Consider the following 41,894-nt stretch of genomic DNA (forward strand, 5'->3'; position numbering starts at 1 on the left):
TAGCGCGGATCGTTCACAAAGTGAAAGTACTGCAGCCAGGTGAAAAGTCCGGGTTGGCGATTGTCAAAACCAAACCAGATGAAGAGCAGCTTGCCGGAAATCCAGCACCCACCCAGCAGAAAGAAAAGCAGTGCGGCAGCCAGCGTGGCTGCCTTGACCGAAGTTTTCATGGCGTATCTTGGAAAACTCAGAAAGTGAGAGGACCATGTGCCTCACGGCTTTGCACTTGCTCTTGCGCGCGAACTCCCTGCACCGCCTGTCCCAGCGCCAGACTCTCGGCTACGGGTGTCTGCACGGCCACTGCCACATCCACCGTGGTGCTGCTGGTGTAGGGATTGCGCGCCGCCTTCACAGGATCGTCTGCCACAAAGAAAGCCTGTCCCTTGCCCGGATGCACGTAGCACTCCAGCTCCGTGAGACCCGCCACATCAAGCCCCATGCGCTGGGACTGAGCCAGAGAAGCCGCCGCAATGCGCGAGCGCTCCAGCTCGCTGTAGCCCCCCAGAGTCGGCTCATGCTGCACACGGTCGTGGAAGGCCGCGATGTGGGAATCGGCATGCCGGGACAGTGCGGACACCTCGGAGTGCTCGGGCTGGGAGGTATGCGAGTGGGAGGGGGTTGCCTGGGCATGATGCGCCATCGCAGTCTCCAGGGCCTTGAGCGTATGGGGCCCGGCTATGCCATCGGCGTGCAAATGATGATCGGCCTGAAAGGAGCGCAAGGCGTGCTCGGTTTGGGGTCCCCAAAGACCATCGACAGCGAGGGCATGGTGATTGCGGTCGTGATAACCGAGCGCATGCAGATTGCCCTGCAAATGCCTGAGCTGGTCATGCGACATGGTGCTATGGGGGATATGCACATCGGCAGAAGGAGATCGATATGCAGGAGATTGAGAATTTGAGGTAGAGGAATGCAAGTGGGCTTCTGGCGTATACCCATGTGCTATTGCATGTTCCCAATCACGAGATGCATGGAGACGCTCAAGATATTGATGAGGGGGCTTTTGATGCGTGCCATTGATGATGGCACCGGATAGTTTGACATCATTTTGTGCATGCGCTGGAACAACCCTGTCTTTCCAGTAGTGAATGGCGATCTTTGCAGCAATTTCCCTGTCGGCAGCCAATTCTGGATGGTTGACAAGGTCCAGCTTGAGCTCGCGACCTATACGAGCATAATTGTCTCTGCCAGTGAGCTGTATATAACCTCGCCCATGGTAACGCCATCCATCTCCGTGATGGATGTTTCCGAGATTCTTTTTTCCCCACTCTCCGCCGTAAATTGTATTTGCAATTTCTTCGGCGCCACCATGAACTATGCGTTGAGCTTCTTCTGGAGAGTCTATGCCATTTCTTCCAGGAAATGTTTTAAATAGTCCTGATGCAGAATAGTGAAGATTTTCTTGCATGGATTTGAAGTGTCCACTTTCTACCGTCATCTGCCCCATGAATATGCCGAGTTCTTTTGAAGATTGGATGCCGGATTCCATTGCTTTTTGCAAAAGATAGTCTGCATTTGATTTTTGTTCGGAATGAGGGGGAATGTTTGTCATGGCAGATGTTTTATGTTGATGCGATGTGCTTGAAGGATTACTGATCTGCAGGGATGTTTTGCTGGTCAATTATTGTTGAGAAATATTTTTTTTGAGGTGGTTGGATGCACTTGAGAAGATGCGAGTTGACCATTACCCCATCATGACTCCAGTCATTTGAATCCGTATTGCCATACACGCCATAGCGATTTCTGTTGATTGAAAAGGATACATAGCTGTGAAAGCCATATTTGGAGTAGTCTCTGCGAAAGGCTTTTTGAGAAGGTATTTTTTTGGATGGATAAGATAGCTCAATATTTTTCTTGTTGCCGAAAAGATAATGAAGGTAATTTTTTCCATCGGCGTCCACGCTGGAACAGAGAGATACCGTTTTCCCATTTCTTAGCGGGCAGGAGAAAGCCGTTTTTTCATCGGCTGAGCATAGGCTTTGTGCATGCACGGAGAGCGCGGAGATGCTGATAAATGGCAAAATAAAATATTTTTTCATTTCTTTGAATTCGAGTGACGATTGGCGTCAGAAGTGGTTCTGTGGATGATGCCTGGAAGGCATTGTTTGCTTGATGAATTGGTGATTTATTTGATTTATGAAATTTTCAGTTTTTAGCTACCAAGGCACTCTTCTGTAATTTTATTTTTGAGGTGCATGTTTTTTCCTTGTGGGTATTTATTCTTGTTGCTGGAAAGGTAATTTACGATGGATTTTTGGTTCCCTGAAGTTGGGTTTTATTTGATGGTTGGTGCTGCCAGTGCATTGGGGTCAAAGGCACTGAATTCTCCTTGTTTGATATTTTTTGGAAGATATTTTCTGCTGATGCTTTTTCCGCTCTCTGAATCCGATGATTCCATAAGAATTTTTTCAATGGACCAGTTTTTTTGAGATTCATTGAATTTGAAAAAATATTCGGATGACCAGTGTTCTCTTGATCCTCCTTCCACGAGAAGATGAATGGCTCCTCCGGGTTGAATGTTCATGTATCCAAAAGGATCTCCGGAGATGCCACCGCAGGTCTTGCATGGAACCAGTTTGTTGTTTCTTGCAGCGACTTCATATCCGCCTCCTTCTTTCCCAGTGATTACCATCAAGATGCGCTTCGCACCTTCTCCAGCCAATTCGCTGGTGCTGTTTTTTTCTTCAACCAAGATGAGTGCATCGGTAATTCCATCGTTATTGAGGTCGCCTTGTTGGGCCTGGATGATCTTGTACCCTGGTGGAACTATCGATTGATAGTCCGCGTTTTTTGATGAGGAATTTTCCCTCTGAGAAGCAGCGACTGTTGATGCAGATCGTGATTTGGCGGTATCAATCTTGGTGCGTGCTTGTTGATGACCTGGCTGGTCTTTGATTTTTCCCTCATGGTACCTTGCCAGTGTCACACTTGAAAAAATGCAGGCTGCAACAGCGAAGTTCATTTTTTTGAAATGAATTTGATGCGCTGAATTTCTATTGATGTGGGAGGAAATCATATGCAGCCTTTGATGCAGATGCGTGAGTGGAAGGGTGGTCTTTCATTTTATTTTTTTGGGTTAATGTCTTTGCTGGCTTTTCTGGTTTTTTCTAAAAATAAATCGTACTATGAGCTGCCACGCAGCTTTTTATTTCATTAGGCTGCGATTTTTGCTTTTGCAAAAACGTGCACAAGAATTTGTTGTGGAAGAGAATTTTTCAGGGTTCGTAACACACATCTAGAGATACCTGGAATGAAGCGAGCTGAAACAGTAAATTTTCTGCTCGGGACGCTCAATCGGTAGCAAGAAATCGACTCAGGAAACAGACGCATTGCACGATGTAACGAAATAAGGACAGAAAGCCGATTCAGAGGAAGCAGCCATGGCTGCGGGTTGAGAATAATTCCTGTCGGTCATTCTATTTGTTGTACTGGATTGATTGGTCATTCCTTTATTTGTCCTCGTCTTGCTTTGGGATGACATGCGAATGCCATTTTTTGAACATTTGCTGAATTCTGAAACAGTGATGAGAATTTACTGAGGAGTTTTGCTCTGTCTGTTGCAAGAGCCTTTGTTGTAGAAATAAGTTTCGATAGAAAAATGAAATGTCAAAATAATTTATTTGAGCGATTCGAGTTCTTTTGCTCTTTGTTCAGTGCTTTTGCGATAGCATTCGCGTACCGCCAGATCTTCTATGGTGCCACCTTCTGTGTCTGCATAGGAATCGCAGTTTGCATCTCGAAATTTTATCCATAAGCGTTGAGCCTCCTGGATTTTCTTCTTTCTAGGTATTGACTTCTCTTGATTCATTAGATTCCTGTACGCCTTGTTCAGGCGCATGTCCTGAATATTGGTGTCTGCTGTTATGCAGTTGGATATTTCAGAGGTGACGCCGTTTGCTTTTTTGAGGCAGGTGCTGATGTTTGAATTTGTAGATGTTTTGGCAATTGCAATGGAGTACGTGATTGCGGTAAAAAATATAAGTATGTATTTTTTCAATTTTTATCCTGTTTGATTTTTTGAATGGGGCGTTGATATTTTTATATCAGTGCCATGCGGGATTGTGGCGTGTCTGGATTGAAGTGCAGATGTTGTTTATTTCTGGCGGTATGCGCCGTAGTCGTAACCGGAGCAATAAGCGTAGCTGTTTGTCTTTTTATTCAGACTGATTCTGCAGTTCTCTGCTCCATATTGTTTCTCACATGACTGCCCGGCCTCTTGTATGGCCAGCTGAGGATCATGATTGGTAGAGACAATGATTTTTTGAGGGGCATTGGCAGGCCAGCTGACGGCAGCGCAGGTGTTGTAGATGGTTTTTAATATCTTGCATGAATTTTGTGCACAAATTGCGATGGCTTTTTCTTCTGAAATTTTCCTGTTCGTATTTCCACCTCCACCCCAATAGACGCCAGCCTCTAATGAATTCACAGCCAGACTGCCGTAGTAAGGAGTGGAGCGGTATCTCTCGATCTGGGCCTGAATGGCGTTTTCCTTGGCTTGCCATGCTTGTTGGCGTGCAGCATTTTGTTGTTGATTTATAACGCCCTGTCTTCGGAGGGTGTCTTGGGTTTGAACTTCACCCAGCATGTTATTTATCTGCTGCTGCTGTTGCATTTGGAGTTGAGCAGGACTTGGCTGCCCCCATGAAGCTGTGACAAAAAAGGCCAGACATGATCCGATAACTGTTTGTGTCCATGGATGTTTTTGCATGATTTTCTCCAGTCTGTGGTCAGGGTTGCCGAAAGGGACTGTTGAGCCCAATGCTGTAGGGATGAGAGCGTGCATCCGCTGCGGAAGATGAGGAGGCATGAGACATGCAGGTCGGCAGGCTTGACGGTTACCGCACCGAGGGCTCCCCGTGTATACGGCCCTGATCCTGAGACAGACTCTGAGCAGCCTGAAATCCCTGTCCCAGCGCCAGACTCTCGGCTACTGGTGTCTGCACGGCCACTGCCACATTCACCGTGGCGCTGCTGGTGTAGGGATTGCGCGCCGCCTTCACAGGATCGTCTGCCACAAAGAAAGCCTGTCCCTTGCCCGGATGCACGTAGCACTCCAGCTCCGTGAGCCCCGCCACATCGAGCCCCATGCGTTGGGACTGAGCCAGGGAAGCCGCCGCAATGCGCGAGCGCTCCAGCTCGCTGTAGCCCCCCAGAGTCGGCTCATGCTGCACACGGTCGTGGAAGGCCGCGATGCGGGAATCGGCATGCCGGGACAGTGCGGACACCTCGGAGTGCTCGGGCTGGGAGGCATGCGAGTGGGAGGGGGTTGCCTGGGCATGATGCGCCATCGCAGTCTCCAGGGCCTTGAGCGTATGGGACCCGGCTATGCCATCGACGCGCAAATGATGATCGGACTGAAAGGAGCGCAAGGCGTGCTCGGTTTGGGGCCCCCAAAGACCATCGACAGCGAGGGCATGGTGATTGCGGTCGTGATAACCGAGCGCATGCAGATTGCCCTGCAAATGCCTGAGCTGGTCATGCGACATGGTGCTATGGGGGATATGCAAGTCAAGAGACGCTTCGTTTTTTGGGACGGCATGTGCGTTCGTGAGCGGTCCATGCCCTTGAGACACAGCATGAGATGCGCCACTCAAATTTTTCCATGCCTCAAAAGCCGATAAGCCATTATTGATGTGCTCCATATATTCAGCTTTCATGCCTTTGAGGGCATGGGCTGACTCTTTCAAGGAGATGCTGGCGTGATTTCCCTGACCATAGTGGCTCTTGAAGTCTCCCTTGTGGGGATCGCTGAAACTGGCCCACTCACAGGCAAGCGCATATTGTGCCTTTTCAAGGGTGGCACCATTTTTCCCTGAAATATACGCATATATTTCAGGCCTTTTTTTGACGATAAGATAATCAGAGAAGATCCTGTCCTGTAGCTCGGGGGTGAATGCTTGATGTCGATCGAGCTTCATCGAAACGATGGCGCCATCCAAGGTGTCAGGAATAATCTGATATTTCCCTACTGCGAAAAGACGATCGCGATGTCCGTGGGGTAAGTGCTGTCGTTGCGATACTTGGGCAATTGTCATTTCCGAGAAAATGATCTTCTTGTCAGCACCAATGATATGTCCATGACTGGTTCCCTTGTTGTAGGCATTGTAGCCAGCAGAAATGGATTCACCTTTGTGGATGAGGGTCTGCAGTGCATTCATGGTTTTCCTTCGTGCGAATGGAGTCAGTGGCTGTTTTCGAATTCCCAGGATGTATATTGCAGATCGGAATTTTTGTTTTTGTTCTTCCAGTCTGATATTTCTCCGGTGGCATTTACGGAGATGATTTTTCCGGTGAATTTGTTCTTGAATCGTGCGAGCATCACGCCATCTCCACTGTATGCGTTGAGCTCTTCCATTCCTTCGCAAGCCTTGCAACCAGCTGTGGGACTGGTGCTGCAGATGTTCTGCCAATCTCCGCCGACAACTTCTGCCTTGCAATCAGGGTTGGGAACAGGTTCCCACCCCTTCTCGATTAATTTTTCTCGAATGAGACCATATGCGGAGCCGGGTTTCAGAATGGCCTGAAGCTCTTTTTTGCTGCCATGCACGGCATCTTCATCGGTCTTTGTAATGGCGCCTGGATTCAAGGATGCAGCTTTGGTATTGGTGCCGGTGCTTCTGTTGTTTTTGCTGTCGATCTTTTCTCCGTGATTTTTATCCGTGGACGCAGGCGATGTGATTTGTGAGTTCTGTTGGCATCCTGAGAGGATGATGCCAAGGAAAAGACACCATGCATATGGACGGTGAAATTCTTTGATGCGGTGTGCGATTGAATTTTTCATGAGTGATTGCTATTTGATTTGGATGATTGATGTTCAGTGTGGCAAGTTCGAATTTCATCCGCATGACTCTGCGTGAAGCGGCGTCGTGGTCATGCATGGCTGCATGGCCTTGGATCGGATGAAGGCTATTTTTTGGTATACGCTCCATAGTCGTAACCAGAACAAAACGCATCTGTGTGATTGGTGGCTGAGCTCTTTGAGGATTTGAGGGGGTTGCTCGCATAGATGCATTGATTGACGCCATACTTTTTCTCGCATGCAAAGTATGATTTTTCAATGGCCTTCTGGGGGTCCTTGTCAACTGCCAATGTCCAGTGCAAGCTGTCTGTTGCAGATTCAGGGCGGGATGCCCCAATGCAGCCATTGGAAACGGTCAATAATATTCGACACTGTCCTTCATGGCAGTGACTCAAAGCATTGCGTTCGGATGCCGCTTTCGATATATTTCCGCCGCCACCCCAATGAAGAATATTGGTGTTCCCCTGGGTGATGAGGCTGCCATAATATGGGGTTGACTGGTATCTCTCGATCTGGGCCTGAATGGCGTTTTCCTTGGCTTGCCATGCCTGTTGCTTGTTCTGTCTTTCATAGTCGGATGCCGCCTCTGTCCCACGCATGATATTTTGATTGATGGCTTGACCCATCCATGGGTTTCCATATTGCGCATTCACATTATTGGAAAATATTAGCAATAAAAGTGCTGTTATTTTTATGGAATTTTTGATGTGAATATATTGATTCTTCAGCATGAAGATGCTCCATTATTTTTTAAGGCTGCCGAAATGGACTGTTGAGTCCTCTGTTTTGAGATTGAGGGCGTGAATCCGCTTCATAAGAAGTAGTTGAGACATACCGACTGGTAGGGGAGATGGCGTTGTCTTGGAAGGAAAAAGGGCCGGTCTGCTGTGGAGAAGCCTCAATCGAGGACCGGATATCGGTATCAGCCCTCAGGGAACTTGCAGAAGAGGATATGTTGCGAGCTTCAGATGCCGGTGCATTCAACGAAGCGACGGGAGCGGAGGACTGAGTGAACGAATTGGGCAAGGCAGCATGGGTAGGCAAGCTACTTGCGTCACGAGCAGCACCTGGAAGATGCGTGTTTACCCCCCGTTGGCTTTGTGAGGCTGTGCGGATACTGTCTTCAGTAGTTGCACTATGGGTGTGACGTGTAAGATGACCCACTGCATTTTGGGTGTCATGCATATCAGTATGGGATTGAGGAAGGGGCTGCGTATGAGTCCCGTAATTCCATCCGCCTGTTCCTTGCTGCTGACGTTGCATCAGATCCTGAGGGCCCGCGGCGGGCCCCATGCCGCGTCCGACTCCAAGGGCCGCACCAGCTGTGCCTCCGACGGTATTGAATCCACTGAATGCTGGAGCGATACCTCCAGAGAAGAAACTCACGACCAGAGGAGGGACGCCGAGGATGAGGGTGGTGAGGAGCATGCCGACACCGCCGGTGACGGTGGCGATATCGGTGAGGGAAGGAGAAGTCGAACCCGCTTCGAGGAGGGAGCCGAGCAGGGAATCGGAGCCCAGGGCGGAAGCGGCAGCGCCTGCGACAGCCGAAGACACATTCATGCCGATGAGCATGGCGGCCATCATGATGATGGCCTTGAGGGCGATCACCGTCACCACCGACAGCACCGCCATGCTGAACAGAGTGGTCACCGTGAACTTGACCCAGTTCACGAACAGGAAGCGGGTGCGCACGGAGATGTAGCACAGGATGAAGAGAGGCCCGAAGACGAAACTCAGATTCAGGGCCACCTCATTGAGCAGGGACAGCCCGCCGGCGAGCAGGGCAGGGACGGCCTGACCGGCGCCGGTGATGAAAGTGAGGGTATTGCTGAAATCAGCGCCGCCTGGGCTGACCGAACCCTGGTAGATCTGCAGGATGCTCTGCAGAGTCAGCATATAGGTCAGTACCTTGCCGACCATTTTGTCAGGACTGGTGTATTCGTTGCCCGTGATGGCCTGAGCCACGATGTTCTGCATATCGCGGACCGTCTGCATCATGCTGTGGCCGGAGAGGGCGAAGCCCTGGGCGGAGGCGACCACGATGATGACCACAAAGGCACGGTTCAGAAAGCCCATGAAGCTCTCTCGGCTCTGGCCTGAGACCATGCGTCCCACGCGTGCACAGGCGAAGGCAGGACTCAGCCTGGAGACAGACCAGTCCAGACTATCTTTGGTTGTATGCACCATAGTCATAGCCTGAACAGTAGGCATAGCTGTTTTTTTCTTCTGATGAGCTTATTCTGCAGTTATTTTCTCCATATTTTTGGGCACACATAACAGCAGCGCGGGCTCCTGCATGATTGGGGTTGCGATCAACGACAACGAACATCTCATGTCTGTCGGTGGGATAGGTGATGGCAGCGCATGCATTTGAAAAAGTCTTCAATATCTTGCAGTCTGCATGGCCGCACAATGCCAGCGCCTTTTGGATGGAGGATGCGTCTGAAACGATGCCGCCACCACTCCAGTAGATGGTGCCTTTGTCGTGCATATTCACAGCCAGACTTCCGTAGTAAGGAGTGGCGCGGTATCTCTCGATCTGGGCCTGAATGGCGTTTTCCTTGGCTTGCCATGCCTGCTGGCGTGCAGCATTCCTGGCTGCATTCTGTTGCTGATTGATGTTCTGAACCTGAATGGCGCGTTGTCTTTCCATCTGATCGGCGTATCCCATGTCAGCAGGGCTGAGCTGTTGCCCCCATGAAGCTGTGACAAACAAAGCCAGACATGATCCGATAACTGTTTGTGTCCATTGATGTTTTTGCATGATTTTCTCCAGTCTGTGGTCAGGGTTGCCGAAAGGGACTGTTGAGCCCAATGCTGTAGGGATGAGGGCGTGCATCCGCTGTGGAAGATGAAGAAGCAGAGCCATGCAGGGCAGTAGGAGTGACGGAGTTTTCCTGCGCAGGAAGCCCACTGCTTTGCTGTGCAGAAGACTCAAACGGTGTGGGAGTATCGGTCCTTGCAGTCTGGAAATCCTCCGATGCGGGCATGTTGCGTGCCTCAGATGCAGGGGCATTCCACGATGCAAGGGAAGAAGGCGGGACAGTGGAATGAGAGGAAGCTGTCATCGCGGACTGAGAAGGATTCCTGTCAGTCGTTCCATTTGTTGCATGGGCTGCATCTGTCATTGCTGTATTTAGCCCTAGCTTACTTTGTGAGGTTATGCGAATGCCAGGCTCGGATCCCATGGAGGCGCTTGTTCCTGAAGGAAGTATCCTGAACAAGGAGTCAGAGCGTTTGGCGCCTGGATGTGAATCTGTAGCAGAGAGGGGCTGAGTATGAGCCCCGTAATTCCATCCGCCTGTTCCTTGCTGCTGGCGTTGCATCAGATCCTGAGGGCCGGATACAGGGCCACGCATACCTCCGCCTGATGCTTGAGCGGCTATGGTTCCTACTTGGTTGTAGCCACTTGCCACTGCACCCATTCCGTTGCTGAAGAAACTCACGACCAGAGGAGGGACGCCGAGGATGAGGGTGGTGAGGAGCATGCCGACACCGCCGGTGACGGTGGCGATATCGGTGAGGGAAGGAGAAGTCGAACCGGCTTCGAGGAGGGAGCCGAGCAGGGAATCGGAGCCCAGGGCGGAAGCGGCAGCGCCTGCGACAGCCGAAGACACATTCATGCCGATGAGCATGGCGGCCATCATGATGATGGCCTTGAGGGCGATCACCGTCACCACCGACAGCACCGCCATGCTGAACAGAGTGGTCACCGTGAACTTGACCCAGTTCACGAACAGGAAGCGGGTGCGCACGGAGATGTAGCACAGGATGAAGAGAGGCCCGAAGACGAAACTCAGATTCAGGGCCACCTCATTGAGCAGGGACAGCCCGCCGGCGAGCAGGGCAGGGACGGCCTGACCGGCGCCGGTGATGAAAGTGAGGGTATTGCTGAAATCAGCGCCGCCTGGGCTGACCGAACCCTGGTAGATCTGCAGGATGCTCTGCAGAGTCAGCATATAGGTCAGTACCTTGCCGACCATTTTGTCAGGACTGGTGTATTCGTTGCCCGTGATGGCCTGAGCCACGATGTTCTGCATATCGCGGACCGTCTGCATCATGCTGTGGCCGGAGAGGGCGAAGCCCTGGGCGGAGGCGACCACGATGATGACCACAAAGGCACGGTTCAGAAAGCCCATGAAGCTCTCTCGGCTCTGGCCTGAGACCATGCGCCATCCTTCCCACATGAACCACAGGGTCAGGCAGGCGGTGCCGATGGTGATCGTGACCTGGAACAGCCGCCCCATTCCTGCGTATCCGAAGTCCTGCACCATGCCCAGCACGTAGTCGTGCAGGTTGCTGAACATGCTTTCGGAAAGGAATTGACCCAGAGAGAGTGCCATGATGATGTGAAATATGAAAAGAGGGTGTCAGGGGGCGCTGTAGCCGAAGGCCTTGTTGATTCGAGCCTGGCTGGAGTCGTAGACGGCCTTGTCGAACATGTTGGGAACACCGATGCTGGTCTGGACGGCATCGGCCGCCTCCTTGCCTACGGCCATGCCTCCGGCGGCTCCCAGGGCACTGACGAGCGTGCCGATTGCATTGCTCATGAAATCGGCAGATTTGCCGGTGGTGAGGGCCTGCTGGGCTTCTGCTCTTTTTTCGTCATAGAGTTGCCGCAGGGCCTGGTAGCTCGCCATGGCAGCCTGCAGGCGCATCTGGTCGTTGGCGATCAGGGTCTGCAGGGCCGTCAGCTTGTATTGCCGCAGCTGCAGGTCGCGGGTCTTGTCCACATTGCTGTTCTGCAACATGCGCTGGAGGGTGTCGTTGCGTTCGTCCAGTACCTTGGAGATGTCGCTGATCTGCTGGAGCTGTGCAGCCAGCACGTTGCGGGCCTTGAGGCAGTTTTGGTAGAGGAGTCGACCGTATTTGGTTCCTATTGCGCTGTCGTTGCAGTTGGGGGTGAGGCCGTTGGCGCCGGATCCATAGAACTGCTGGGCGGCCGTTGCGTAGGGGCCGGTTTCGATGCCTGCAGCGCTGAGGGCGGAGCTCAGTCCCAGGCTGGACGTCAGGCTTCCGGCAATGCTGGCCACGGAGCCGTCGTAGGAGTCGCTGCCGTTGCTGAAGTTCAGCAACGACTGGGTGTTGGTGCGCATGGTGCCGAAATTGCCATTGCCGGATGAGAGGCCCAATAGATCGGCAGCCCATTGTTTGGCGTAATCGGTCACGGAGGAGAGGAGGCCCGCCGACTGGGCTCCCTTGGAGAAGTCGAGCGAGATGCCGTCGCCGCTGTCGCTGATGGACGGGCCCTTGCCTACCAGCCCGGTCGTGCTGTTGGTGTCGGTGCGCATGCTGAGCTGGCTGTTGAGGTTGTCGATCTTGTTGTAGACATCCTCGTCATAGACCAGCCATTGCGCGTGTGCGTGCGCGGAGGCGAGCAGGCACAGCATTCCGAGGAGCGAGGACCATGCGCTGCGGCGCATTCCCCGTCGGGAGGGAAAGGAAAAAATCTTCATGGTCCTGTCCTGTGATGTTCCGTTGAGTTCCTGTCCAGAAAGCCATGTGCCTGCCACAGGATGGGGCAAAGGCCGTCAGTGATAGCTGGGGCGCTGACTGGGAATGCCGCGGCCCTGCCAGTTGTATCCCGTGCCGTCACGGGGGCGGCCGAGAGGGCATGCATATTCATAGGTGGGAATCCACCGTGGATTGACGTATTCCAGGCAGATGCTTTGCCAGGCTCCGCTGACCGGGGAGACGGCCACCCAGCAATCGGTGGGGACCCCTTCGGTGCAGAAGACGAAGGGATCTCCACCGGGACGGGGCAACTGGCGACCGGTCGAGGTGCAGGTGGCGGTGCGGCCTGATGCCGTCATGCGGACATTGCTTCCGCCTGGGCTCAGCGATGTGCAGGCGTTGGGGATGGTGGTGCGCTGCGCCATGGCCACCATGGCAGGCAGCGTCGTGTACAGCGTCACGCCCATGAAGAGGCTGCGCAGCGGCCGGTGAAGAAGGGAGAGGGAACCACTCATGCCGGCTCCACCTGTGAGGATGCGGATGCGGTTTCCTTGGCCAGTCCTTCCCGGCCGGAGCGCACGCTGGCCCCGGTGTCGCCAGAGCCTCGGGCTCCCTTGCGCCGTGCGTAGAAGATCGACAGCCATTGATCGGGGTGGACTGCCACAAGGCCGTGCTCGGGGGAGGAGGCCTCGGCTTCGTGCAGTATCTGGTGCAGGATGCCGATGTTGTCGGTACTGGCTGAAATGACGGACAGCACATCATCCATGCCGCGCAGGTCCAGCTGGCAGACGGCGCTGGCATGCCCCTGCTTGACCAGAAAGCAGCGACTGCGCTCATCAAGGGCGGTGATGACCTTGAATTCGCTTTCCGTGAGCTTGAGACCCTCGATGTAATCCTTGCGGTCGGCATTGGGGTTGGGCAGCAGGATCATGGTGGCTGTCTGCTCGATCAGCGCTGCAGCGATGTCGCTGCGCAGTGCATCCTCGGGCGATTGCGTGGCGAAGATTCCCAGCCCGTTCTGCTTGCGGATGGTTTTTTGCTTGTTCTTGGCAAATTCCTTGAGTCCGCCCTCGCCATCCAGGATCTTCCAGAACTCATCCATCACATAAATGAGCGGACGACCATCAATGAGCTCTTCGAGTCGGTGGATGAGGTAGTTGATGACCGGCGTGCGGACTTCCGCGTTGTCGATGACATCCGTATAGTCGAAGCCGATGATGCTGGCGCCGCTGAAGTCGATGCTGTCGTGAGGGTTGTCGAAGACCCAGCCCAGCGATCCGGAACGGGTCCATTTGCGCAGGCGGGCAAAGATGCTGTCCTCGCCCAGATTCGGCATGGATTTCTGGAGGTTGGTCAAGGTGCGCAGTGCGCGAGGGGTGTCGAGAATGGCACGCACCGCCCGAAGGATGTCTTCCTCCTCGCTGGCGGTATAGCTGGGCTTGGCTGCCAGCAGCTTCACCATGTCGGACAGGAACTGGACGTTGGCCTCGGAGGCCTCGCACTGCAGGGGGTTGAATCCGGTGGGCTGGCCGTTGTCCAGGGCCATGTAGTTGCCTCCGCAGGCTCGCACGAAGATTTCTGCTCCCCTGTCCTTGTCGAAGAAGAAGATGGTGGGCTTGGGCTTGAACTTCTGGACCTGCGACAGCAGAAAGTTGATGAGTGCGGTCTTGCCCGTGCCTGACTTGCCGATGACCATGGTGTTGCCGATGGCCTTTTCACCCAGGCTGTTTTCCCCTGGATGCGTGGCATGAAAGTTGAAGTAATAGGGCTGCCCGTTGGTGGTCTGGAGCACAGTCACGCAGTCTCCCCACGGATTGTTGCTGCGCTTGCCTGTGGCGAAATTGTGCAGCGGGCTGAGTCCCAGAAAGTTGAGTGACGAGACATTGGCCAGGCGCGTGCGATACCGCCAGTTGCAGGGCAGTTGCGCATAGAAGCTTCCCGTGATCGCCAGATCTTCCTTGGCCGACACGAATCCGGCGTTGGAGAGTTCGGCGCGTGCCATGGCCACCTGGCGCTGCAGCTCCTCCTGCGAGCTGCCGTACAGCGCCAGGGTGAAGTGGTATTCGCCCAGCACGAAGTTGCCGCTCGCAAGCTGATCCATCGCGACGTCCAGCTCTGCGATCTGGCTGACCCCGCGGTCTCCGGAGGAGATCATCATGCCCTTGGTGCGTTCCAGCGCCCGGAGCCCCTCGCTCTTGGAGTGAGGCGTGAAGGAGTGCGTGATCACATATTCGAAGTCCAGGTACTTGAGCCCGTTCAGAATCCCGGGCCAGGTTGCATCTGCGTACTCCTTGATGTTGAGGATGGCGCCGTAATGATTGCGTCCCTCGGGTGTCCGGATGATGTAGTCCCCTCCCTTGGGGCTGAAGATGTGCTTGGCCACTGGGAGATAGTTGTAGATGGGGGCCGACAGTACCGGGACGGGTTCGTCCATGCGGTTGATGAGATAGCTGAAGAATTCCAGCACCTCGGAAAAGACCATGCCGCTGGCTGATTCGTACATGCCCAGGCGATAGGGGGAGTAGTCGTGGAGCACTGCTTCCACGTTGGTGGCCAGCTCATTGATCTTGGCCACCGCCTGGTCCTGCTCGGCCCGCAGGCGTTCCAGATTGGTCGATTTCTCGATGAACCGTTTCCCTTCCACCACGGGGCGGTACACCATGGTGAAATAGAGTTCGTTCTGCATGACCTTCCTGGACGAGAGTCGCTCGAAGTATTCGTCCGAGGCCTGCTGGTTGAATGCTTCATCGAATCTGCCGGGCATGTTGATGCGGCGTCTGCGCCGTACGTCATGCACCCAGAAGGCCACATTGACATAGTCCGGGGCCCGAAGGGTCTGCAGTAGATTGTTGAAGGTCTTGTGCCGGTGTTCGAGCTCCCACTCCTCTCGCCCCACGAAGGGCATGCCGTCGAGATACCACGTGATGAGGAAATCTCCCGTGGTGGTCTTGACTACATGGGGAGAGACGTGTGCGGATAGCGTCACAAATGCGCTGATGCTGGGGTCTGGAGTGAACATGGGGCGCTCATGAGGCGGACGGAAGGGGAGTGCGGGAGGGCAGGTGCGTGCCCGATCAGGCAGGGGGCTTGTCCCGGTAGAGGTTGGGTGTGAATACCCACATGTCGTCGTGCAGTGGGCGGTTGCGCACCCTGACCAGGAACTGCAGCCGGACTCCCAGCAGGCGGAAGATCATCTCGTCGTGGCGGGTCATCATGCGCATGACAAACAGCACGGGGGGAATGGCCAGCAACCAGAACAGGTTGAACCAGGCGGCCATGAGCACGCACCCCCCCGCTCCCATGAAAAAGGGAACGTAGGGAACTCCCAGAAACATAGGGGGGCGCGTACATCCCCTGAAAAGGGTGTTTTTCTGCATGTCACTGATTGAAGTCGCTGGTGTTGATGAACCAGCCAGCCAGCTGCGTGGCCGCACCAATGACGATGGCGCCGATGAGCACAGGAGCGACATCGCCGATGCGCTTGTGGTTGAAGGCGATCTGGTAGCCCGCGAAGATGAAGGCGATCGTCACGATGAGAATGGAAATCGGGCCCAGCGCTTTCTTGACGGTCAGCAGGAATCCCTGAATCTTGCTGCCGGCATCGGTCGAGGAATCCGAGGTCGTGGCTTGCGCCATGGCGTCGGGGGCGTACAGAAACAGGGCGCAGATCAGGGCCATCACCACCCACGGCAGCCAGCGCATGAGCGCACGTTCAACCTGCCGGACTTTTTTCTCCATGGCTGCGGGAGAAATGGAGGCCAGCACCGCTGCATCGAGCTGGGGGGTGCGCACGGAGGAGGCAAGAGAAGTCATGGAAGTTTCCTTTCTGTGAGTAAAAAAATGAATGGAAGGGAAGGTCAGAAAACGAAGGCAGAGTCCCCGGCTCCGCCTGCGGCGTTGGGAGAAGAGAGCGTCCGGGGTACCCCAGGGAGAGGCCGGTTCCTGGGGGGAGCTGAAGGCCATGCACGTGCGGCCGGGAGGTGCGTGGTGCGTGCCCTGGCAGGGGCATGCTTGAGGATGACCGGAATGGGGGTGGCTGCTGGCGCGGTCGAGGCTATGGAGGCCATGACTTTCTGCACGTATCCATGGCGGTAGCCCGTGGTGAAGTTGCCGGAGTAATAGCAGCTGAATGCCTTGCCCCAGTCGCCAGCCCGGTCGTAGCACTCGCGCAGGATGCGCGCACCGGCATGCAGGTTGGGACAGGTGGAAAAGGCCTGCTCGTAGCTCCCCAGTCCATAGCGGCTCAGGTTGTAGCGGTTGACCTGTACGACTCCCAGCGAGAAATTGATGCCTCGGGCTTCCAGCATGCGCGCGGTAGAGACGGCTTCGCCCAAGGTGCGCGGCTGGCGTGCCAGCCGCCCCCCCACAACGCCGATGGCGTAGGGGTTGAAGCCGGATTCCACCCGTGCCACGTGGCGCATGATCCCGACGGGCACAGCCAGGTTCTGAATCGTTGGACAGTCGAGCATGGTCAAAGGGAGATCATGTGTAGGCACATGGTTGTGCATGAGTGGCAATTCGAGGAAGATACATCCATGGATTGACTCAATGAAGCGCAGAAGTATGCACCAAAACAACACGATTGTATCAATTGTGTATTTTGTAACGCTATACTGTACGCAAATTTTTCTTGAAAGTGAATCCTTTTGATGTGTATTGCACTTCGGGTTCAATTCTTTCTGTTTGCTATGTGGTTCAAACCTTCTCTTGCCCGGTGTGTGTCGGTTCTTCTTCCGGTGGTGGTTCTGGCAGGGTGCTCGGCCCCTCCGGCTCCTGCTTCCTTTGGTTCCAGCTGGAAGAAGGTCAATGCCTTCACCGTGGGGGTCGAGCGCATCCCCTTCTATCAGCCGCACGTCTATGGCGTGCGGGCCCTGGATGGCACCCTGCAGGGCACCCTGCATCGATGGGCGGCCGAATCGGGCAGCACGCTGGATTACCGCGCGAGTGCGGACTTCTCCCTCCCGCGTGAGGCGGGGCGCGTGAGATCAGAGAGCCTGGCCCAGGCGCTGGAAGCCCTTAATCGCATCTACGCACCCTATGGGATTGCGCTATCCCAGGCAGGGGTGGGCAATGTCATCGTGGTCCAGGACCTGTCTGCCGAGGGGGTGCATTCCCCTGCCCAGGGGGCAATGCCGCAGGACAGTTCCGGGGATCTGTCCTTTCCGGCACCGGCCGTCTCGCGTCGTTCCGGAGTGGATGCCGTGCCTTCTGCTGCCCCGACACTCGTGCCGACGCCTGTTTCCCCCACTCAACCGTGATCTTCAGAAACATGTTCACCCAACGTACGCGTCGGTCCGGAATGCCGACCGAAAAAGTGCTTCAGCAATCCCGCGATTTCGAGGTCAGTCTTTCGGAGATGAGCCGTCGCAGCGAGCGTCGGGCCTGGATGGTGGCCGGGGCATCGCTCGCCATGTCCCTCCTGCTGGGGGTGGGGTATCTGTTCGTGATGCCGCTCAAGGAACAGGTGCCCTATCTGGTGCTGGCCGATCCCTACAGGGGCACGAGCACCGTGGCGCGCATCGAGGCGCTCAATCCCGTCTATACGGCCAACGAGTTTCTCAACAAGAGCAATGTGGCGAACTTCGTGATCGCACGCGAATCCTATGACTGGGATATCACCAGCCGGCGTGACCGGCGGATGGTGTATTCCATGGCCACGGGTTCCGCGCTGGCCGAATACCGTGCGCTCTATGCCGAGGGCGGGGCCGAGAATCCCGACAAGGTCTATGGGCCGAATGCGTCACTGCGCATCCGTATCCTGAGCATCGTGCTCCAGGGGGGAAGTCAGGAGAAGCCTCCCTCGGCAGCTACCGTGCGGTTCGAGCGCTGGGTGTTCAATCGCGTGTCAGGCCAGTCCAAGTTCCTCGACACGCGCATAGCCAGCCTTAAGATCGGCTACGACCGGAATTTGCAGATGGCGGAGGAAGGACGCTATCTGAATCCGCTGGGCTTCCGGGTCTATGCCTATCGCACGGATCCGGATTCCTTCGGAGAGGCCACCTCTGCACAGCCGCCCGCGGCAGCCGTGACGCCGGGGGGCGGCGGCGCTGCGGCCGTTGCCGTGCCTGCGCAGCCCGCGGCCAGAACCACGCAGCCCGCCATGCCCGACCTCCCGGCCACACCGGCAGCACAACCCCGGACTTCCGGCAAATCGTGAGGACAGCGCCATGATGAAGCATCTTGCTCCTCTCCGTGTGCTTGCAGCGGTGGTTGTCGTTCTGGCTGGTGGCGGCGTCGCACACGCCGCCCCACTCAAGCAGTATGCCTATTCGCCCAATGCGGTCTATACGGTGCATGCGGGTCTGGGCATTGCCACCCAGATCGTGATCAGCCCCCGGGAAGAGGTCAAGGATTTCGGTACGGGATTCAGTGCGGCCTGGGATCTGGTGCGACGCGACAACGTCTTCTATCTGAAGCCCAAGTCGCCCCATGCGGAAACGAACATGTACATCCGCACGGACCGGCGCAACTACCTTTTCGATCTCCATGTGGTGGTCCGCAAGTGGAAGACCCTGGCGGAGGCCAAGCGGGCAGGGGTGGATTACCGGATCACGTTCACCTATCCGCAGGAACGGGATGAATCAGACCCTCAGGGGGCAGGCGAGCCGCGTCGTGCGGGAGGGCTGATTCAGCCTGTCTCGGAAAAGGTGCCCAACGGCAACTACGACTACGCAGCCGGTCGGGATTCCCAGTGGCTGGTGCCACGGCAGGTCTATGACGATGGCAAGTTCACCTACATCACGCTCGATCCGCATCAGATGCCTGGAGGTGGCATGCCATCGGTTTACGGCAAGAAGAAGGAAGATGGGGAGGAGTTTCTGGTGAATACACGCCAGGAGAAGGACAGACTCACGATCTTCGGTCTTTACGACTATCTCGTGCTGCGCCATGGCGACAGCGTGGTGGGGCTGCGCAGGAGCCATTCATGATGCCCATTCATTCTTCGCCTACCCAGCCTGCTTCCCCCGCTTCGGATCAGTCCGCTGCGCATGACCTGCCCCCGCTTGAGGAGGAGCCTCGGTTGCAGTATGGCGCCTCTCGCAAGCTCAATCGAAAGGCCATTCTGTTTCTGGCTGCTCTGGGCGTGATGGGCATGGGATTGCTGGCGTGGGGATTCAGTCAGTTCAGTCTCTTTGGAAAAAGGGAGCCAGCCAAGGCGGCCACGGAGCGGGTGGTGATTCCCGATGATCCGCCGATGCCCCCTGTGCCGGTGGCGCCGGCATCGGCGGCGCTGACTGGCGCCGCAGGCGGCATGTCTCCCCGAGGACAGGAAACGGCACCGCTGCCGGAAACCCCGCAGCCAGGCCAGGCCATTGCGCTGGCTGCTCCGGGGGGATCGGCAGCCCCCGCACAGGGGGGACGTGCCCGGGGAGCGGGGCAGGGTGCCGTGGCACCATGGGCCGCGCAGGCTGGAAATCCTGGTACAGCGGCCCATGGGGAGGGGGATGCCCTGAGCCGCCAGCGTGCCGGTTCGTCCGGTCTGGTCATGAATGCGGCCTCTCCGGCCGACGACCGGAATGCCTTTCAGGTGGCACGCGGGAGTGTGAGCCGTCTGGCACACGCCGATTATCTGCTGACCAGGGGCACCTATATCCGCTGCGTGCTGGAGACGCGCATCGTCACGGATATCTCCGGGTATGCCTCCTGTGTGGTCACCGAGCCTGTCTATTCCACGACAGGGCGGCATGTGCTCATTCCGCGTGGTTCCAAGATCTCCGGACAGTACAAGCTCGACGGCGTGGAAACCGGACGGGTGGGAGCCATCTGGGAGCGAGTGCTTACGCCCAATGGTCTGGATGTTGCGCTGGGCAGTCCAGGCGTCGATGGTCTGGGTGGCGCAGGGCACCCTGGGCATGTGGATCGGCACTGGGGCAGTCGTCTGACGGGGGCGTTGCTGGTGAGCATGATGGGGGATCTGGTGCAGATCGAATCCAACCGGTTCGTCTCGGACAGCGCCAAAACGACGACCACGCTGTCGGGTGTCAATGGAACTGCAGTGCAGCAGGTCAATCCCTATCAGACGCAGACCGCAGCCACGCTGCAGCAGTTTGCGCAGAATGCCGTGACGCAGGCGGCGAACCGCCGAGCCACCGTGACGATCAATCAGGGGACGCTGATCAACATCTATGCCTCCCGCGACATCGATTTTTCAGCGGTGATGCAGTAATGGACATGCCTTGCACCGATGCCAGCGAAGGTCCGCTGGCACATGTTTCTCTGGACTTTCTGAACTACCAGTACGAGGTGCTGGGTATCAGGGAGGTGCTGGAGCGAACCGATGTGACCGAAATCTGTGTCAATAGTCCTGGCCATATCTACATCGAGAGCGCCCAGGGCTGGCAGCGGCTGGAGGTGCCTGCCCTGACCTTCGAGCGTGCGCGCCAGTTTTGCACCACGGTGGTCAACGAGAGCAATACCGGGCAGCGCATCACGGAAACCGATCCTGTGGTGTCGCTCACGTTTCCATCGGGGCAGCGCGCACAGTTCGTCATACCGCCTGCCGTGGAGGCGGGCAAGGTGTCGATCACCATCCGCCAACCGTCCCGGCGGACCAAGACGCTCGCGCAGTATGCGGACGACGGATTCTTTGATCGCATCGTGGAATCTGCAACGCAGCTCTCTCCCATGGATCAGGAGCTGCTGGAGCTCAAGCAGGCGCACAGCTATTCGGCGTTCTTTCGACAGGCGGTGAACTACCGGAAGAACATCGTGGTGGCCGGAGCCACCGGCAGTGGCAAGACCACCTTCATGAAGTCGCTGGTCCACCATATTCCGGATGAGGAGCGGCTCATCACCATCGAGGATGCGCGCGAGCTGTTCATCGCGCAGCCCAATGTCGTGCACCTGCTGTATTCCAAGGGGGGGCAGAGTACGGCCAACGTCAGCGCCAAGACCTGCATGGAGGCCTGCCTGCGCATGAAGCCGGACCGCATCATTCTGGCGGAGCTGCGCGGGGACGAGTCGTTCTACTTCATCCGCAACTGCGCATCCGGGCACCCGGGGTCGATCACCAGCTGTCATGCGGGGAGCATCCACCAGACATGGGATCAGCTCGCACTGATGGTCAAGGCATCTCCCGAGGGCTCGGGGCTGGAATTCAATGTCATCAAGCGGCTGCTGATGCAGACCATCGATGTGATCGTGCACATACAGGCCCATGCGGGGGAGCGCTATATCACCGGAATCGATTTCGATCCGCAGCGGCGACTCAAATGGCAGCAGGAAGCATGAGGACGCATGTCTCGAACGATGGCCGCCCCCAGTCGGCGGAAAGGGCATCCAGGACATCTTCCCTGCGTTGCAGGATGCTGGGGGGAGCCCTTCTGGCCATGGTTCTGTCCGAAGGCGCACAGGCGGCCTATCCGTTGCAGGGCAAGTGGCGTTGCACGGCTCCAGCCATTCATGTGCCTGCCCATGCAGGGGTGCCGGCCGGTACGCTGCATCAGCGCACCGCCTATGCGGCCGATGCCGAGGGACATTGGAACAGCAACTCGGTCATCGACTATGTGGGCAACAGGGCGTCTGGCGCGGTTTCTGCCCGCTATCGCGTGCTGACTGCGGCGCGCGGCATGGGTTCAGTCCGCGGGGGGGATGTGCTGGAGGTGGTGCAGCACTATCGGCTTCTCCGGCCGTTTGACCAGTCTTCGCAATTCGCCATTGCGGGCGGGCCGCATATCAATGCACTGCTTCTGCAGGCGGTCAGCCACCATGGCATCCGTCGCTATCGTCTGGCAAAGCTGACCGCGCAGTCCTATCGCCTGGTGCCATGGTCAGCAGGCAAGACGCTGTCGGGGCCCGTCATCGAGTGTGTGCGTGTCGAGGGGGCGAAGTGAGGGCGGTATAGGCCGCTGTCCTGTCGTGTGGCCGGTTTCCCCAGCAAGGAAATCGGACCTTTTCCGAAATCAGACTCTGAGGAGTAGAGGTATGTCGTCGAGCCGTCGTGTGTGGGGCAGCATCTTGCTGGCAGGAGGGAGTGTGCTGGGCGTAGGGATGTCCCTGGCCGGAGAGGTCAGGAATCCCTCGGCCGTGGTGCCGATCGACAGCTATCTGGCGCGAGCGAGCCGGCCGTATGCGGCTCGGGAGCTGTACGCCCATGTCGATATGACGCAGAAAGTGCCGGAGATTCGGGTGGCGCGACTGGAGATGGCCTATGCCAGCGGCACGTCGGCCAGCCAGATCTGTCAGGCCTATCAGAAAGCGCTCGTTTCCCGGTTCGGGAGCGGAGGCGCCATCAGCAACAGCGTGAATTGTCAGCCGTATCCACTGGCCGAGGGAGAGAGCCGGGTACGGACCGTGTTTGTGGCGCATTACCCGCGGCCGAGCCGTCTGGTGGCCGAGACGGTGGCTGCCATGTTCACTGTGTGCCGGCCGGCACAGCTCTATGACGCCAGTCGGCATGTGTGCTACTACCCTGCGGATACCACTGACTCGGGCAACTGATCACGCCTGACATGGCCTCGCCATTGCGCGTGGGTCTGGGCCCTCTCCCGAGGGCAGCACGCGTGCTGCATCAGCTGCCTTGCGTCGGCACCGCACGTGCAGCGCGCCGGTGCGGAGCCGATGTGCGGGCCGCATGGGAAGAAGTCCGGCTGGAAGCGTTGCTGCCTGGGGGGACTGCGGCGATGGTTGTGGCCGTGGGGACGGTGGTGAGGTGCTGGCTGACCTGCTGCAGGAGCGCGTCGTCGAGCTGGTTGGCGAGGGCTGCGAGGCGCAGGTGGTTGAGAACCTGGGTGTTGCGGGCTTCCGCGAGGGCCAGCACGCTCTGGGCATGGGCGCTTTCGGCTGCCAGCAGGTCGAGGGTGGAGCGGTCCCCGAGGGTATGGCCCATGCGGGTGGCATCGAGCCGGGAATGCATGGCCTGGCGGGCCTGTGCGAGGGCCTGCAGGCGGGCCTGTCCGGCCTGGAGCCCCCACCAGGCGGCCTCGACTTGGCGGTCGATCTGCTGCTGGGTGGCGTCGAGCTGGGCCTGGGCCTTTTCGCGCAGGCGTATGGCTTCCTGCTGCTGGGCGCTGGCCATGCCGCCGGTATAGAGCGGAATGGTGATTTGCACGCCGATCATGCGGTTGGTGTTGCGGGTGGTGGCGCCAGAGCCGAAGTCGCCGCTGCCGGTGAGTTTGTCCTGCCCTGCCTGGGCGACCAGATCGACGGACATGCCCGCCATGGGGGCCTGCTTGCGGACGTTCTGGCGTGCCATTTCCAGGGCCTGGCGCAGGCTGATGAGCTGCAGGTTCCGGGAGTGGGCTGCATCGAGCCATGTGGCGAGAGTGCCGGAGGGAGCGCGGGCGATCCAGGTGGAGTCGGTGGGCAGCAGGGCCGTGGGGGATGCCATGCCGGTGCTGTCGGCCAGGGCCTGCCGGCGCACGTTCAGATCGAGCATGGCAGCGGCGATCTGGGCCTGGATGCCGGAGTTTTCGGCGTCGGCTTCATGGGTGTCGGTGACGGGAGCGTCGCCCAGGCGGAAGCGTTCGTGGGCTTCCTGCGTGGTGCGCGCCACGGATTGCTGCTGCACGCCCAGCACGCGCACGCGCTCTTCGGCCAGGGCCAGGGCCAGGTAGCGCTCGGCGGTCTGGAGCATGGTGTCGGTGCGTGCAGCCTGCCAGGCGGTGTCGCCCATGTCGGCCGAAAGAGCGAGCTGGGCACGCTGGGCCGAGCGTGCAGGGCTGAAGAGGGGCTGCTGGAGCGTGACGCCCCAGCGGGTGGCGGTGCCGTCGGTGACGGAGGTGGCAAAGTTGGCCTGGGTCATGGGCCCCATGCCGGGAGCGGAGAACTGGGCGCCTTCCATGCGGGTGGAGCCGGCGCCCCAGCCGGCACCGGCGTTGACGAAGACGGAGGGTTTCCACAGTGCGGCCGCCTGGTCGCGGCGGGTCTGGGCCGCTGCCTGGTCGGCACGGGCCACGTCGAGCTGGCGGTCATGCTGGGTGGCTGCCTGCCAGGCCTGCATCAGGGTGAGGGTCTGTCCCCGCGGCAGCGGGGTGACGGCCGGGGTGGACTGGCCCCATGCCGGCAGGGTGACGGTGGTGGCCAGTGCCAGGGCGAGGGCGCCGAGGGGGCGGGCCGGTTGCCAGGATGTCATGCGGTACTCCGTGTGTAGAGCGGTCTCAGGTGGGATCGGTGGGCTTGTGGAGCCGCGTGATGCCGAGCAGACCCAGGATGTATTTCTCGTAGATGGGCTCGGCGTTGCCGGTCTTCATCTTGTTGAGGAAGTATTTCTCGAAGGCGATCTTGCCGAGGTGCACCCACTTGCCCTTGCGGAACCAGCTCACGTTGCGCGGCGGGATCTGGGGCAGGGCGACGAAGGCGGCGCCGGTGTCGCCCATGTCGGCCAGGCAGATGGCGTTCCAGGTGGCGGTGGCGTCGGCAGTGCCGCCGGTGAGGTCGGCGACGATGTTGTGGGTGATGGCGCTGATCATGGTCTCGATCATGTAGCCGGTCTTGGGGGCGCCGGTGGGCACGGGCGTGGCCTCGACCGGCGGAATGGCCACGCAGACCCCGGCCGAGAAGATGTTGCGGTAGGCCTTGCTGCGCTGGAACTCGTCGATGAGCACAAAGCCGCGCGGGTTGCACAGCCTCGGCACAGCGGCCACGGCTTCCACGCCCCTGAAGGCGGGCAGCATCATGGACAGGCGGAAGGGGACGTCGTGCTCGCGGATGACCTGGCCGTTGTCGTCGAGCTGCTCCACATGGAGCGAGCCGTCGTCGACGCGGGTGGTGCGTGCGTTTGTGATCCAGCGGATGTCCTGGCTGCGCAGCTCGCTTTCGAGCATGCTCTTGCTGTCTCCCACGCCGCCCAGGCCCAGATGGCCGATGTAGGGTTCGCTGGTGACGTAGGTGATGGGGACCTGGTGGCGCAGCTTGCGGCGGCGCAGATCGGCCGCCACCACGAAGGCGAACTCGTAGGCCGGGCCGAAGCAGCTGGCGCCGGGCATGGCTCCGATGACGATGGGGCCGGGCTGGGTCAGGAACTGCTGGTAGTCGGCCCAGAAGCGTTCGGCGTGGTCCACCGTGCAGATGGAGTGCGTGTGTCCTCCCAGCGGGCCGGAGCCGGGCACCTCCTCGAAGGCGAGCCGTGGCCCGGTGGCGATGACGAGATAGTCGTAGGACAGGGTCTGGCCGTTGTCGAGCGTCAGGGTGCTGGACAGGGCGTCGATCGCGCGGACGGCACTGGCAATGAAGCCGATGTGCTTGCGTGCGAGCAGGGGCTCCAGGGCGAGGACGATGTCGTCGCGCTTGCGCCAGCCCACCGCGATCCAGGGGTTCGAGGGGACGAACTGGAAGTAGTCCACGGCACTGACGACCGTGACGCGGTGCTCTTCGGGCAGGGCGGAGCGCAGCTCGTAGGCGGCGGGAAGGCCGCCGAGTCCGGCTCCCATGATGACGATGTGGGCCATGGTTGTCTCCTTGTGGCTCTGGGTCAGGTGGCTTTGGCGCCGTGGTCGGCCTCTGTCGGACCGTGGGGGGAAGTCGGGGACTCCGCATGTTGCCTGCGGTAGGCCACGTAATACAGGATCGGGATCACGACCAGCGTGAGGATGGTGGAGACGAAGATGCCGAAGATCAGGGAGATGGCCAGGCCATTGAAGATCGGGTCATCGAGGATGAAGAGTGCCCCGATCATGGCGGCGAGGCCCGTGAGCAGGATGGGCTGGGCCCGGGTGATGGCGCTGTGGACGATGGCCTGCTCGAAGGGCACGCCCCGTGCCAGCTCCAGGCGGATGAAGTCGACCAGCAGGATGGAGTTGCGCACGATGATGCCGGCGAGCGCGATCATGCCGATCATGCTGGTGGCGGTGAACTGGGCATGCAGCAGCGCGTGTCCTGGCATCACGCCGATGATGGTGAGCGGGATGGGGGCCATGATGATGAGGGGCACCAGGTACGAGCCGAACTGTGCCACCACCAGCAGGTAGATCAGGATCAGGCCCACCGCATAGGCGGCGCCCATGTCGCGGAAGGTTTCGTAGGTGATCTGCCATTCGCCATCCCACTTGACGGCATAGTTCCGGTAGGGGTCCTGCGGCTGGTGGATGAAGAACTCCTCGACCTTGCCTCCGTTGGGCGTAGCGATGTCGGCGAGGTGACTGCGCATCTTGAACATGCCGTAGAGCGGGCTGTCGTTGCTGCCGGCCATGTCGCCGGTGACGAAGCTCACGGGCAGCAGGTCCTTGTGGTAGATGGTCTGCTCGCGCTGGCTGTCACTGGGGGTGACCAGCTCCCGGATGGGCACCAGCGTCCCGCTGGCACTGCGGACCTGCAGTTGCAGCAGGGTATCGAGGCTGCCCTGGGATTCGGCGGGCAGCTGCAGCACGGTGGGCACCGCGTAGCGGCTCTGGTCGTGCAGGAAAGTGGCGGCATCGCCCGAAAGACCTGCCCGCAGCGTGGTGACGATGGCCTGCTGCGGCACGCCCAGCTGCGCGGCCTTGCGGCGGTCGACGATGAGGTTGATCTTGGGTGCCTGGGCGGTGGTGGTGTCGTCCACGTCGACCACATTGGGCGTGTGCGTGAACACCTGGCGCAGGGCATGCACGATCTGCGCGCGGCCCTCGGGCTCGGGACCATAGACCTCGGCCACGATCGGGGAGAGCACGGGGGGCCCCGGCGGCACTTCGACGACCTTCACATTGGCACCGAAGCGGCGGGCGATTTCCTGCAGGTGGGGGCGCACGCGGGTGGCGATGGCGTGGCTCTGCTCCTTGCGGTGGTGCTTGTCCACGAGGTTGACCTGCATGTCGCCCCGGTCGCCCTCGGCGCGCAGGTAGTACTGGCGCACCAGACCGTTGAAGTTGATGGGCGAGGCGGTGCCGGCGTAGGCTTGGTAGTTTTCCACTTCGGGGACCGTGACCAGGTAGGCGCCCATCTCGTGCATGACGGCGGCGGTCTTCTCGACCGGGGTGCCGGCAGGCATGTCCACCACGACCTGAAACTCGCTCTTGTTGTCGAATGGCAGCATCTTGAGCACCACCAGCCCCAGCGCAGGCAGGAGCATCGACACGGCAATCAGCCCGGCCACGGCCAGACCGAGCAGGCGGCGGTTGCGGCGCCCGCGCCGTGCGTCGAGCAGCGGGTCGAAAATGCGGTGAAAGATCGGGGTGAGCTTGCCGGTCAGCCCCTGGCCCTGTGCATGGCCGGCAGCCGCGTCGTGGCCGGAGGATGGCTTGAGCCACATGCGCGACAGCCACGGCGTGACGATGAAGGCAATGGTCAGCGACAGCAGCATGCCCATGCTCGCGTTGATGGGAATGGGGCTCATGTAGGGGCCCATGAGCCCGCTCACGAAGGCCATCGGCAGCAGGGCGGCAATGACGGTGAGGGTGGCCAGAATGGTGGGGCCGCCCACTTCGTCGACTGCGCCCGGAATGATCTCGCGCAGCGACTTGCCCGGTTCGAGCGCCTGATGGCGGTGGATGTTCTCGACCACCACGATGGCGTCATCCACCAGAATGCCGATCGAGAAGATCAGTGCGAACAGCGACACACGGTTGAGCGTGAACCCCCACGCCCATGACGCAAACAGCGTGACCGTGAGGGTCAGGATCACCGCAGTTCCCACGATGGCTGCCTCGCGCCGGCCCAGGGCAAAGAACACCAGGGCCACGACGGAGGCGGTGGCGAACAGCAGCTTCTCGATGAGCTTGGTGGCCTTGTCGTTGGCGGTGGCGCCGTAGTTGCGCGTCTCGGATACCTGCACGTCGGCAGGGATCACGGTGTTCTTGAGTTGATCCACGCGGGTCATGACGGCGTTGGCCACGTCGATGGCGTTCTCGCCCGGCTTCTTGGTGACGGCAATGGTCACGGCCGGAGACTCGGTGCCGGTGGCGGCGCTGGCCTGGTTGCCGGCGGAGTGCACGGGAGCGCCATACCACACGTAACGGGTGGGCGGCGGCGCACCGTCGCGGATGGTGGCCACCTCGCGCAGGAACACCGGCTTGCCTCCGCTGGAGCCCACGACCAGATCGGCCACTTCGTCGGCATTGTGCAGATATGGGCCCGATTCGAGCTCGATGGCGCGGTTGGCATGGAGCAGATCGCCGAGCGGCATGCCGAAATTGGCCCCTTCGAGTGCACGGTGCAGGTCCTGCACCGTCAGGCCCGACGCGGCCAGGCGTGCGGGATCGAGCTCGACCAGAATGGCATGACCCGGGCCGCCGAGGGTGGTGACCTCGCGGGTGCCGGGCACGCGCTTGAGATCGGCCTCGATGCTGTGGGCCACGCGTTCGAGGTCATAGGCACTGCTGTCGGGGCGCTGGCTGTGCAGGGTCAGGGCCACGATGGGCACGTCGTCGATGCCCTTGGGCTTGATGACCGGGGCCAGCACCCCGAGCCCCTTGGGCAGCCAGTCCGAATTGGCGCCCACGGTATCGTACAGACGCACCAGCGCATCGTTGCGCTTGACGCCGACCTTGAACTGCACGGTCAGCACCGCCACGCCCGAGCGCGACACGCTCATGACGTGGTCCACCCCCGTCATCTGCGAGAGCACCTGCTCGGCCGGTGTGGCGACGAGCGATTCCACGTCCTGCGCCGCTGCACCGGGGAAGGGGATGATGACGTTGGCCATCGTCACGTCGATCTGGGGTTCTTCCTCGCGGGGCGTTACCAGAATGGCGAACAGACCCAGCAGAAAGGCCACCAGGGCCAGGAGCGGGGTGATCTGGGCTGCCTCGAAGAAGGCGGCGATCCGGCCGGAGATGCCCAGGCGGGCCGTCTTGCCGGAGGTGTCGGGGGTGGGGGGCATGGCATCACGCATGGGAAAGGGTTCCGTGGGACGTCACTGTGCGCGGGCAGCGGCCTGCGGATCGGTCACGACCCGCTCGCCAGCCTGCAGGCCGGAGAGAATCTCCACCGTGTCGCCATGGGCGCGGCCCAGGCGCACCTGGCGCAGCAGGGGACGGCTGTTCTGGTCGAGCACGTAGAGCCCCGTCATTTCGGCGCGCCGCACGATGGCCTTGAGCGGCACCTGCAGGTTGTCGCCTGACAGCGCCATGCCTTCGGAGGCAGTGCCCTGCGGCAGCCAGAGGCGGGCGAACTGCCCGGGTGCCACGGCCAGACCGCCGGGCAGGGTGGCGCGCACCTGCTGCGTCATGCTGCGGGGATCGACCGTGGGCAGAATCTCGACCCGGATGGGGGTGACCATGCGGCCTGCAATGTCCACGCGCGCCTGTGCCACGCTCACCTGGCGCAAGGCCGAAGCCGGCACCTGGGCCGTCACGCGCAGGGCTGCAGGATCGTACACGGTGAGCAGGGGGCGCCCCGGCATGGCCATGTCGCCCTGCTCGACCGCCACGGCCGACACCACGCCCGCATAGGGCGCACGGATGACATGGAAGCCGGAGGTGGTCTGTGCGGCCGTGGCCTGTGCGGCAGCGGCCTTGTAGGCAGCCTCCGCCTGTTCGAGGGCCGCCTTGCTGATGTACTGGCGGGCATAGAGCTGGCGCTTGCGTTCCAGGTCGCGGGCTGCGACTTCCTGCTGCGCGCGCCCCGCGATGCTGGCCTGGTCGGCGGCCCGGGCATCGAGCCGGGCCAGCACCTCGCCAGCCTGCACGCGCTGACCCGCCTTGACCGGCAGACTGAGCACGGCACCAGGCACCTGGGCTGCCACGGTGGTCTGGCGCACGGCCTCGACCTGCCCTTCGTAGGACACCTGTCCGGCCGCATGGGAGGCCTGCACGGCCACGGCCGCCAGCGGGGCACGGGCGGGCGCATCGGCACTCTGGGCCACGTGGTACATCCACGGCGCGAGCAGGCCTGCTGCCGCCACTGCAAGGGAAAGACGCTTCATGTAATTGCACTCCATGCGCAGGACCGGTGTTTCGGTGATGCGCGGATCATATAACAAGTTACGTAATTGATTGAATAGCAGGATAATGCCGGACAGCCGCCGCAGGATGTCCGTGTCGCGTAGACCGGCCGTGCCGGTGTCCCCAGGTACGCCACAGCCATGCGGTGCGCTGGGGGTGCCTGTGGGTGTTCCTGATTTTTCTGCACCTCTCCATTCCCATGCCCCCGAGTTTTCCTGTGCTTCCCATGGATCGGCTGCCGCCTGAGGCACTCCAGCGGGTGGCAGGCTACTTTCAGGCGCTCGCCGAGCCCATGCGGCTGGAGCTGCTCAATGCGCTGCGGGGCGGGGAGCGGAGCGTGGGCGAGCTCGCGCGGCTCGTGGGCACGAGCACGGCCAACGCCTCGCGGCATCTGGCCCTGATGGCGCAGCGGGGACTGGTGAGCCGTACGGCCCGGGGCACCAGCGTGTATTGCGCGATCGCCGACGACACCGTGTACGGGCTGTGCGATCTGGTCTGCGGCCGCATGGCGGCCCAGCGGCAGCTGGGGGCTCTGTCACAGACAGAAGAGCTGCAGGCGCAGCCCAGGGCACCGGCTGCGCGACAGGCATAGGCCCATCGGTCGACTCGGCAGGATCAGACGGGCCGGAAAGAGAACAAGGAGCCTGAATCGCGTGGCGATGGGGGCTCTGGCGTGGCCGCTGCCGCAGGGCGCATCGTCCCCGCGTGCAGGCGCACGCTGCGCGTGCTCACCCTTACATTCCCATGGACGTTCAGTGAGGCATGCCGGGGAAGCCACCGCCGCCGAGGCCGCTCATGTCTCCCCCCATGAGACCCTTGAGTCCCTTCATGCCGCCCATGCGGCGCATCATTTTCATGAGGCCGCCGCCCTTCATCTTCTTCATCATGTCGCGCATCTGCTCGAATTCCTTGAGCAGGCGGTTGACTTCCTGCACCTGCACGCCGGCCCCCGTGGCAATGCGGCGCTTGCGGCTGGCCTTGATGAGCTCGGGCTTTCTGCGCTCCAGCGCAGTCATGCTGGAGATGATGCCTTCCTTGCGGCGGATGTCCTTTTCGGCGCGTTCGAGATCGGTGCTCGTGGCCTTGGCGCTGATCTGGGCGGGCAGCTTGTCCATGAGGCTGGAGAGCCCGCCCATCTGCTTCATCTGCTGGAGCTGGCCGAGGAAGTCGTTGAGGTCGAAGCTGTCGCCGCTCTTGACCTTGGCGGCGAGCTTCTGGGCGGCCTGCAGGTCGACACCTGCGGTCACCTGCTCGACCAGGGCCACGATGTCGCCCATGCCGAGGATGCGGCCGGCGTGCCGTTCGGCATCGAAGAGCTCCAGCCCGTCCATCTTCTCGCTCACGCCTGCGAACTTGATGGGGGCCTGGGCAATCTGGCGCACCGACAGGGCGGCACCGCCGCGGGCGTCGCCGTCGAGCTTGGTGAGCACCACCCCTGTGAGAGGCAGGGCCTCCTTGAAGGCGCGGGCGGTGTTGGCGGCATCCTGGCCCTGCATGGCGTCGACGACCAGCAGGGTCTCCACCGGGTGGATGGCCGTGTGCAGGGCCTTGATTTCAGCCATCAGGGGTTCGTCGATGGCCAGGCGGCCGGCCGTGTCGACGAGCAGCACGTCGATGTAGTGCCTGCGGGCGTAGTCGAGCGCGGCAAGGGCGATGTCGACCGGCTTCTGGTCCGGAGTGCTGGGGAACCACTCCGCTCCGACCTGTTCGGTGACGGTGCGCAGCTGCTCGATGGCGGCGGGGCGGTACACGTCGCCCGAGACGGTGAGCACCTTCTTGCGGCGTTTCTCGATGAGGTATTTGGCGAGCTTGGCGGTGGTGGTGGTCTTGCCCGCGCCCTGCAGACCCGCCATCAGGATGACGGCCGGGGGCTGCACCGCGAGATTGAGGTCGCTCACCCCCTCGCCCATGGTGGCGGCCAGCTCCCGGTTGACGATGCCCACGAGCGCCTGACCTGGCTTGAGGCTGCCGAGCACCTCCTGCCCCATGGCCTTGTCCTTGACGCGGGCGATGAAGTCGCGCACGACCGGCAGAGCCACGTCGGCCTCCAGCAGGGCCATGCGCACCTCGCGCAGCATGTCGGAGACGTTGCCTTCGGTGATGCGCGCCTGGCCGCTGAGGTTCTTGACGAGGCGAGAGAGTTTGTCGGTAAGTGCGGAGGCCATGGATGGGGCGAGGAGAAAGAGACTGCGTGCAGCAGGGCAGGGTGGGCAGCCGTGCGGCAGCGCAAGCCTGTCGAAAGGGCGAAATCAACCGCGGAATCGGCCGCCATGGCGGCGGCGGGACGGGATAAACTGTAGCCATGATTGTAGCCAGTGCCCAGTCCTACGTGTCCCTCTTTACCCTCGCAAGCGCTGCGGCCTATCTGCTGGCCGCCACCTTGACGCATGTGCGCGAGCATATCGGTCGCAGCGGTGCGGTAGCGCTTGCCATTGCCTGGGGCTGTCAGGCCGTGGCGCTGTGGCTGGGGCTCACGCAGCCACCGCGCTTCGGATTCGGTCCGGCGCTGTCGATGACGGCCTGGTGGGCGCTCCTGGTGTATGCCGTGGAGAGCCGTACCTACTCCCTGCTGCAGCTGCGCTGGCGGCTGGCACTGGTGGGGGCGGTGACGGTGATGCTGGCCTGGCTGTTCCCGGGCAACGAGCTGCATCCGCATGCCTCCGAATGGCTGCCGCTGCACCTGATGCTGGGCATGGCATCGTATGGGCTGCTGGCGGTGGCGGTGCTGCACGCCTGGCTCATGGGGCGAGCCGAGCGCCATATGCGCCTGGGCGGCGGGCTGCTGCAGCCCACCGAGGGAAACGGCCAGCACGGGCAACTGCCCCTCATGACGCTGGAGCGGTTGACGTTCCGGTTCGTGCTGCTGGCCTTCATACTGCTCACGGTGACGATTGCCCAGGGGTGGATCTTCGGCGAGCAGCTGTATGGTGGCGCGGCCGTGGGCAGCCTGCGCTGGAATCACAAGACGGTGTTTTCCGTGCTCTCGTGGCTGGTGCTGGCGGTTCTGCTCGCAGGCCGCTACCGCTTCGGCTGGCGCGGGCAGCGTTCGGTGCGCATGATCTATCTGGGCGGAATCCTGCTGCTGCTGGCCTATGTGGGGTCGAGCTTCGTGCTCGAAGTGCTGCTTCACCGTCCGGCCGAATGATCTCCGTCGGAGGACAGCCATGAAGTTCCTGGTGGTGCTGGTCGTGGTGTGGGTGGTCTACCGGATATGGGGCCCCCATGCCCATCGCAGGTTTCCGCCTTCGGCCGGGCGCACGGCGGGGGCAGGGCCACGCCCGCAGACCGCGCGCGTGGCCGGGCCGCAGGACATGGTGCCCTGCGCGCGCTGCGGGCTGCACGTGCCCCGCCAGGAGGCGGTACAGGCCCACGGGCAGAGCTTTTGCTGCACCGAGCATGCCGAGGCGGGGGCCGTGTCCCCGGCGTCCCAGGATGCGCGACGCCCATGAGGGAGCGGCCCGACACCTCCTTTCTGGACGAGTCCTCGGCACACGAGCCTGAGGTGGTGGCCCAGGCCGACATGCAGGCTGCGGCAGACGAGGGTACCTGGGTGCAGGCACAGCTGACGGCCGACGAGCTTCCGCGCGCCTTCAGCGAGGAGTTTGCCGCCGGGCGCATCTGGCTCGGCTTCATGACGGCACGCCTGATGATTGCCATTCTGGTGCTGGCGCTCCTGCTCATGGCGCGCGGTGTCGATGGCATGGGAAGCAGCCGGGGCTGGGTGGGTCTGGTCGTCTTCTTCGTGGCCTACATGGCAGCGACGGCGTTCGCGCGGTTCCGCATGGCACCGGTGCGTCTCGGGGCCGATTTCGAGCAGTACTGGCCCTATACCGTGGGGCTCGATCTCGCGGTCTATTTCGTGATCGGCTGGGCTGAGCCGGCGGGATCCTCGGTGAGCTATTTCCCGCTGCTGGCGCTGCCGCCGCTGGTGTGCGCGGTGCTTGGCACCTGGCGCATGACGGCGCTCAGCGCCCTGCTGGCGGGCCTGCTCATCAGTCTGGGGAGCTGGCATGTGGGCGCGCTCATGGGCAGCGGGGGCTGGATGTTCCTGGCGCAGATGACGGTGTACCTGTGCGTGATGCTGCTGGTGAGCTGGGCGCTGCATCTGCTGGCGCGCAATCTGGGCATTCAGCAGCTGCGCTCCTACGAGAACCAGCGCCTTGCCCGGCTGCGGGGGCGCATCAACGATCTGGTCGTGCAGAATGTACCCGACGGGGTGATGGTCGTCAGTGCCAACGGGCGCATCCGAGCCACCAACCGCACGGCCCTGTGCATGCTGCACCTGCCGCTCACGAGCCGGCTGCCTGGACAGTTCATGCAGGACATCGAGGCCCTGCAGCCCCTGACCGACCTGGTGCGGCAGAGCTTTCGCGGAGGGCAGGGCCTGTCTTCCGAGGTGCTGCTGATGACGTCCGACGATGCCACGGTCCACCTCATGGTGCGCACGGTGCTTTCCCACGATCAGCGCGCGGACCGCACCGAGCGCATGTGCCTGCTGTATCTGCAGGACATGCAGGTGCTCCAGCAGCAGGTGCGCACCGAGAAGCTGGCGGCCATGGGGCGCATGTCGGCCGCCGTGGCCCACGAGATCCGCAATCCTCTGGCCGCCATTTCGCAGGCTTCTCAGCTGCTCGACGAGGAGCTCGACCAGCCACTGCAGAAGAAGCTCAGCGGCATGGTGCTGACCCATGTGGAGCGGCTGGGGCGGATCGTGCGCGATGTGCTCGACATCTCGCGCATGGAGCCTACCTCCATCGACCAGGTGGCCGCCCTGCGCCTCGACGAGGTCGTCGAGCGGCTGGCCCGCGAATGGCGGGATCAGCACAGGATCGAGCCCGGCAGCGCCGCAACGCGCCTGTGCCTGGGGGCTCCTGACATCTGGGTGCGCTTCGATCCGGAACACCTGCGCCGCATCCTCGTCAATCTGCTCGACAACGCATGGCGCTATGCAGATGCCACCCCGCTGCCGCGTGTCGTGCTGAGCACCAGCATGGATGGCCCCCACTTGGCCCGTGTGCAGGTATGGAGCACCGGGACCGCCCTTGATGCCGCGCTGCAGGCACGTCTGTTCGAGCCCTTCGCCTCGGGGCACAGCCGCTCTACCGGGCTGGGCCTTTACATCTGTCGCGAGCTGGCACAGCGCTATGGCGCCGATGTGCACTACCAGCGGCTCGTGCTGGCGCAGACGCCGCACCTGCCGCTTAAGGGGCTGCCGGACGGGGAGGGCAATGCCTTCCATCTGCTCATGCCTGCCCAGGGGTCGCCCACGGCAGGACCTGCGCCGGTGGGCCCCGCCGGGCCTGCCTCGTCCTTCTTCTGACCCTCCCTCAAGGAACTCTCTGCCTCATGAACATGCCCGCTCCCCGCATCCTCGTGGTCGATGACGAGCCCGATCTGCGCGCGCTCTACGAGATCACCCTCATGCGCGCCGGCTACCAGGTTTTCACGGCCGAGGATATGGAAGGTGCCCGTGCCCTGCTGCGCAGCCAGCAGTTCGATCTGCTCATCACCGACATGCGCCTGCCCGACGGACTGGGGCTGGAGCTGCTCGAACAGCTGCACGCCGCGCACCGGTCCGAGCGGGCGCTGGTCATCACGGCCTACGGTTCGGCCGACAATGCCGTGCGGGCCCTCAAGGCAGGAGCCTTTGACTATCTCACCAAGCCCGTCAATCTCGATCAGTTCCGGCGGGTGGTGGCCGCCGCCCTGCAGGCGGGCCCGGTCGGCAGTTCCATGCAGGAAGAGCCTGCCCCGAAGACCGGCGAGCGGCCTCGTCCATCGGTGCTGCCGCAGGGAGGAGCCTCCCTTTCTGCGCAGCCTGCCATGCCTGGGGCTACCGCTGCTTTCGCCTCGCAGGAGAGCCGAACGGCCGAGCCCTGGCCCGCCGCCCTCGACGGCATGGTGGGCTCCGGGCCTGCCATGCGGCAGCTCAAGTCCACCCTCGTCAAGGTGGCGCCCAGCATGGCTCCCGTGCTCATTCTCGGCGAGTCCGGCTCGGGCAAGGAGCTGGTCGCGCGTGGCCTGCATGCCTGCAGCCATCGGGCCAAGGGGCCCTTCGTGGCCGTGAACTGCGGAGCCATTCCCGAGGCCTTGCTGGAGGCCGAATTCTTTGGCGCCCGCAAGGGCTCCTATACCGGTGCGGTGGCAGACCGCGAAGGGTTCTTCCGGCTTGCCGACGGTGGCACCCTGTTTCTGGACGAGATCGGCGATCTGCCGCTGGCCATGCAGGCCAAACTTCTGCGCGTCATCCAGGAGCGGCAGGTCCGGCCCCTGGGTGGGGCCCAGGAAGAGCCCGTCGATGTCCGCATCGTGAGCGCCACCCACAAGAATCTGGCCGACATGGTGCAGTCCGGCACCTTCCGGCAGGATCTCTACTACCGGCTCAATGTCATCGATGTGCGGGTGCCGCCCCTGCGCGAACGGCGCGAGGACATTCCAGCCCTCTGCCAGGCCCTGCTGCGGCGCATTGCAGGAGGACAGGGACAGCAGCAGATTCCCGTGCTGGAGCCGGACTTCCTCGCCCGGCTGCAGGCTCTGCCGCTGCCCGGCAATGTTCGCGAGCTGGAAAACACCCTCCATCGCTGCTGGGCCCTGAGCGACGGGCACATCCTGCGGGCCGATCTGCTCGATGGCCTGCCCAGCGCACACGCCCCCACGGCAGCCGGGCTGCCCGCTGCCGTCGTTCCTTCGTCGCCGCAGGGCGATCATGCCCACTCTGCGGCGGGACCTCAGGGGACTGCCTTCCGGGTGGGCGCGGGGGCAGGAATGGTCCGCGAGCCCCAGCCGCCACGCGCCGACGAGGTTCCGCTGCCCTGCGATCTGGCCGGATTCGTCGACGCTCACGAACGTGCCCTCTTGCTGCGCGCCCTGCACAGCACCCAGTTCAACCGCACGGCCGCAGCTGCGCTGCTGGGGCTCAACCTGCGGCAGATCCGCTACCGCATGGAGCGGCTGGGCATTGCCGATGATGGCCGCAGCGGCCCCCATGGAGAAATCGCATGAGCCGGCGCCACGCCCATCCCATCGATGCCCCTGCACACTGGCAGGACGGCTGGCTCTCGGGCGTGCGGCATCTGCCGTCGCCCAACTTCGGCCCGCGCCCTGCGGGAGCCAGCATCGACCTGCTGGTGGTGCACTCCATCAGCCTGCCGCCGGGCGTGTACGGAGGCCCGGAAATCGCCCAGCTCTTCACCAACACGCTCGACTGGGACGCCCATCCTTACTTCCAGCAGATCCGGGGGCTGGAGGTGTCTTCCCATTTCGTGATTCGCCGGGACGGCAGCGTGTGCCAGTTTGTGAGTGCGGATGACCGCGCCTGGCACGCGGGCCGCTCACACTGGCGCGGCCGGGACAACTGCAACGACGATTCCATCGGCATCGAGCTCGAAGGTCTGGAAGACACTCCCTTTGAACCGGCGCAGTACGCGGCCCTGGTTCGACTGGGGCAGGCGCTTGTGCAGCATTACCCGATCCGCTGGGTGGCCGGACACCAGCACATCGCGCCAGGACGCAAGGCCGATCCCGGCAGCGCCTTCGACTGGCCTCAGCTCGCCCGCCTCACCGGCTGGCCCGATGCCTGGTTTCCTCCCGGCGTGTTGCCTGCCCCTGAGGCGCGCCGCTGACCCGGCGCACGGCGCATGGAGGGGAAAACGATGGCCCTTCAGCGCAGACGCTGCATCACATCGATGAAGGCGGCTTCCATGTCGGCCACAGCCAGCGGCTGTCCTTCGAGCAGCTTCTCCAGGCAATGGAGAAACAGGCCGTCGAGCCCCACATACAGACGCTCGCACGCGGCCTTTTCATCCGAAGCCACATGGCGCATCAAGTCGACGAGACGCTGTTCGATGGACATCACCATGGGCGCAAAGACATCGTTGAAAGTGCTCTGGATGCGGATGTCGTACCATAGCCGGTGGGTGGCGGCATCCGTGGTCAGGGTCCTGGCCAGGTGCCGGGCCAGAAGCTCCATGCGGGCCTCGGGAGCGGAGAGCGTCTGCAGCACGGCGTCCACGCTGGTGATGAATCCGTCCTTGTAGCGCGTGACACAGTCGATCAGCAGATGATCCTTGTCCTCGAAGTAGTAATGCAGCAGCCCGAGCGACAGGCCGGCCTGTTCCGCAATGTCGCGCATGGACGTATTGGCGTAGCCATAGCGGCCCAGGGCCACCAGGGCACTGTCGGCCAGCTGCCGCTTGCGGGCGTCCCGCTTGGAGGCCTTGGCCGAGGCACGGGCCTTGAGTTTGTTGGAAGAGGGTTCGATCATGGGCTTCAGGCCGGAAAGGGCGCGCCGTCATGTCAGCCTCTGCGGCAGGACTCCTGAGCGAATCGCCTGTGCAGAGTCTGCGCCTGACGCCAGGGAGACAAGGCAGGGAAAACGTGGGCATGCCACGTACGAACCGGACTTTCAGCGGCTCAAACCATGAAAAAGTACCTGAATCCCCCGCATTGGGCGAAATTTTAGGGCGCGAGCGCAGCCAGGTTGCGCATGCAGGGGGAAGCACCGGAGCTGTCTGGCCGGGTGAATCGGTACTTTGTCACGAAAACCGCGCAGCTTCCGGTCGGGCCACGGACGGAAGGAATCCGCAGAGGGGAGCTCCGGCCCCTGCGCCGTACCGGCTCCCCCGGCAGTCCGGCAGTATGATGCGGAATCGCTGTCTGCGTCGGAGGCACGGGGACGGGAGCATGGCTCGATGCGGCCCCGGCATCCTCCGGGCAGCGCATTTCCACGGCACACAGGAGAAACAATGGTCACCACACGAAAAACCGCCCATGCCACCCCCGCGACTCCGGCGGCGCAGGCTGCCGATACCCTGCAGCACGAAGCCGCAGCCCTGAAAGCCACCGTCAAGAAGAAGGCTGGCAAGGCGGCAGAAGCCGTCAAGGAAGCCGCTGCCGCAGGTGTCGAGCAGGTGCGTGTGCGCGCTGCACGCGCCCGCACCCGGGTGGCGCAATCCGAGACCGCGCTGGCACGGGAAGTGACGCGAGATACCCGGGCTGCCGAAGCCGCTGCAGCCACCGGTGCACGCACCGTTCGTCGCAGGGTGAAGGAAGCGGCGGCCACCGTGGCGGCCGAGGCGCAGGACGTGGTCGATACCGTGACTGACAAGGCGCAGGTCGTCGAGCGTGCCGTGAAGCGGAAGGTGCGTGCGGCCGAACGGACTGTGCGCGAAGCCCAGGCCGCCACGAAGCGTGAGGCAGCCGAATTCGAAAAGGAAGTGCTGGCGGGTGTAGCCGAGCAGCCCGCGCCCGCACCGCGCAAGTCGCGGGCCTCCAAGCCCAAGGCCGAAGGAGCGGCTGCGGCCCCCAAGGCCACTCCTGCCGCAGACACTGCCAAATCCGCACGCCGCAGCAGCAAGGTCGCCGCAGCTCCGGCCACGGCAGCAAGCTCCTGGCCCTTCCCCACCGGCATCAAGCCCTGAGTCGCGGCGGAGAGCAGTGGCCCCCGGTCCTGGTGCCATGGGGCCGCGAGCCCTGTGCGTGGGCTCTGCAGTTCTCTGCACATCCCTCCACACGCAGGAGGCTGTGGAGGGCAGGCGTCAGAAGGCCGCCACGTCCTCGGGATCGATGTGGTAGTTCTGCGGGCCCCGGTGGGCGATCTTGCGGGCGCCCATGTAGTTGCCGAGCCGTGCGGCGCGGGTGAGGGGCCAGCCACGTTCCAGGCCCACCATCAGGGCGCCGCGCCAGGCGTCGCCACATCCCGTCGGATCCACGACCTCGCTGGCCTGGAAGGGTTCGACCACGGTGGTTTCGCCGCCCGTCCAGATTTCGCAGCCACGTCCCGACAGGGTCACGATCAGCCCCCGGAGCCGTGAGGCCAGGGCTGCGCGTTCCAGTCCGGTCTTCTCGCACAGCAGGAAGGCCTCGTACTCATTGAGCGTGAGCCAGGTGGCCTGGTCGATCAGGGCATGGAGCTCATCGCCCGCAAACTGCGAAATGGCCTGTCCGGGATCGAAGACAAAGGGAATGCCCGCCCGGTGCAGCTGCTGGGCATGCTCCTGCATGGCCTGCTTGCCATCCGGCGACACGATGGCCACCGTGGCGCCCGTGTCGAGCGGCATGGCGTTGAGGTGGGCCTCGGCCATGGCGCCCGGGTGGAAGGCCGTGAACTGGTTCTGGCGCCGGTCCGTCACGATCACGCACTGTGCGGTGTAGCAGTCCGGCAGCACGGCAATATGGTCTGTGGCGATGCCGAGCTGGCGCAGCCGTTCGAGGTAGTTGCCGCCATCCTGACCGATCGAGGCCACCGGAATCGGCTCTCCGCCGAGCTGCTTGACGGCATAGGCCACGTTGGCAGCACATCCCCCGAAGTCGCTGCGCATGCGCGGCGTCAGGAAGGAGACATTGAGCTTGTCGATCTGATCGGAGAGGATATGGTCGGCAAAGTGGCCGTCGAATTCCATGAGCACGTCGAAGGCCATGGAGCCGGAAATCAGAATAGGCATGGGGCAGGAAGAAAAGAAAAGGAAACAGGGGCCGCGCAGCCCTCTCAGGGATAGAACACGGCCACGCGATAGTTGTTCACGGCCTGATCGGCGCCGGCCGGACGGGGCACACGCACAATGAGCGTGTTGCTCCATTCGCCCTTGGGCGGCAGGACCTCGGGGGCCAGCAGATCTTCCGGCGTGGCCACGCGCCGATACAGGACCTTGCCGTCGGTGTTGAGCAGCACGATCTCGGCCGCTGGCATGGCCACGGGGTGCGTGCCCGTGTTGCGCAGCGTGAGGCCCAGGCGGAAATGGGTATCGTCGAGCTTGCGCAGGCTGTTGTTGTCGATGACGACGGACTCGATGTGCTTCCAGGGCTTGATGGTGCAGCCGAAGCGGGCACAGGCCGGCTCCAGGACGGCGCGCAGAAGGGGAGAGCGGGCATCGAGCATGTCGCGCTGCTGGTAGATCACCTGTCCTGCGAGCAGGACCGTGCCCGCCACGACGCCGGCCCCCAGGCCGAGGCGCACGGGCAGGCTGTGCCAGCGTGCCTTGCGGCGCGCGCGCTGCACGAAATCGGGCTCCTCGTCGTCCGTGTCGGGTATGAGGGTGTCGGGCGACAGCTCGGACGCAGGTGCCCCAGAGGCTTCTGGCGCGGTATCGGTCTCGGTGCTTCCGGGCACGAAGCGCGCTTGGTCGAGGCTGGAACCGGCCGTATCGATCTCGGCAGGCGCAGCCTCCTGGGGCGAGATGCCCGCATCGAAGTCGATGTGCAGAAGTCCATGGCCAGGTTGCCGGCTGCGACGTCGGGCCAGACGTGCTGCGCGTGTATCGGGAACCGGCTGTGTTGTCAGCGCATCGGCAGAAGGGGCGCCGACAGACGGTGACGGATCGGCTGCAGGCTCCAGGACCGGCTCGGTGCGCAGAGGCTCTTTTCCTTTCGTCTCGGAAGCGGCCGGGAGCTCGTGTCGCACCGTTGCAGGTTCGGGCAAGGGCGCCGCGGTCGCAGCGGTCGGCAGAGCCTCCTGGGGAGCCTGCGGCAGCTTGGGGGCCGGCTGCAGGATTTCGACCGGTTCGGTTCTTTCTCCGGCTGCTTCCATCCCATCGTGCGGCATGGCGGCGGGGATTGCGCCGGCACGCCGGTCACGCGCCAGGGACCAGACCGCCGGCACTGCGGCCGCATGGGCAGGGCTGACCAGCTGGGGATCGCCGAGAGATGACTGCGGCGCGGGCGCAGGTCGTTCTGCGCGAGGTGCTTCTTCCGCTGCTGCACCTGCTTCGCCCCCGAGCGCCGGAGTCGGAGTCGGAGTCGGAGTCGGAGTCGGAGTCGGAGTCGGAGTCGGAGTCGGAGTCGGAGTCGGAGTCGGAGTCGGAGTCGGAGTCGGAGTCGGAGTCGGAGTCGGAGTCGGAGTCGGAGTC

39 protein-coding genes are annotated in these 41,894 nt (G+C 61.6%); 14 read left to right on the forward strand and 25 right to left on the reverse strand.

Annotated elements, in window-relative coordinates:
• Window positions 1-187: 187 nt before the first annotated feature.
• The 17 genes from ACE3P9_RS10710 to ACE3P9_RS10790 form a co-directional block, all read right to left on the reverse strand.
• Window positions 188-1,552 carry a peptidoglycan-binding protein gene (locus ACE3P9_RS10710; protein ID WP_374494079.1) on the reverse strand — a complete coding sequence of 455 codons (1,365 nt, stop codon included), beginning with the start codon at window positions 1,550-1,552 and terminating at the stop codon, window positions 188-190.
• Window positions 1,553-1,589: 37 nt separating this feature from the next.
• Window positions 1,590-2,039, reverse strand: a complete 450-nt coding sequence (locus ACE3P9_RS10715; RefSeq protein WP_374494081.1) for a hypothetical protein — start codon at window positions 2,037-2,039, stop codon at window positions 1,590-1,592.
• Window positions 2,040-2,275: 236 nt separating this feature from the next.
• The gene (locus ACE3P9_RS10720) at window positions 2,276-3,016 is read right to left on the reverse strand and encodes a hypothetical protein (protein ID WP_374494083.1); all 741 of its coding nucleotides are present in this window, start codon (window positions 3,014-3,016) and stop codon (window positions 2,276-2,278) included.
• A 600-nt stretch (window positions 3,017-3,616) separates the two neighbouring features.
• Window positions 3,617-3,997, reverse strand: coding sequence for a lysozyme inhibitor LprI family protein (locus ACE3P9_RS10725; RefSeq protein WP_374494084.1), 381 nt, complete (start codon window positions 3,995-3,997; stop codon window positions 3,617-3,619).
• Between the two features lie 96 nt (window positions 3,998-4,093).
• Window positions 4,094-4,708: a DUF4189 domain-containing protein gene (locus ACE3P9_RS10730; protein WP_374494086.1), complete on the reverse strand. Its 615-nt coding sequence runs from the start codon at window positions 4,706-4,708 to the stop codon at window positions 4,094-4,096.
• Window positions 4,709-4,835: 127 nt separating this feature from the next.
• Entirely contained in the window at window positions 4,836-6,158 is a 1,323-nt protein-coding gene (locus ACE3P9_RS10735; protein ID WP_374494088.1) for a peptidoglycan-binding protein, read from the reverse strand.
• 23 nt (window positions 6,159-6,181) lie between these two features.
• Window positions 6,182-6,781 carry a hypothetical protein gene (locus ACE3P9_RS10740; protein ID WP_374494090.1) on the reverse strand — a complete coding sequence of 200 codons (600 nt, stop codon included), beginning with the start codon at window positions 6,779-6,781 and terminating at the stop codon, window positions 6,182-6,184.
• Between the two features lie 125 nt (window positions 6,782-6,906).
• The gene (locus ACE3P9_RS10745) at window positions 6,907-7,530 is read right to left on the reverse strand and encodes a DUF4189 domain-containing protein (protein WP_374494091.1); all 624 of its coding nucleotides are present in this window, start codon (window positions 7,528-7,530) and stop codon (window positions 6,907-6,909) included.
• A 19-nt stretch (window positions 7,531-7,549) separates the two neighbouring features.
• Window positions 7,550-9,013: a type IV secretion system protein gene (locus ACE3P9_RS10750; RefSeq protein ID WP_374494093.1), complete on the reverse strand. Its 1,464-nt coding sequence runs from the start codon at window positions 9,011-9,013 to the stop codon at window positions 7,550-7,552.
• Window positions 8,967-9,566 carry a DUF4189 domain-containing protein gene (locus ACE3P9_RS10755; RefSeq protein WP_374494095.1) on the reverse strand — a complete coding sequence of 200 codons (600 nt, stop codon included), beginning with the start codon at window positions 9,564-9,566 and terminating at the stop codon, window positions 8,967-8,969. The genes ACE3P9_RS10750 and ACE3P9_RS10755 overlap by 47 nt, the downstream gene beginning before the upstream one ends.
• A gap of 19 nt (window positions 9,567-9,585) precedes the next feature.
• The gene (locus tag ACE3P9_RS10760) at window positions 9,586-11,076 is read right to left on the reverse strand and encodes a type IV secretion system protein (protein WP_374494097.1); all 1,491 of its coding nucleotides are present in this window, start codon (window positions 11,074-11,076) and stop codon (window positions 9,586-9,588) included.
• A 96-nt stretch (window positions 11,077-11,172) separates the two neighbouring features.
• A complete protein-coding gene (locus ACE3P9_RS10765; protein WP_374494099.1) occupies window positions 11,173-12,258 on the reverse strand; it encodes a hypothetical protein in 1,086 nt (361 codons plus the stop codon).
• 75 nt (window positions 12,259-12,333) lie between these two features.
• On the reverse strand, window positions 12,334-12,771 hold the full coding sequence (locus ACE3P9_RS10770; protein WP_374494101.1) for a hypothetical protein: 438 nt from the start codon (window positions 12,769-12,771) through the stop codon (window positions 12,334-12,336).
• Window positions 12,768-15,275, reverse strand: a complete 2,508-nt coding sequence (locus ACE3P9_RS10775) for a VirB4 family type IV secretion/conjugal transfer ATPase (RefSeq protein WP_374494104.1) — start codon at window positions 15,273-15,275, stop codon at window positions 12,768-12,770. Before ACE3P9_RS10775 ends, ACE3P9_RS10770 begins: the two co-directional genes overlap by 4 nt.
• Before the next feature lie 55 nt (window positions 15,276-15,330).
• A complete protein-coding gene (locus ACE3P9_RS10780) occupies window positions 15,331-15,633 on the reverse strand; it encodes a type IV secretion system protein VirB3 (protein ID WP_374494105.1) in 303 nt (100 codons plus the stop codon).
• A 1-nt stretch (window position 15,634) separates the two neighbouring features.
• Entirely contained in the window at window positions 15,635-16,069 is a 435-nt protein-coding gene (locus ACE3P9_RS10785; protein ID WP_374494107.1) for a TrbC/VirB2 family protein, read from the reverse strand.
• A gap of 44 nt (window positions 16,070-16,113) precedes the next feature.
• Window positions 16,114-16,725: a transglycosylase SLT domain-containing protein gene (locus ACE3P9_RS10790; protein WP_374494110.1), complete on the reverse strand. Its 612-nt coding sequence runs from the start codon at window positions 16,723-16,725 to the stop codon at window positions 16,114-16,116.
• Between the two features lie 249 nt (window positions 16,726-16,974).
• Between ACE3P9_RS10790 and ACE3P9_RS10795 the strand changes: the two genes are divergently transcribed.
• The 7 genes from ACE3P9_RS10795 to ACE3P9_RS10825 all read left to right on the forward strand — a co-directional run bounded on the left by ACE3P9_RS10795 (window position 16,975) and on the right by ACE3P9_RS10825 (window position 22,696).
• A complete protein-coding gene (locus ACE3P9_RS10795) occupies window positions 16,975-17,514 on the forward strand; it encodes a hypothetical protein (protein ID WP_374494112.1) in 540 nt (179 codons plus the stop codon).
• A gap of 11 nt (window positions 17,515-17,525) precedes the next feature.
• The gene (locus ACE3P9_RS10800) at window positions 17,526-18,413 is read left to right on the forward strand and encodes a virB8 family protein (protein ID WP_374494113.1); all 888 of its coding nucleotides are present in this window, start codon (window positions 17,526-17,528) and stop codon (window positions 18,411-18,413) included.
• Window positions 18,414-18,423: 10 nt separating this feature from the next.
• On the forward strand, window positions 18,424-19,185 hold the full coding sequence (locus tag ACE3P9_RS10805) for a TrbG/VirB9 family P-type conjugative transfer protein (protein WP_374494115.1): 762 nt from the start codon (window positions 18,424-18,426) through the stop codon (window positions 19,183-19,185).
• On the forward strand, window positions 19,182-20,423 hold the full coding sequence (locus tag ACE3P9_RS10810; protein ID WP_374494116.1) for a TrbI/VirB10 family protein: 1,242 nt from the start codon (window positions 19,182-19,184) through the stop codon (window positions 20,421-20,423). Before ACE3P9_RS10805 ends, ACE3P9_RS10810 begins: the two co-directional genes overlap by 4 nt.
• 5 nt (window positions 20,424-20,428) lie before the next feature.
• Entirely contained in the window at window positions 20,429-21,487 is a 1,059-nt protein-coding gene (virB11, locus tag ACE3P9_RS10815) for a P-type DNA transfer ATPase VirB11 (protein WP_374494117.1), read from the forward strand.
• 98 nt (window positions 21,488-21,585) lie between these two features.
• Window positions 21,586-22,089, forward strand: a complete 504-nt coding sequence (locus ACE3P9_RS10820; RefSeq protein ID WP_374494119.1) for a hypothetical protein — start codon at window positions 21,586-21,588, stop codon at window positions 22,087-22,089.
• Window positions 22,090-22,180: 91 nt separating this feature from the next.
• Window positions 22,181-22,696, forward strand: coding sequence for a hypothetical protein (locus ACE3P9_RS10825; protein ID WP_374494121.1), 516 nt, complete (start codon window positions 22,181-22,183; stop codon window positions 22,694-22,696).
• Between the two features lie 70 nt (window positions 22,697-22,766).
• Here ACE3P9_RS10825 and ACE3P9_RS10830 read toward each other — a convergent pair whose 3' ends face one another.
• The 4 genes from ACE3P9_RS10830 to ACE3P9_RS10845 are packed head-to-tail and all read right to left on the reverse strand — an operon-like array spanning window position 22,767 to window position 30,032.
• Window positions 22,767-24,329 (reverse strand): TolC family protein, encoded by a 1,563-nt coding sequence (locus ACE3P9_RS10830; protein WP_374494122.1) that lies wholly within the window; start codon window positions 24,327-24,329, stop codon window positions 22,767-22,769.
• Between the two features lie 25 nt (window positions 24,330-24,354).
• Entirely contained in the window at window positions 24,355-25,644 is a 1,290-nt protein-coding gene (locus ACE3P9_RS10835; RefSeq protein ID WP_374494123.1) for an NAD(P)/FAD-dependent oxidoreductase, read from the reverse strand.
• A gap of 23 nt (window positions 25,645-25,667) precedes the next feature.
• A complete protein-coding gene (locus tag ACE3P9_RS10840; protein ID WP_374494124.1) occupies window positions 25,668-29,000 on the reverse strand; it encodes an efflux RND transporter permease subunit in 3,333 nt (1,110 codons plus the stop codon).
• A 21-nt stretch (window positions 29,001-29,021) separates the two neighbouring features.
• A complete protein-coding gene (locus ACE3P9_RS10845; protein WP_374494126.1) occupies window positions 29,022-30,032 on the reverse strand; it encodes an efflux RND transporter periplasmic adaptor subunit in 1,011 nt (336 codons plus the stop codon).
• Between the two features lie 245 nt (window positions 30,033-30,277).
• Here ACE3P9_RS10845 and ACE3P9_RS10850 point away from each other — a divergent pair, with 245 nt between their 5' ends.
• The gene (locus ACE3P9_RS10850; protein ID WP_374494129.1) at window positions 30,278-30,643 is read left to right on the forward strand and encodes an ArsR/SmtB family transcription factor; all 366 of its coding nucleotides are present in this window, start codon (window positions 30,278-30,280) and stop codon (window positions 30,641-30,643) included.
• Window positions 30,644-30,803: 160 nt separating this feature from the next.
• On the opposite strand, the gene ffh is transcribed toward ACE3P9_RS10850, so the two are convergent.
• Window positions 30,804-32,216 (reverse strand): signal recognition particle protein, encoded by a 1,413-nt coding sequence (gene ffh, locus ACE3P9_RS10855; protein ID WP_374494131.1) that lies wholly within the window; start codon window positions 32,214-32,216, stop codon window positions 30,804-30,806.
• Window positions 32,217-32,353: 137 nt separating this feature from the next.
• Between ffh and ACE3P9_RS10860 the strand changes: the two genes are divergently transcribed.
• From ACE3P9_RS10860 to ampD, 5 genes are read left to right on the forward strand one after another with little or no spacing between them, the layout of a single operon-like run.
• On the forward strand, window positions 32,354-33,196 hold the full coding sequence (locus ACE3P9_RS10860; RefSeq protein WP_374494132.1) for an inner membrane protein YpjD: 843 nt from the start codon (window positions 32,354-32,356) through the stop codon (window positions 33,194-33,196).
• Window positions 33,197-33,215: 19 nt separating this feature from the next.
• Window positions 33,216-33,500: a PP0621 family protein gene (locus ACE3P9_RS10865; protein ID WP_374494135.1), complete on the forward strand. Its 285-nt coding sequence runs from the start codon at window positions 33,216-33,218 to the stop codon at window positions 33,498-33,500.
• Window positions 33,497-35,371 carry a PAS domain-containing sensor histidine kinase gene (locus tag ACE3P9_RS10870; protein ID WP_374494137.1) on the forward strand — a complete coding sequence of 625 codons (1,875 nt, stop codon included), beginning with the start codon at window positions 33,497-33,499 and terminating at the stop codon, window positions 35,369-35,371. Before ACE3P9_RS10865 ends, ACE3P9_RS10870 begins: the two co-directional genes overlap by 4 nt.
• Before the next feature lie 26 nt (window positions 35,372-35,397).
• On the forward strand, window positions 35,398-37,053 hold the full coding sequence (locus ACE3P9_RS10875; protein ID WP_374494138.1) for a sigma-54-dependent transcriptional regulator: 1,656 nt from the start codon (window positions 35,398-35,400) through the stop codon (window positions 37,051-37,053).
• Window positions 37,050-37,673: a 1,6-anhydro-N-acetylmuramyl-L-alanine amidase AmpD gene (gene ampD, locus ACE3P9_RS10880; protein WP_374494140.1), complete on the forward strand. Its 624-nt coding sequence runs from the start codon at window positions 37,050-37,052 to the stop codon at window positions 37,671-37,673. The genes ACE3P9_RS10875 and ampD overlap by 4 nt, the downstream gene beginning before the upstream one ends.
• 38 nt (window positions 37,674-37,711) lie before the next feature.
• Here ampD and ACE3P9_RS10885 read toward each other — a convergent pair whose 3' ends face one another.
• The gene (locus tag ACE3P9_RS10885; protein WP_374494142.1) at window positions 37,712-38,314 is read right to left on the reverse strand and encodes a TetR/AcrR family transcriptional regulator; all 603 of its coding nucleotides are present in this window, start codon (window positions 38,312-38,314) and stop codon (window positions 37,712-37,714) included.
• 481 nt (window positions 38,315-38,795) lie between these two features.
• Here ACE3P9_RS10885 and ACE3P9_RS10890 point away from each other — a divergent pair, with 481 nt between their 5' ends.
• A complete protein-coding gene (locus tag ACE3P9_RS10890; protein ID WP_374494144.1) occupies window positions 38,796-39,470 on the forward strand; it encodes a hypothetical protein in 675 nt (224 codons plus the stop codon).
• Window positions 39,471-39,587: 117 nt separating this feature from the next.
• Here ACE3P9_RS10890 and ACE3P9_RS10895 read toward each other — a convergent pair whose 3' ends face one another.
• Window positions 39,588-40,493 carry a carbohydrate kinase family protein gene (locus ACE3P9_RS10895; protein WP_374494146.1) on the reverse strand — a complete coding sequence of 302 codons (906 nt, stop codon included), beginning with the start codon at window positions 40,491-40,493 and terminating at the stop codon, window positions 39,588-39,590.
• 44 nt (window positions 40,494-40,537) lie between these two features.
• Window positions 40,538-41,590: a DUF3426 domain-containing protein gene (locus ACE3P9_RS10900; RefSeq protein ID WP_374494148.1), complete on the reverse strand. Its 1,053-nt coding sequence runs from the start codon at window positions 41,588-41,590 to the stop codon at window positions 40,538-40,540.
• Window positions 41,591-41,894: the final 304 nt, after the last annotated feature.

The organism is Allobrachymonas sp. (assembly GCF_041912815.1).
GTDB lineage: Bacteria > Pseudomonadota > Gammaproteobacteria > Burkholderiales > Burkholderiaceae_C > Brachymonas.

What these genes read in the sequence shown, in the direction of transcription:
- ACE3P9_RS10710 (WP_374494079.1), bottom strand. Translation starts at nt 1,552, where the DNA reads ATGACAAACATTCCCCCTCATTCCGAACAAAAATCAAATGCAGACTAT.
- ACE3P9_RS10715 (WP_374494081.1), bottom strand. Translation starts at nt 2,039, where the DNA reads ATGAAAAAATATTTTATTTTGCCATTTATCAGCATCTCCGCGCTCTCC.
- ACE3P9_RS10720 (WP_374494083.1), bottom strand. Translation starts at nt 3,016, where the DNA reads ATGATTTCCTCCCACATCAATAGAAATTCAGCGCATCAAATTCATTTC.
- ACE3P9_RS10730 (WP_374494086.1), bottom strand. Translation starts at nt 4,708, where the DNA reads ATGCAAAAACATCCATGGACACAAACAGTTATCGGATCATGTCTGGCC.
- ACE3P9_RS10735 (WP_374494088.1), bottom strand. Translation starts at nt 6,158, where the DNA reads ATGAATGCACTGCAGACCCTCATCCACAAAGGTGAATCCATTTCTGCT.
- ACE3P9_RS10740 (WP_374494090.1), bottom strand. Translation starts at nt 6,781, where the DNA reads ATGAAAAATTCAATCGCACACCGCATCAAAGAATTTCACCGTCCATAT.
- ACE3P9_RS10745 (WP_374494091.1), bottom strand. Translation starts at nt 7,530, where the DNA reads ATGCTGAAGAATCAATATATTCACATCAAAAATTCCATAAAAATAACA.
- ACE3P9_RS10750 (WP_374494093.1), bottom strand. Translation starts at nt 9,013, where the DNA reads ATGCCTACTGTTCAGGCTATGACTATGGTGCATACAACCAAAGATAGT.
- ACE3P9_RS10755 (WP_374494095.1), bottom strand. Translation starts at nt 9,566, where the DNA reads ATGCAAAAACATCAATGGACACAAACAGTTATCGGATCATGTCTGGCT.
- ACE3P9_RS10760 (WP_374494097.1), bottom strand. Translation starts at nt 11,076, where the DNA reads ATGGTGCAGGACTTCGGATACGCAGGAATGGGGCGGCTGTTCCAGGTC.
- ACE3P9_RS10765 (WP_374494099.1), bottom strand. Translation starts at nt 12,258, where the DNA reads ATGAAGATTTTTTCCTTTCCCTCCCGACGGGGAATGCGCCGCAGCGCA.
- ACE3P9_RS10770 (WP_374494101.1), bottom strand. Translation starts at nt 12,771, where the DNA reads ATGAGTGGTTCCCTCTCCCTTCTTCACCGGCCGCTGCGCAGCCTCTTC.
- ACE3P9_RS10775 (WP_374494104.1), bottom strand. Translation starts at nt 15,275, where the DNA reads ATGTTCACTCCAGACCCCAGCATCAGCGCATTTGTGACGCTATCCGCA.
- ACE3P9_RS10780 (WP_374494105.1), bottom strand. Translation starts at nt 15,633, where the DNA reads ATGCAGAAAAACACCCTTTTCAGGGGATGTACGCGCCCCCCTATGTTT.
- ACE3P9_RS10785 (WP_374494107.1), bottom strand. Translation starts at nt 16,069, where the DNA reads ATGACTTCTCTTGCCTCCTCCGTGCGCACCCCCCAGCTCGATGCAGCG.
- ACE3P9_RS10790 (WP_374494110.1), bottom strand. Translation starts at nt 16,725, where the DNA reads ATGCTCGACTGTCCAACGATTCAGAACCTGGCTGTGCCCGTCGGGATC.
- ACE3P9_RS10800 (WP_374494113.1), top strand. Translation starts at nt 17,526, where the DNA reads ATGTTCACCCAACGTACGCGTCGGTCCGGAATGCCGACCGAAAAAGTG.
- ACE3P9_RS10805 (WP_374494115.1), top strand. Translation starts at nt 18,424, where the DNA reads ATGATGAAGCATCTTGCTCCTCTCCGTGTGCTTGCAGCGGTGGTTGTC.
- ACE3P9_RS10810 (WP_374494116.1), top strand. Translation starts at nt 19,182, where the DNA reads ATGATGCCCATTCATTCTTCGCCTACCCAGCCTGCTTCCCCCGCTTCG.
- virB11 (WP_374494117.1), top strand. Translation starts at nt 20,429, where the DNA reads ATGCCTTGCACCGATGCCAGCGAAGGTCCGCTGGCACATGTTTCTCTG.
- ACE3P9_RS10820 (WP_374494119.1), top strand. Translation starts at nt 21,586, where the DNA reads ATGGTTCTGTCCGAAGGCGCACAGGCGGCCTATCCGTTGCAGGGCAAG.
- ACE3P9_RS10825 (WP_374494121.1), top strand. Translation starts at nt 22,181, where the DNA reads ATGTCGTCGAGCCGTCGTGTGTGGGGCAGCATCTTGCTGGCAGGAGGG.
- ACE3P9_RS10830 (WP_374494122.1), bottom strand. Translation starts at nt 24,329, where the DNA reads ATGACATCCTGGCAACCGGCCCGCCCCCTCGGCGCCCTCGCCCTGGCA.
- ACE3P9_RS10835 (WP_374494123.1), bottom strand. Translation starts at nt 25,644, where the DNA reads ATGGCCCACATCGTCATCATGGGAGCCGGACTCGGCGGCCTTCCCGCC.
- ACE3P9_RS10840 (WP_374494124.1), bottom strand. Translation starts at nt 29,000, where the DNA reads ATGCGTGATGCCATGCCCCCCACCCCCGACACCTCCGGCAAGACGGCC.
- ACE3P9_RS10845 (WP_374494126.1), bottom strand. Translation starts at nt 30,032, where the DNA reads ATGAAGCGTCTTTCCCTTGCAGTGGCGGCAGCAGGCCTGCTCGCGCCG.
- ACE3P9_RS10850 (WP_374494129.1), top strand. Translation starts at nt 30,278, where the DNA reads ATGGATCGGCTGCCGCCTGAGGCACTCCAGCGGGTGGCAGGCTACTTT.
- ffh (WP_374494131.1), bottom strand. Translation starts at nt 32,216, where the DNA reads ATGGCCTCCGCACTTACCGACAAACTCTCTCGCCTCGTCAAGAACCTC.
- ACE3P9_RS10860 (WP_374494132.1), top strand. Translation starts at nt 32,354, where the DNA reads ATGATTGTAGCCAGTGCCCAGTCCTACGTGTCCCTCTTTACCCTCGCA.
- ACE3P9_RS10865 (WP_374494135.1), top strand. Translation starts at nt 33,216, where the DNA reads ATGAAGTTCCTGGTGGTGCTGGTCGTGGTGTGGGTGGTCTACCGGATA.
- ACE3P9_RS10870 (WP_374494137.1), top strand. Translation starts at nt 33,497, where the DNA reads ATGAGGGAGCGGCCCGACACCTCCTTTCTGGACGAGTCCTCGGCACAC.
- ACE3P9_RS10875 (WP_374494138.1), top strand. Translation starts at nt 35,398, where the DNA reads ATGAACATGCCCGCTCCCCGCATCCTCGTGGTCGATGACGAGCCCGAT.
- ampD (WP_374494140.1), top strand. Translation starts at nt 37,050, where the DNA reads ATGAGCCGGCGCCACGCCCATCCCATCGATGCCCCTGCACACTGGCAG.
- ACE3P9_RS10885 (WP_374494142.1), bottom strand. Translation starts at nt 38,314, where the DNA reads ATGATCGAACCCTCTTCCAACAAACTCAAGGCCCGTGCCTCGGCCAAG.
- ACE3P9_RS10890 (WP_374494144.1), top strand. Translation starts at nt 38,796, where the DNA reads ATGGTCACCACACGAAAAACCGCCCATGCCACCCCCGCGACTCCGGCG.
- ACE3P9_RS10895 (WP_374494146.1), bottom strand. Translation starts at nt 40,493, where the DNA reads ATGCCTATTCTGATTTCCGGCTCCATGGCCTTCGACGTGCTCATGGAA.
- ACE3P9_RS10900 (WP_374494148.1), bottom strand. Translation starts at nt 41,590, where the DNA reads ATGCCGCACGATGGGATGGAAGCAGCCGGAGAAAGAACCGAACCGGTC.